Source organism: Planococcus kocurii, assembly GCF_001465835.2.
Lineage (GTDB): Bacteria > Bacillota > Bacilli > Bacillales_A > Planococcaceae > Planococcus > Planococcus kocurii.
This window is the reverse complement of the sequence record NZ_CP013661.2, coordinates 2,268,437-2,326,107: the sequence shown is the minus strand read 5'-3', so window position 1 is coordinate 2,326,107 and position 57,671 is coordinate 2,268,437. Positions and strand designations below refer to the sequence as shown.

Annotated in this window: 56 protein-coding genes and 1 pseudogene (1 of these 57 cut by a window edge); 10 read left to right on the top strand and 47 right to left on the bottom strand. The window is 40.5% G+C overall.

Annotated elements, in window-relative coordinates:
* Positions 1 to 322, top strand: the 3' portion of a protein-coding gene (locus AUO94_RS11465) for a pyridoxamine 5'-phosphate oxidase family protein (protein WP_058384337.1). 101 nt of this gene lie to the left of the window's left edge; the window shows 322 of its 423 coding nt (coding positions 102-423); its start codon lies off the left edge, out of view; it ends in the stop codon at positions 320 to 322.
* A gap of 34 nt (positions 323 to 356) precedes the next feature.
* Here AUO94_RS11465 and AUO94_RS11460 read toward each other — a convergent pair whose 3' ends face one another.
* Positions 357 to 791: an RrF2 family transcriptional regulator gene (locus AUO94_RS11460; protein ID WP_058384336.1), complete on the bottom strand. Its 435-nt coding sequence runs from the start codon at positions 789 to 791 to the stop codon at positions 357 to 359.
* A gap of 90 nt (positions 792 to 881) precedes the next feature.
* Here AUO94_RS11460 and hmpA (AUO94_RS11455) point away from each other — a divergent pair, with 90 nt between their 5' ends.
* Together hmpA (AUO94_RS11455) and hmpA (AUO94_RS11450) are read left to right on the top strand one after the other, a co-directional pair.
* A complete protein-coding gene (gene hmpA / locus AUO94_RS11455) occupies positions 882 to 2,069 on the top strand; it encodes an NO-inducible flavohemoprotein (RefSeq protein WP_058384335.1) in 1,188 nt (395 codons plus the stop codon).
* Between the two features lie 493 nt (positions 2,070 to 2,562).
* Positions 2,563 to 3,747, top strand: coding sequence for an NO-inducible flavohemoprotein (hmpA, locus tag AUO94_RS11450; protein WP_470382025.1), 1,185 nt, complete (start codon positions 2,563 to 2,565; stop codon positions 3,745 to 3,747).
* 146 nt (positions 3,748 to 3,893) lie between these two features.
* Here hmpA (AUO94_RS11450) and AUO94_RS11445 read toward each other — a convergent pair whose 3' ends face one another.
* On the bottom strand, positions 3,894 to 4,256 hold the full coding sequence (locus tag AUO94_RS11445) for a VOC family protein (RefSeq protein ID WP_058384333.1): 363 nt from the start codon (positions 4,254 to 4,256) through the stop codon (positions 3,894 to 3,896).
* Positions 4,257 to 4,386: 130 nt separating this feature from the next.
* Here AUO94_RS11445 and AUO94_RS11440 point away from each other — a divergent pair, with 130 nt between their 5' ends.
* Positions 4,387 to 5,070, top strand: a complete 684-nt coding sequence (locus tag AUO94_RS11440; RefSeq protein ID WP_237150110.1) for a hypothetical protein — start codon at positions 4,387 to 4,389, stop codon at positions 5,068 to 5,070.
* A gap of 32 nt (positions 5,071 to 5,102) precedes the next feature.
* Here AUO94_RS11440 and AUO94_RS11435 read toward each other — a convergent pair whose 3' ends face one another.
* Entirely contained in the window at positions 5,103 to 5,927 is an 825-nt protein-coding gene (locus tag AUO94_RS11435) for a VLRF1 family aeRF1-type release factor (RefSeq protein ID WP_058384332.1), read from the bottom strand.
* Between the two features lie 162 nt (positions 5,928 to 6,089).
* Between AUO94_RS11435 and AUO94_RS11430 the strand changes: the two genes are divergently transcribed.
* Complete coding sequence (locus tag AUO94_RS11430) at positions 6,090 to 6,401, top strand: DUF3243 domain-containing protein (RefSeq protein ID WP_049693048.1); 312 nt, start codon at positions 6,090 to 6,092, stop codon at positions 6,399 to 6,401.
* A 20-nt stretch (positions 6,402 to 6,421) separates the two neighbouring features.
* Here the strand turns inward: AUO94_RS11430 and AUO94_RS11425 are convergent, their stop codons facing one another.
* From AUO94_RS11425 to AUO94_RS11320, 22 genes and pseudogenes are all read right to left on the bottom strand, one after another.
* Positions 6,422 to 7,690, bottom strand: a complete 1,269-nt coding sequence (locus AUO94_RS11425) for an MDR family MFS transporter (RefSeq protein ID WP_058386838.1) — start codon at positions 7,688 to 7,690, stop codon at positions 6,422 to 6,424.
* Positions 7,691 to 7,742: 52 nt separating this feature from the next.
* Positions 7,743 to 9,869 (bottom strand): ATP-dependent helicase, encoded by a 2,127-nt coding sequence (locus AUO94_RS11420; RefSeq protein WP_058384331.1) that lies wholly within the window; start codon positions 9,867 to 9,869, stop codon positions 7,743 to 7,745.
* A gap of 149 nt (positions 9,870 to 10,018) precedes the next feature.
* Positions 10,019 to 10,219, bottom strand: a complete 201-nt coding sequence (locus tag AUO94_RS11415; RefSeq protein ID WP_058384330.1) for a YwbE family protein — start codon at positions 10,217 to 10,219, stop codon at positions 10,019 to 10,021.
* A gap of 92 nt (positions 10,220 to 10,311) precedes the next feature.
* Positions 10,312 to 11,409, bottom strand: a complete 1,098-nt coding sequence (locus tag AUO94_RS11410; RefSeq protein WP_058384329.1) for a DUF2382 domain-containing protein — start codon at positions 11,407 to 11,409, stop codon at positions 10,312 to 10,314.
* Positions 11,410 to 11,515: 106 nt separating this feature from the next.
* Positions 11,516 to 13,561, bottom strand: coding sequence for a catalase (locus AUO94_RS11405; RefSeq protein WP_058384328.1), 2,046 nt, complete (start codon positions 13,559 to 13,561; stop codon positions 11,516 to 11,518).
* 123 nt (positions 13,562 to 13,684) lie between these two features.
* Positions 13,685 to 14,650: a glutaminase gene (locus AUO94_RS11400; protein WP_058384327.1), complete on the bottom strand. Its 966-nt coding sequence runs from the start codon at positions 14,648 to 14,650 to the stop codon at positions 13,685 to 13,687.
* 145 nt (positions 14,651 to 14,795) lie between these two features.
* Entirely contained in the window at positions 14,796 to 15,398 is a 603-nt protein-coding gene (locus AUO94_RS11395) for an alpha/beta hydrolase (RefSeq protein WP_058384326.1), read from the bottom strand.
* Between the two features lie 138 nt (positions 15,399 to 15,536).
* Positions 15,537 to 16,415 (bottom strand): Hsp33 family molecular chaperone HslO, encoded by an 879-nt coding sequence (gene hslO, locus AUO94_RS11390; RefSeq protein ID WP_058384325.1) that lies wholly within the window; start codon positions 16,413 to 16,415, stop codon positions 15,537 to 15,539.
* 14 nt (positions 16,416 to 16,429) lie between these two features.
* Entirely contained in the window at positions 16,430 to 16,669 is a 240-nt protein-coding gene (locus tag AUO94_RS11385) for a DUF896 domain-containing protein (protein ID WP_058384324.1), read from the bottom strand.
* 20 nt (positions 16,670 to 16,689) lie between these two features.
* Complete coding sequence (locus tag AUO94_RS11380; protein WP_058384323.1) at positions 16,690 to 17,172, bottom strand: RrF2 family transcriptional regulator; 483 nt, start codon at positions 17,170 to 17,172, stop codon at positions 16,690 to 16,692.
* 162 nt (positions 17,173 to 17,334) lie between these two features.
* Positions 17,335 to 17,868, bottom strand: coding sequence for a chromate transporter (locus AUO94_RS11375; protein WP_058384322.1), 534 nt, complete (start codon positions 17,866 to 17,868; stop codon positions 17,335 to 17,337).
* Positions 17,865 to 18,446 carry a chromate transporter gene (locus tag AUO94_RS11370; protein ID WP_058386837.1) on the bottom strand — a complete coding sequence of 194 codons (582 nt, stop codon included), beginning with the start codon at positions 18,444 to 18,446 and terminating at the stop codon, positions 17,865 to 17,867. Before AUO94_RS11370 ends, AUO94_RS11375 begins: the two co-directional genes overlap by 4 nt.
* 11 nt (positions 18,447 to 18,457) lie before the next feature.
* Positions 18,458 to 20,062, bottom strand: a complete 1,605-nt coding sequence (locus tag AUO94_RS11365; RefSeq protein ID WP_058384321.1) for a gamma-glutamyltransferase family protein — start codon at positions 20,060 to 20,062, stop codon at positions 18,458 to 18,460.
* Positions 20,063 to 20,124: 62 nt separating this feature from the next.
* Positions 20,125 to 21,123: an ABC transporter ATP-binding protein gene (locus AUO94_RS11360; protein ID WP_058386836.1), complete on the bottom strand. Its 999-nt coding sequence runs from the start codon at positions 21,121 to 21,123 to the stop codon at positions 20,125 to 20,127.
* Positions 21,086 to 22,102 (bottom strand): ABC transporter ATP-binding protein, encoded by a 1,017-nt coding sequence (locus AUO94_RS11355; protein ID WP_058384320.1) that lies wholly within the window; start codon positions 22,100 to 22,102, stop codon positions 21,086 to 21,088. Before AUO94_RS11355 ends, AUO94_RS11360 begins: the two co-directional genes overlap by 38 nt.
* 7 nt (positions 22,103 to 22,109) lie before the next feature.
* Entirely contained in the window at positions 22,110 to 23,663 is a 1,554-nt protein-coding gene (locus AUO94_RS11350; RefSeq protein ID WP_058384319.1) for an ABC transporter substrate-binding protein, read from the bottom strand.
* A gap of 23 nt (positions 23,664 to 23,686) precedes the next feature.
* On the bottom strand, positions 23,687 to 24,574 hold the full coding sequence (locus tag AUO94_RS11345) for an ABC transporter permease (protein ID WP_058384318.1): 888 nt from the start codon (positions 24,572 to 24,574) through the stop codon (positions 23,687 to 23,689).
* Positions 24,575 to 24,590: 16 nt separating this feature from the next.
* On the bottom strand, positions 24,591 to 25,532 hold the full coding sequence (gene nikB, locus AUO94_RS11340) for a nickel ABC transporter permease (protein WP_058384317.1): 942 nt from the start codon (positions 25,530 to 25,532) through the stop codon (positions 24,591 to 24,593).
* Positions 25,533 to 25,975: 443 nt separating this feature from the next.
* Complete coding sequence (locus AUO94_RS11335) at positions 25,976 to 26,425, bottom strand: Lrp/AsnC family transcriptional regulator (RefSeq protein ID WP_058384316.1); 450 nt, start codon at positions 26,423 to 26,425, stop codon at positions 25,976 to 25,978.
* A 50-nt stretch (positions 26,426 to 26,475) separates the two neighbouring features.
* The gene (locus AUO94_RS11330; RefSeq protein ID WP_058384315.1) at positions 26,476 to 26,922 is read right to left on the bottom strand and encodes a GNAT family N-acetyltransferase; all 447 of its coding nucleotides are present in this window, start codon (positions 26,920 to 26,922) and stop codon (positions 26,476 to 26,478) included.
* Positions 26,923 to 26,976: 54 nt separating this feature from the next.
* Positions 26,977 to 27,830, bottom strand: a pseudogene (locus AUO94_RS11325) (patatin-like phospholipase family protein).
* A gap of 39 nt (positions 27,831 to 27,869) precedes the next feature.
* Positions 27,870 to 28,547 carry an SOS response-associated peptidase gene (locus tag AUO94_RS11320; RefSeq protein WP_058384314.1) on the bottom strand — a complete coding sequence of 226 codons (678 nt, stop codon included), beginning with the start codon at positions 28,545 to 28,547 and terminating at the stop codon, positions 27,870 to 27,872.
* A 314-nt stretch (positions 28,548 to 28,861) separates the two neighbouring features.
* On the opposite strand from AUO94_RS11320, the gene AUO94_RS11315 reads away from it, so the two are divergent.
* Entirely contained in the window at positions 28,862 to 29,293 is a 432-nt protein-coding gene (locus AUO94_RS11315) for a hypothetical protein (RefSeq protein WP_058384313.1), read from the top strand.
* Positions 29,294 to 29,569: 276 nt separating this feature from the next.
* The gene (locus tag AUO94_RS11310; protein ID WP_058384312.1) at positions 29,570 to 30,769 is read left to right on the top strand and encodes an MFS transporter; all 1,200 of its coding nucleotides are present in this window, start codon (positions 29,570 to 29,572) and stop codon (positions 30,767 to 30,769) included.
* Positions 30,770 to 30,792: 23 nt separating this feature from the next.
* Here the strand turns inward: AUO94_RS11310 and AUO94_RS11305 are convergent, their stop codons facing one another.
* Both AUO94_RS11305 and AUO94_RS11300 read right to left on the bottom strand, forming a co-directional pair.
* Positions 30,793 to 32,439, bottom strand: a complete 1,647-nt coding sequence (locus AUO94_RS11305; protein ID WP_058384311.1) for an SLC13 family permease — start codon at positions 32,437 to 32,439, stop codon at positions 30,793 to 30,795.
* A 212-nt stretch (positions 32,440 to 32,651) separates the two neighbouring features.
* Entirely contained in the window at positions 32,652 to 33,128 is a 477-nt protein-coding gene (locus AUO94_RS11300; RefSeq protein ID WP_058384310.1) for a metal-dependent hydrolase, read from the bottom strand.
* A 235-nt stretch (positions 33,129 to 33,363) separates the two neighbouring features.
* Between AUO94_RS11300 and AUO94_RS11295 the strand changes: the two genes are divergently transcribed.
* From AUO94_RS11295 to AUO94_RS11285, 3 genes are all read left to right on the top strand, one after another.
* The gene (locus tag AUO94_RS11295) at positions 33,364 to 33,993 is read left to right on the top strand and encodes an HD domain-containing protein (RefSeq protein ID WP_058384309.1); all 630 of its coding nucleotides are present in this window, start codon (positions 33,364 to 33,366) and stop codon (positions 33,991 to 33,993) included.
* A gap of 106 nt (positions 33,994 to 34,099) precedes the next feature.
* A complete protein-coding gene (locus AUO94_RS11290) occupies positions 34,100 to 35,383 on the top strand; it encodes a hemolysin family protein (RefSeq protein ID WP_078080849.1) in 1,284 nt (427 codons plus the stop codon).
* Between the two features lie 382 nt (positions 35,384 to 35,765).
* Positions 35,766 to 36,653, top strand: coding sequence for a YihY/virulence factor BrkB family protein (locus AUO94_RS11285; RefSeq protein WP_058384307.1), 888 nt, complete (start codon positions 35,766 to 35,768; stop codon positions 36,651 to 36,653).
* Between the two features lie 59 nt (positions 36,654 to 36,712).
* Here the strand turns inward: AUO94_RS11285 and AUO94_RS11280 are convergent, their stop codons facing one another.
* The 20 genes from AUO94_RS11280 to AUO94_RS11185 all read right to left on the bottom strand — a co-directional run bounded on the left by AUO94_RS11280 (position 36,713) and on the right by AUO94_RS11185 (position 57,510).
* On the bottom strand, positions 36,713 to 37,666 hold the full coding sequence (locus AUO94_RS11280) for a dipeptidase (RefSeq protein WP_058384306.1): 954 nt from the start codon (positions 37,664 to 37,666) through the stop codon (positions 36,713 to 36,715).
* Positions 37,667 to 38,389, bottom strand: coding sequence for a gamma-glutamyl-gamma-aminobutyrate hydrolase family protein (locus tag AUO94_RS11275; RefSeq protein WP_058384305.1), 723 nt, complete (start codon positions 38,387 to 38,389; stop codon positions 37,667 to 37,669).
* 179 nt (positions 38,390 to 38,568) lie between these two features.
* On the bottom strand, positions 38,569 to 38,838 hold the full coding sequence (locus AUO94_RS11270) for a hypothetical protein (protein ID WP_058384304.1): 270 nt from the start codon (positions 38,836 to 38,838) through the stop codon (positions 38,569 to 38,571).
* Between the two features lie 168 nt (positions 38,839 to 39,006).
* A complete protein-coding gene (gene rbsB / locus AUO94_RS11265; RefSeq protein ID WP_058384303.1) occupies positions 39,007 to 39,930 on the bottom strand; it encodes a ribose ABC transporter substrate-binding protein RbsB in 924 nt (307 codons plus the stop codon).
* Between the two features lie 13 nt (positions 39,931 to 39,943).
* Positions 39,944 to 40,888 (bottom strand): ABC transporter permease subunit, encoded by a 945-nt coding sequence (locus tag AUO94_RS11260; protein ID WP_058384302.1) that lies wholly within the window; start codon positions 40,886 to 40,888, stop codon positions 39,944 to 39,946.
* On the bottom strand, positions 40,872 to 42,371 hold the full coding sequence (locus tag AUO94_RS11255; protein WP_058384301.1) for a sugar ABC transporter ATP-binding protein: 1,500 nt from the start codon (positions 42,369 to 42,371) through the stop codon (positions 40,872 to 40,874). Before AUO94_RS11255 ends, AUO94_RS11260 begins: the two co-directional genes overlap by 17 nt.
* Positions 42,372 to 42,388: 17 nt before the next feature.
* On the bottom strand, positions 42,389 to 42,775 hold the full coding sequence (gene rbsD, locus AUO94_RS11250) for a D-ribose pyranase (protein ID WP_058384300.1): 387 nt from the start codon (positions 42,773 to 42,775) through the stop codon (positions 42,389 to 42,391).
* Positions 42,772 to 43,653 carry a ribokinase gene (gene rbsK, locus AUO94_RS11245; RefSeq protein WP_058384299.1) on the bottom strand — a complete coding sequence of 294 codons (882 nt, stop codon included), beginning with the start codon at positions 43,651 to 43,653 and terminating at the stop codon, positions 42,772 to 42,774. Before rbsK ends, rbsD begins: the two co-directional genes overlap by 4 nt.
* Positions 43,650 to 44,633: a LacI family DNA-binding transcriptional regulator gene (locus AUO94_RS11240; RefSeq protein WP_058384298.1), complete on the bottom strand. Its 984-nt coding sequence runs from the start codon at positions 44,631 to 44,633 to the stop codon at positions 43,650 to 43,652. Before AUO94_RS11240 ends, rbsK begins: the two co-directional genes overlap by 4 nt.
* Positions 44,634 to 45,131: 498 nt before the next feature.
* Entirely contained in the window at positions 45,132 to 46,376 is a 1,245-nt protein-coding gene (locus tag AUO94_RS11235) for a dicarboxylate/amino acid:cation symporter (protein WP_058384297.1), read from the bottom strand.
* Between the two features lie 166 nt (positions 46,377 to 46,542).
* Complete coding sequence (locus AUO94_RS11230; RefSeq protein ID WP_058384296.1) at positions 46,543 to 46,908, bottom strand: rhodanese-like domain-containing protein; 366 nt, start codon at positions 46,906 to 46,908, stop codon at positions 46,543 to 46,545.
* Between the two features lie 60 nt (positions 46,909 to 46,968).
* Positions 46,969 to 48,372, bottom strand: a complete 1,404-nt coding sequence (locus tag AUO94_RS11225; RefSeq protein WP_058384295.1) for an MBL fold metallo-hydrolase — start codon at positions 48,370 to 48,372, stop codon at positions 46,969 to 46,971.
* 226 nt (positions 48,373 to 48,598) lie between these two features.
* Positions 48,599 to 49,684: a CaiB/BaiF CoA transferase family protein gene (locus AUO94_RS11220; RefSeq protein WP_058384294.1), complete on the bottom strand. Its 1,086-nt coding sequence runs from the start codon at positions 49,682 to 49,684 to the stop codon at positions 48,599 to 48,601.
* A 30-nt stretch (positions 49,685 to 49,714) separates the two neighbouring features.
* Entirely contained in the window at positions 49,715 to 50,863 is a 1,149-nt protein-coding gene (locus AUO94_RS11215; protein WP_058386835.1) for an acyl-CoA dehydrogenase family protein, read from the bottom strand.
* Between the two features lie 36 nt (positions 50,864 to 50,899).
* Positions 50,900 to 51,673, bottom strand: coding sequence for an enoyl-CoA hydratase/isomerase family protein (locus tag AUO94_RS11210; RefSeq protein WP_058384293.1), 774 nt, complete (start codon positions 51,671 to 51,673; stop codon positions 50,900 to 50,902).
* A 55-nt stretch (positions 51,674 to 51,728) separates the two neighbouring features.
* Positions 51,729 to 52,496 (bottom strand): 3-hydroxyacyl-CoA dehydrogenase, encoded by a 768-nt coding sequence (locus AUO94_RS11205; RefSeq protein WP_058384292.1) that lies wholly within the window; start codon positions 52,494 to 52,496, stop codon positions 51,729 to 51,731.
* Positions 52,483 to 53,109 (bottom strand): TetR/AcrR family transcriptional regulator, encoded by a 627-nt coding sequence (locus AUO94_RS11200; protein WP_058384291.1) that lies wholly within the window; start codon positions 53,107 to 53,109, stop codon positions 52,483 to 52,485. The genes AUO94_RS11205 and AUO94_RS11200 overlap by 14 nt, the downstream gene beginning before the upstream one ends.
* 177 nt (positions 53,110 to 53,286) lie before the next feature.
* Positions 53,287 to 54,465, bottom strand: a complete 1,179-nt coding sequence (locus tag AUO94_RS11195) for a lipid-transfer protein (RefSeq protein WP_058384290.1) — start codon at positions 54,463 to 54,465, stop codon at positions 53,287 to 53,289.
* A 126-nt stretch (positions 54,466 to 54,591) separates the two neighbouring features.
* Positions 54,592 to 56,112, bottom strand: coding sequence for a class I adenylate-forming enzyme family protein (locus AUO94_RS11190; protein ID WP_058384289.1), 1,521 nt, complete (start codon positions 56,110 to 56,112; stop codon positions 54,592 to 54,594).
* A gap of 171 nt (positions 56,113 to 56,283) precedes the next feature.
* Positions 56,284 to 57,510: an acyl-CoA dehydrogenase family protein gene (locus AUO94_RS11185; protein WP_058384288.1), complete on the bottom strand. Its 1,227-nt coding sequence runs from the start codon at positions 57,508 to 57,510 to the stop codon at positions 56,284 to 56,286.
* Between the last annotated feature and the right edge of the window lie 161 nt (positions 57,511 to 57,671).

Genomic DNA, 57,671 nt, shown 5'->3' with positions numbered 1-57,671 from the left:
TATGACTTTTTTTAACGATGATTTTACACTTTACACCGCTACCAGTAAAAAGACGCAAAAAGTCGACGAGCTAGAAGCTAATCCACATGCTCATATTCTTTTGGGATATGAAGGCGAAGGAGTTGGCGATTCGTTCTTAGAAATTGAAGGAACCATGTCGATACATGACGAACGTGAAATGATCGACAAAGTTTGGAATGAGCATTTGGAAGGTTGGTTTGAAGGACCTGATGATCCGAATCTTGTTATTTTAGCCATTAAACCTGATCGCGTACGGTTAATGAATAAAAAAGGGCAAGAGCCGCAAACTCTAGAACTATAAATAAAAAAACGGCTCAAGAGATTGAGCCGTTTTTTTATGTCTTCAGAATTTCGCGGAGCCCTTCTCGATTAAACATGAGGTCTTCAAGCGTATATTCATCCAGTACTGATAAATATGCGTTGAGTGCTTTGCCTAAAGCACCGCGTAGCCCGCAAATTGATGAAATGGGACAACGATTTGTAGCTGAATTAAAACATTCAACCAAATGGAAGTCGTCTTCCATTTTCCTAATTACCGTACCAATATTAATATGTTGTGGGAGATCTGCCAGACGAATACCACCGCCTCTTCCTCTTACTGTATGAATAAATCCAGCTTTTCCAAGCTCAAATGTAACTTTTGTTAAATGATTTTTGGATATATTGTAAGCATCAGAAATTTCTTGGATGGTCGTTAACTTTTCTGGATCTTTTGTGCCTAAATAAATCAAAACACGTAATGAGAAATCAGTATACATGGTCAATCTCATTTTACTCACCTCTTCTGATTGTTTATTATAGAGACTTTTTGGTTCTTTCGAAAGCAAATGAACCTCAAAATACGAAAAGGAGTGTTTACTATGTTATCAGAACAAACTCGGTCAATTGTTAAGTCGACTGTACCCGTTTTAGAGGAATATGGTATGGCAATTACTACTCGATTTTATGAAAACCTTTTTGTGGCACATCCTGAATTATTGAATATTTTCAATCAAGCAAACCAAGCGCAAGGTCGTCAACAAGCAGCACTAGCTAATGCGGTTCACGCAGCAGCCGTTAATATCGATAACCTCGAGGAAATTCTTCCGGCAGTTGTTCAAATTGCTCATAAACACGTGAGTGTCGGTGTCTTGCCTGAACATTACCCAATTGTTGGCGAATACTTATTAAAAGCTATGAAGGAAGTACTCGGGGATGCTGCAACTGATGACATACTTGAAGCTTGGGCTGAGGCTTATGACGTTATTGCGGACGCCTTTATCGGCGTTGAAAAAGACATGTATAAACAAACGGCAGAGCAGGAAAATAGCTGGATTTTCTTTAAAGATTTTATTGTGACACGTAAAGTAAAAGAAAGTGAAGTCATCACTTCCTTTTACATGAAACCTGCAGATGGATCTGACGTACCGCCTTATACACCCGGTCAGTATATTTCGATACGGCTTTCTATGCCTGGTGAAGAGTTTTTAGTTATTCGACAATATAGCCTTTCTCAAGCACCGAAATCAGATGAATTCCGTATCTCGGTAAAGAGTGAAAATGACAACGATCCAAATGGCGTCGTTTCTAACTACTTGCACAGCGGTGTCAATGAAGGTGATCACGTTGAAATTAGTGCTCCAGCCGGAGTCTTTGTCCTCGACATGACGAAGGTATCTCCGGTCGCATTTATCAGTGGCGGTGTTGGCATCACGCCGATGATGAGTATGTTTGAAACAGTTGCAAAATCTACACCAGAGCGTCCGACCACCTTCTTACATGGCGCTCGTAATCCACTGCAGCAAGCATTTGATAATGACATTCAAGTATACGCTAAGATGATGGCCGATGCTCGCTATAAAGCTGTTTATTCAGATGAACCCAACGGCTTTATTACCCGGGAAATGCTTGAGGAATATGTCGATCCCGCAAGTGATGTCTATGTTTGTGGACCCGCGCTATTTATGGAGATTATGATTCGTGAATTACATCGCATGGGCATTCCAGAAGAACAGATTCACTACGAATTTTTTGGGCCTGCTATGGATTTAAATACGAATAGTGAATAAATGCATTCCAGTCCAGCTTATGCTGGACTTTTTTTATGCGTAGAGAAGTGTTTAGGTGAAATATGAAGTATTTTGATGGATTTGGACAGTATTTTCCTGGTTTGGACAGTATTCATCGCCAAACGGACAGTATTTGAATGAATAGCGACTGTATATCCATTTAATGGGTTTTTTTAGTTTAACGACCAAAAAAATGCCGTTTGTCGAATCCACCCCGTGCCTGTCGGAGCTACACGGTCGCTTCCGCTTTTCTTTTTGTCCAGACTCCAGCGACCCACTCCTCGGGTCATAAGTCAACTCAACTGCGTGGCACAGAACGCCACACTGCTGATCTGCCTTATGCCTGTCGGAGCTACATGGTCGCTTCCGCTTTTCTTTGTTGTGACTTTTCTGTGAAATTAGTTGTGTCCAAATTTTAAAGATGTATTTTAAATATATCTTTAAAGGAATTAGAGGAGTATAGTCAAGATATAGAAAACAAAAGGAGAGATTGATTATGTTATCACAAGAAACAAGAGCGATCATCAAATCCACAGTACCGGTATTGGAAGAACACGGAACAGCGATCACGACTGTATTCTACAAGAACATGCTCGAAGCGCATCCTGAACTTTTAAATATTTTTAATCACGCGAACCAGAAAAAAGGTCGTCAGCAGGCTGCATTGGCAAACACGGTTTATGCTGCAGCCGTCCATATCGATAATCTAGAAGCTATTCTTCCAGCAGTTGTCCAAATTGCTAATAAACACGTAAGTTTGGGAATTAAACCGGAACATTATCCGATTGTTGGAGAATACTTATTAAAGGGGATCAAAGAAGTTTTGGGCGATGCAGCAACCGATGACATCATCAATGCTTGGGCAGAAGCATATGGCGTAATTGCAGATGCCTTTATCGGCGTTGAAAAAGAAATGTATGCAAAAATGGAATCTCAAGAAAACGGCTGGAGTTTCTTTAAAGACTTTTCAATTGTCCGCAAAGAAAAAGAAAGCGAAAGTATCACTTCTTTCTACTTGAAACCAGCTGACGGAAAAGATGTTCCTGCTTATCAGCCCGGCCAATATATTTCTTTACGCATGTCAATTCCAGGAGAGCAGTATTTGTTCAACCGTCAATATAGTCTTTCTCAAGCAGCTCAAGCAGACGAATTCCGTATTTCCGTTAAACGCGATGCAGACAATGATCCAAACGGCCGCGTTTCCGTTTATCTTCATGACGAAATGAATGTAGGCGATCGCTTTGAAGTTAGTGCTCCTGCAGGTGAATTCGTTCTCGATACTGAAAAAACTACACCCGTCGCATTTGTAAGTGGTGGTGTCGGCATTACACCGATGATGAGCATGTTTGAAACTGTGGCTACGTTAACTCCAGAACGTCCAACTGCATTCCTTCACGCTGCACGCAATGAATCTATGCATGCTTTCGATAAGGATATTCAGAAATACGTTGCGACTATGACTGATGCACGCTATAAAACGTTTTACTCTGACCAGCCACAAGGCTATATTACACGTACGGTTTTAGAAGAATACGTCGACATCACAGGTGATGTTTATGTATGTGGACCTGTTCCATTCATGGAAGCCATGATTCAAGAACTGCAAGCACTCGGCATGAAAGAAGAACAAATTCACTTTGAATTCTTCGGTCCAGCAATCGCTCTTCAAACCGTATAATTTTTTCTAAAAGCTGCCTATTTACCGGGCAGCTTTTGATATGCACTTATTTATCATTATGTATAGCAGTGGCTCCAATCACCATTTTACCTGCTACTAAAACCATTTATAAAATGCCAATGCCCTGACGTCGGGCATTGGCATTTTTATTTCAGAAATTCTAGCCGATTGCCGAACGGATCAAAAACAAAAAATCGTTCGACACCTGGAATGCTATTGTTTTCTTTCAATTCAATTTTGTTTACTGACAAATGTTCCTTTAACTCCTCATAACCAGCTACCTGAAATGCTGGATGTGCTTTTTTTGCTGGTGAAAATGGCTCTTCTACGCCTACATGCAATTGCTGACTACCAAACTCGAACCAGGCACCTCCTCTACCTTTTAGCGCTTCTGGTTTTTCAATCTCTTGCATTCCCAAAATCTCCGCATAAAAGTTTCTTGCAACTTGTTCTTCCCCTGCAGGTGCTGCAACCTGAACGTGGTCGATTGTTATAATAGAAAATTCCATTTCCTCACTCCTTTTCCTCAGTTTAATCGACTTCTCAATAAAATAATAGGCGAATAGCTCTTGTTAGATTGTTTGATGACTTTGCAAACTCTTCCCTTTTAACGTAGCATAATAACTGAAGAGGTGAATCATGGTGACTTTCCCGCAACAAGCCAAATACTTGCTAAGCACGCAATCTGTTGCAACAGACCGCATTCCACAACAGCCACTTAGTCAAGATGTCCCCACAATGATCGAAGAATTAAAGCACTGGTGTGGAACTGACAACGCCGGCGTTGCAGTATCTTATTTTTTCCGACAATATGCTCTTTACGTAACTGCTCAGTTTAGCCTAATCGATCAATATAACGGGTATTTTTCTGTCGATTGGCGTGAATTAGAATTTGACCGTGTTCATAATTATGGGCTTCCTCTTTTACAGGTCCATGCGAAGTCGTCGACATTTCAACCGATTGACGCACACAGGAGGTTCCAAGCGTTTCATGACATTCTTCATAGACAAGTAAACGAGTTGCTCGATGAATTTAAAAAACACATAAAAATCTCTCCTATCACTTGCTGGGAAAACGTGCTCGGTTCTGTCTTGTGGTTTTACGCTAATCTAGAAACCCGAAATCCACGAAAAGTCGCCGCAGACTTAGAATGGCTTATGAATGAAGAAAATTGGAAGCCAATCAAAACTTCTTATCTTGCGAAATTACTCGGTGACACTTCCTTGCAACAAGCTGTTTCAAAACCGCTTAGAAAAACCTGTTGCTTGTACAAAGAAATGCCATCTTTTAATACGTGCACATTTTGCCCTAAACCTAAATAAACCACCTCAGCAACTTTGCTGAGGTGGTTTATTTATACTTCGAATACTTCGTGTAGAATTTTCCCAGAATCATTATTCATCAAGTTTTTATAGACACAGCTTTTCGGTTTTTGTTGAAGTGTTTTAGCAAATGACTTAGCATGTTCGGCTTCGCCGACTACATGAATTTCTTCCCATTTGCGTTCTTTTCTCAGCTTCTCCATTTTTCCGCCCATGTCTTTGTAGAAACGTTCTAAGTTTTCTCTTAACCGATGATCTAATTCATCGGCTGGACTTCCACCGCCACCACCAGTGACTGTGCTCCCGCCTCCAGCTCCTACTCGACCTGAACTTCGTGCGCCCTTTTGTTCTGTCCAGACTTCAAGTCCTGAATCAAACTCATAAAAAAATTCTTCATTGATAATTCCCATAGACGTATCAATGACACGAATCCCTTTAAATCCTGGCAACACGATACCTGCGTATGGATAAGCTTTGTACATATAACGAAGCTCTTCTAGGACAGGTTTGTTTTCCCAATGGAAACTTGTCTTCACAGGAATTTGTACATAATGCACTGACCAAAGATCTTCGTGTTCTGAAGCGAAAATGACAACACCTTTTTGAAGATCGTTTTGATTGTCTAAAATCTCTTTTTCAACTTTTTTGCGCAAATTTTTATATGCTTTTATTTCTTTTTCATTGTTCGAAGCTGTTAAATATTCATCTAATCGCTTCAAGCCATTTTTCAGATGGATCTTCCATGCTCCGTTTTGAGCATTTGAATCAGCTGGATTGGTATTTAAATATACACTTAACACGCAGCGGTCTGGACATTCAAAACTTTTCAATTCCTGGATTTTGTCATATAAGGTCATTCAATCATCCTCCTTCTTATATTCCATCCTTGTTATCTCATTACCCTTATCGATTCTATTTAAACGAATCTTCTGAACGTTTTTCAAATTGGATGTTTAATTTTTTAAAATCGTGGTAAATAATCAATGTATTGAAAAATCATAAGGGAGTTGGGCGAACAAATGGAAAACATCAATAAAAAAGTTGAAGATAAACTAGAAAATACAGACCAACAGAAAAAAGACAAAATTTTAGCAGATTTTTCTGTATTCATGAATTACTTAAGTGACAAAGTTGAGATGGGCGAGAAATTGGGCTTGAGCGAAGAGCGCATCGCACAACTAGCTGAAAAAGTTGCATCTTATCTTGCGAAAAAAGAAGATCCTAAAAATAGTGAAGAATATTTATTGCACCGCTTATGGCAGGTTGGCGATAAAGAAGAGCAACACATGCTTGCACACATGCTAGTTAAATTAGCTAAAGACCAAAAGTAAAGCAAAACAAAAGGCCTTCCTCAATAGGAAGGCCTTTTTTCGTATAATCGAAACATAAGCAAGTAGACAAAACCACTAGCAAGTGCCAGTAACCCCAATACACCGAACGTCAATGGAAAACCAAACCAGGCGGTCATGGGGATGGAGATCGGTGCAATCATGCGCCCAATGGTATAACGTAAACTAGCAGCTGCAAAATATTGGCCACGCATGTCTTCTGGTGCAAGTTTGGAGATAAAGTTTTGCTGCAGACCGACCACCATCAGTTCAGCAAAGGTGAAGACGGCCATCGCAATTACAAACATCCAAAACCAATCAGTTAGTGGAAAGAGCCACATAGCTAAACCGTAGAAAGCAGCGGAAGTGAAGAAAACCCATTTTTCCGGAAACTTCGTCATCCACCGAGTTACAACTACTGTTAGTAATGCCACAAACAATCCATTTTCAGCTAGCAACAAACCAAAAGAGGTTTCTCCAGTAACAGACCATTCTCGGTTAAACAAAGAAGCCACTGTTTGACTATCAATGGTTTCTCTCAAATAGACCGGGATAAGCAAATCTAGTTGCATGAATGTCTGTGCACCTAACACGCCAGCAATAATAAAAAGGAGAAACAGACGATCCTTAAAAATTAAGCCGTACTCTTTAAATTGCTTCGAAATCGCTCCGACCCACCCAGTTGCTGTTTGCGACTGCCATTTTTCCACCATAGCTTGTGAGAGGGTTTCTTTTGTAAGCAATCGTAAAACTACACTCAGAAGCATCGAAATCACTGTAACCGCTAGCAATAATTCAAAGCGATAAGAAAAGAACAGAATCGCTCCGAATAATGGACCTACTACAACTGCGATATTTAAGGTCGTATAAAAAATGGCAAAAACATCGCTACGGTATTTTTCCGGTACAACGTCTGCAATCATCGCCTGACTTGCTGGCCAATAAAGAGCACCGCACATGCCAGCAAGTGTAAACGCGACAAAGCCAAGTTCAGGAGACTGCAGCCACGGAGAATTGGCAAAGGCAAATAGCAAAAACGATAAGCCTTGAGCAGTAGAGGCCACTACTAGCATGCGGCGACGTCCAAACCGATCTGCACAATAGCCACCGACTAAGTTTGATGCCACAGAAAACATTTGCGAAATAACTAGTAGTAATCCTGCGGTCCCCTTACCAAATTCTTCCGCAAAGTAAATCGCTAAAAATGGGAATACCATCCAATAACTTGTATTCATAAAAAACTCGCCGATTAGACGCACTTTTAAACTTCGATCCCAATCCCTTATTTTCATTGCCATTTCCCCGCGTTCTTCTGTATGTCACATCTGTAGGTTCACAGAGGCGCTAGTTAATCATCTCTAATAACCGATAACTTAGGCAGATATCAATCATTAATTCTTTGCGTTCTTTTGCGAATTGGATGGAGATTCGTTCTTGATCTCGTTCGACAATCTCCCCGGCTCCGAAGACGCGATGCCTAACCTGAACCCCTTCACGCAATACATCTTCTGAATGGATGGCATTCGGATTGTCGGGTACTTTTACTTTGATAGGTGTTTTCGTTGCAGTTCGTTGTGGCGTTGCCATTCTTTTTTCAGGAACGATTAAGTTGCGTACTTCATCCGCAAACCGAGACTCACTTCCGTAACTAATCAATTCTAAATGGCTTTTAGCTCTTGTCATGCCAACGTAAAATAGGCGGCGCGCTTCTTCTAAACTGTCAGGCGTTTCCCCATCTTCTTCAGTTGGGATGACTCCTTCTACTAAGTCAATCATGTAAACTCGTTCAAATTCCAAACCTTTAGAGCTGTGAAATGTTGATAAGGTTAGCATATCGTCAGTTTTCTCTTTTTTCGCTTGTTGTGTTACTTGTTCTAACTGCTTTAGGCGTTTTGCAAAAGCTGTCATGGATTCAAGCGGCTCTGCAATTTGCTCCAATGTCGTCAAAATCTGAGCCAGGTATGTCATTTTCATCCCAAACTTCTCGGCACGACTCGCGAGCATTTGATCATAGCCCATTTCCCCACGAATTGTTCGAATCACTTTCAACGGCTTCATGCCATTCAACGCAGCAAACCATTTTTTCTGTTCAGCTAAAATTTTAATTTGATAGTCTTTTAAGGTAATTGTTAAATTGATTTGATCAAAAGCATGTTCCTCTGTCGGATTCATGCGACTTAGCATTTTCAATTGGCTCCCTGACCAATAGGCATTCGTTTTAGAAGCAACTTTCGAATAAATATCAATGCGTTCTGGCTTCAGGCTAAAACGCATAAAATTTAACATATCTTCTACAATCCAATGAGAGAAAAAACGATTATCAGAATCCTTCATATAGAAAGGAATGCCTAAACGTTCAAGTTCACTCATCAGTAAAGTTGAAGACGAGTTGTTGCGGTATAAAATCGCCACATCTCCATAATCTGTCAATTCCTTGAGCTCTTTCATAACGTACTTAAATTGTGCTTCTTCTGAACCTAAGCGCCTTAAAACGATGGGGTCTCCTTCAGGTTGCTTAGTAAACATGTTTTTGTCATGCCGCTTTTTATTGGTTTTGATAAATTCGTTAGCTGTATGCACAATATTTTGGGAGGAGCGATAATTACGCTCCATTTTCATAATATAAGCGTCTGGGTAAACTGTTCTAAACTTCAGTAAATAAGTCGGTTCGGCAGCTCTCCATGTATAAATTGACTGGTCATCGTCAGCTACAACACATAGGTTTTGATGGCGAGCTACTATTTTTTCTACAATGGCATGTTGAATCAATGAAGTATCCTGACTTTCGTCTGTCATGACATAATCCCAGCGTCCTTGGTACTTCGCAAGCAAACTTTTGTCTTTCTCCAGTGCTTCGTAGGCTAACGACAACATATCGTCAAAATCAACTAACCTTACGTCATAGTTCTCTTTAAACGCTTCGTAAGTTTTCAGGATTTCGATTGCTCCAGGAAAAGGTTCTTTCAATTTTGCCCATTGTTTCCTAGGCAGCATTTTATTTTTCACGTAACTAATAAAAGAAATCAACTCTTCTAATTGGTCATCTGTAATTGGCTCATCATTTTCCGTTCGGTACATTTCACGGAGGAGTTTCTTCTTATGAAGGCCATTTGTCTCACTGCCTTCTATCATGACGTAACGAGATCCTGAAAAATAATCACGCGTAATTTGAAAGGCTAAGCTATGGATAGTCGAAAAATCAATTGGCTGTAGCGTTGGGAAAAATCGTTTATACCGCTCGAGCATATCATTAGCAGATGCCTTACTAAATGTAATCGCTTTGATACGTTGCGGAGATATCCCTTTTTCTTCGATTAGGTAACCGATACGCATAATCATCGTAGTCGTTTTTCCAGACCCCGGACACGCTAACAACAGCAAAGGACCTTCTGTACGCTCTACTGCTTTTCGCTGTATTTTATTTAATTGAACTCCAAGTTCCTGTTTTTTACGTTCAAAGAATTGGCTCATTTTGAGAGACTCCTTCATTTTTCAATATCCCTATATTAACACAAAAACAGACCCATTTTAATGGATCCGTTTTTGTTTAACTTATAATAGTCCTTGTTATTAAAGAGGCTTGGTGCACAGTGCTTTCTTACATAAAAGTGAAAGAAGCTCTATTTTCCTGATAAAATCTCACAGACCCGTCCTACTTGTCCATCTTGTAAGCGAACTTTAATGCCATGTGGATGTGTCGCAGAATTTGTTAGCAAATCTTTTACAACACCGTGTGTTTTCTTGCCTGAACGCTGATCTTGCTTTAAAATCACATGTACTTCAATACCTGGCTTAACGTCACTTCTTTTTTTACCGTCCATTGCTATCCCTCCTTGCCTCTTTCTACTATACGCTATTCCTGTTGGACGAACAAAAAGACGGGGATTAATCCCCGCCTTCAACTAGATTTTCTTTAGAAACGATCACGATCTTTGTGATCATCATGATTTAACTTGTCTTTTGTTGAAATGGTATCTTCGTCGATATCCGCTTCTTCGTGACGAACCGTTTCATTCACAGTTTCTGTGTCTTGTACTTTACGTTTTCCAACTATAATTTCTTCAGCTACTACATCTTTTTTTGTCACCTCAACGCGTTCTTCTGTCACGGGAATATGGATGTTTTCGCCTTCTTGATATGCATCTCCTGTTAATCCAGAATTGTTATCAAAGGAATTCCCTGTTGTTTCTTCATTTACTGGGCGACGCTCTATATAGACTTCTTCACGTTCTACTGGTACTTCAATTGTTTGGTTTTCTTCGACAACGTGTTTTCCAACATTGACTTCACCCGTTTGCACACGTTCTTTGTCAACACTTAAACGTTCTTCGTGTAAACGAAGTTTCTCTTCTTCTGTGTCTCCATGGTTAAAGTTTTTATCCGTCCCATCAAGACGATCTGTACGATTTAAATCTTCCGTTGTACGGTCAGATCCAAGACCAAAGCCTGTTCCTGCATCTTTTCCAACACCTGCTGTGTCAGTTGTGTCTCGACTAAATGTATCGTTTTTCTTATTGTAATAAACATCGTTTTCTTCATTTGTGTCTACTGTTAGACCATCTCTGCCTACAGCTTCGTTATCTAGATGATTTCTGTTGCTACCTAGTCCTGCTGCACCCATTGTTCCTGCTGCAGTGCTTGTTGAAGTATTGTCATAAGGTGCTTGTCCTTCGTAGTTTGCACCATACTCACGGTCTACAAATAATAGAATCTTGCCGTTTTGTACTTCGTTATAGTAGCGGTCAGCTTCGTCTTTATCTACTCCCATACCAGAAAATGCTTCACGTGTTGAGTCGTCTCCTGATAAGAAGCCCATGAATTTATCCATCCAGTTTCCTTCAGATGATTTGTAATCTACATCCGTCCGTCCACGTACCATCGAAATCTGGCCTTCGTCTCGAGCCATTACGTACATATCATCTTCTTTAGAGCCTTGTGCTTTTAGTTCTTCAATTTTACTTAATACCTCTGTTTCGTTATCGAACGTACCCATAAATTTATTGTTAGTCATTTACTATTCCTCCAATTTTTTAATATGAATATGTTTGCTTAGTTTAGAAATTACCCGACCTTCATTTTCTTAAACCTTTTAAAAATTAAAATTCGTTTTTAACTCTTTATTCGACCTGTCTATCCCAGTGACGGTGGGCTGCAATTGCTTCTATGAATGCTTGTGCAAAACGAGAATGATCGCCTCCTACTATACCAGGCTGGCTCTCGATCCCTGCTGTTTCAAGCCATTTTTGACCATCATGCGTAGCGCCAATCGGTTTGTAATGGTCGAATGCTTCACCGATGAAACGTGCCGCTTCTTTAGCGAATTTCTTGCTGACATCCGGTCCACCAACCGCATAAATGGCATCATAGAGCACTGGGTCAGTCGTCGTGAAGGTATGATCAACTTCCAGTTTTTTGCCACTTGAACCTTCTAGCTTGCCTTGCATTTCACTAACAACTTCATACTGTACGCCTTCAGTTTTGAGTTTTTCAAGAATCTTCAGCACTTCGGCATCGTTAAAACCTGTATCGACCAATACACCCACTTTACGGGTAGCAGCCGATTTAATCGTATTGTCTATACTTAATGCGGGCGAAACTTTGGTGACAGCTGAACCACCCGTTGTTGGAGGCGTCACTCCGATATTTTTAGCTATAGCTTGTGCCATTTCCAAGTTAACATTTGCAAACATTTCAATGGCTCCTTCACGAATCCAAATTTCTTGACACTTCCCAAGCTCAAAGCTGAAGGCCTCGATAATATGCTTTCGTTCCGGTTCTGTCATGCTGTTCCAAAACATCGTAGCTTGTGAAAAATGGTCTTTAAAACTTTCACTACGGGCACGAACTTTACGCCCTTCCATTTTCTCTTGGTAATGAGAATAGCCGCCTTCAGCCTCACTTACAGGAGCTGGTGTATTATTGGTAAATGAACTTTTTTGATAAGCGACTCGTCCTTTATTGATCGATTGCCGGCCAAAACCGTCTCGCTGATTGTTATGAAACGGACATACTGGTCGATTAATCGGCAGTTCATGGAAATTCGGACCGTTTAAGCGCAGTAATTGCGTATCGGTATAAGAAAATAAACGCCCTTGAAGCAAGGGATCGTTAGAAAAGTCGATTCCAGGTACCACATGTCCTGGGTGGAAAGCTACTTGTTCTGTTTCGGCAAAGACATTATCCACGTTGCGATTCAAGGTCATTTTGCCGACCATCTGCATTGGAATTTCTTCTTGCGGCCATAGTTTAGTCGCATCTAGTAAATCAAAGTCGAATTTATACTCATCTTCTTCCGCGACAATTTGAACGCCCAATTCCCATTCTGGAAAATCTCCTTGTTCAATTGAATCGTATAAATCGCGGCGATTGAAATCTGGGTCTTTTCCAGAAATTTTCTGCGCTTCATCCCACACAAGTGAATGGGTACCCAGCGTAGACTTCCAGCTAAACTTAACGAAATGTGATTTGCCCTCTGCATTGATGAAACGGAAAGCATGTACGCCAAAACCGTCCATCATTCGAAAACTGCGGGGGATTGCACGGTCTGACATTAACCACATCATCGTATGTGCAGTTTCCTGGTTGTTAATGACAAAATCCCACAACGTATCATGGGCACTTGCAGCTTGCGGCATCTCATTGTGTGGCTCTGGTTTTACTGCGTGAACAAAATCTGGAAATTTGATGGCATCTTGAATAAAGAATACCGGTACATTATTTCCAACTAGATCGTAATTTCCTTCTTCAGTATAAAATTTCGTAGCAAAACCGCGCAAATCTCGTACGGTCTCAGCAGACCCTTTTGATCCGGCAACAGTAGAAAAGCGCACGAATACGGGTGTCTTTTTCCCTTTTTCAGATAAAAATTTTGCTTTCGTTAAATGCTCTAAAGAATCATATGTTTCAAATACACCATGTGCAGCATATCCTCTGGCATGAACGACTCGCTCTGGAATACGTTCGTGATCAAAATGAGTCATTTTTTCCCGAAAATGAAAATCTTCCAACAAGGTAGGACCACGTTCACCAGCCTTTAACGAAAATTCATCCTCAGCCATTTTCAACCCTTGATTGGTTGTTAGGCTTTTGCCAGAATCATCTACTCGGTACTGCTCAAGTTGCTCATCTTTGCTGTTTTTGTTCACTTCAGGTTGTTTTGTCATTTTGCCACTCCTTCTGCTTTTGTTATTCATTCTCCTATTACCCTGTCTCGCTTTTTAAAACACATTCATACAAATTTTTTACAAAAAAAATCCCACAAGCTTATGACAGCTTGCGGGGTACTATTAAAAAATACTCAAATCCCATTCTTTCGAAATTTGACGCAGCATCATCGTGCCTGCTGCACTGTTCCCTTGCACATCAATGGCGGGACCATAAACACCGATGCCCGCACCTGCCCGAAACTCATAAGTTTGCGAATGGAGTTTCGGTGGCACTGCGGCCATAATGCCACCTGACACACCGCTTTTAGCTGGAATGCCAACATGAGCTGCAAAGTTTCCAGAGGAATTATACATGCCACATGTCACCATGAGTACTTTGGCAACTTGAGCGATTTCTTCTGAAAAATGTTTTACTTTTGTAATGGGATTAAAACCATCATAGGCGATGATCAAACCGATTAACGCCAAATCTTTCGTACTCACCTTAATTGCGCATTGACGAATGTAAATATCTAGTGCTTCTTCTACTTCAATTTCTAAGAATTTTGCTTCTTTCAAATAATAAGCAAGCGCCCTGTTGCGATGTGAGGATGCCCATTCCGAATCATAGACTTCTTTATCAAGCTCCAATGGATGTCCGACTAATTCTTCTAGAAAATGGAGCAGAAATTCATATTTTTTCTGACTCGTTTGTCCTGGCAGCAATGCCGAAATAGTGATGGCTCCAGCATTGATAAAAGGATTAAACGGCTTGTTTGGTCGATGAATTTCAAACGGAATAATGGAATTAAACGCTTCTCCTGTTGGTTCTACATCCACTCGTTCTAATACGAAATCCAATCCGTAGTTGCAGCTGAGTGCGATAAATGTCAACGCTTTTGAAATGCTCTGTAAAGTGAATTCTTTGTCCGTATCGCCTGCGCAATAATAATTTCCATTGTCGTCCACCATACAAATTCCAAGCTGACTCGGATCCTCTTTTCCAAGTGCCGGGATGTATTGTGCAGTATTTCCTAATATCGCATGGCCTCTATTTTCTTCTACCCAAGCCTCTAGTTGTTCTCGAATATGCGGATTATTTTGCATCTCTTTCCTCCTAAGCTTTCTTTTCTCTTATCATGAAGGAAACCCACAGCCTTTGTCAAAAACTCGCACCCTATCGTAACGAGAAGCTTTGTGAATGGCATCAAAACCAACAAAACCTTCCTCAATTTCTCGAGGAAGGTTCCTTTTATAACTTATCATACCAGTTTTTCGCAGCTTCTACTTCTGGCATCGTCAATTGATGACCGAAATTTTCCCAATGCAATTCTACTTCTGCACCGGCATTGCTTAATAATTTTTCAAGGTCTATTGATTCTTCTGCTGGGCAAATCGGATCGTTTGTACCCGCTGCGATAAATACAGGAGTATTCGCCAAATCAGGTAAATCTGTATGACGATTTGGAACCATTGGATGATGAAGAATAGCTCCCTTTAATGCGCCAGTATACGTGAACAGTAAATTAGCTGCAATATTGGCTCCGTTCGAATAGCCAATTGCAACAACTTGTGTGCGGTCAAAGCCATGTTCCTCCGCTGCTTGACCAATAAAGTTATACAGCTCTTCCGTACGGAATTTTAAATCTTCCATATCGAATATACCTTCTGATAGGCGTTTAAAAAACCGTGGCATGCCGTTCTCAGAGACATTTCCACGAACGCTCAACACAGATGCTTCCGGATCGATATGAGCCGCAATAGCTAATAAATCCGTTTCATTTCCACCCGTTCCATGGAGCATAAGTAAGGTTGATTTTGATAGATTCGTGCCTTGTTTAAAAATATGTTTCATCTTCTAATAACCTCCAATTGCTTCTACTTTTTATTGCATCAATATATATCTCGAATTCAAGATAATAATAACATACCTTTTTTATCATTCCAATAAAAAAGGTCCATCGCAACAACGTGCGTGGACCTCTCGTTCTACTTATGCTTCTGTTTTCAACATATCTTCCAAATTCTCTTTCGAGAACAGATAGTTTTCATTACAAAAATGGCATTGTGCTTCTGCTTTGCCGTCTGTCACAATCATGTCTTCAATTTCGGCAACACCAAGTCCTTGAATCGCGTTAGAAATACGATCTCTTGAACATTGGCACTGAAACTTCACAGGCATTTCGTCTAGTACTTTAACGTTTCCGTTCCCCAGCACTTCATCTAAAATATCTTCCGGTGATAGACCTTGGCGCACCATATTTGAGATTGTCGGAATTACTTTTAGACGCGCTTCAATGTCTTCAATAATACTTTCTTCTGTACCAGGTAGTAATTGAATGATAAACCCACCTGAAGCCTGAATCGTGTTGTCAGGATTCACAATTACACCAACTCCTACAGAAGACGGAATTTGTTCAGAGGTTGTAATGTAATGCGTAAAATCCTCACCTAACTCACCTGACACGATCGGAACTTGTCCAACAAACGGTTGAAGCAACCCAATATCTCTGGAAACTGCTAACGTTCCTTCTGTACCGACTGCTCTTTTGACATCAAGTTTTCCTTGTTCGTTCAAATCAAAATGAGTTAACGGATTGCTCACATAGCCTCGAACTTCGCCTTTCGCATTGGCATCCACTAAAATAGTGCCAATTGGGCCTCCACCGTTAATACGGATCGTCAACTTTTCTTCGCCTTTCATCATGGCGCCTAGCATTACGCTTGCCGTCATGGATCTTCCAAGTGCTGCAGATGCAGTCGGCCATGTATAATGGCGACGCTGGGCCTCCGCTACAGTTTCTGTCGTCCAGGCAGCGTACGCTCGCACTTGTCCATCATAGGCCAATGCTCTCACTAAATAATCGTTCATCTTGTTCTTCCTCTCTAGTTTAAACTTTCTATGATTAGATTATTTTCTTTTTTTGTTCGTACTTTTTCAGGAGTAACGTCTTCACCAAGTGGATCGATAACCGTCATACTAGTGACAGTTGATTCTACTTGCCCACGAATTGAACGCAAATAGTCTTCACGCAATACTTGTTGTTCTACTTTTTCTGCATTGGTCAGTCCTTCTTCTCGCGCTTTTTTTGCTAACTGGTTAATACGTGGTAAACTATCAATCATCATTATTCCTCTTTTCGCTTTTAACCGACTAATTTTTGAGACAGCCAATCGGTCAGTTTTTTCGTTTTTTCTTGAAACTGTTGTTCTTTCATCTTTTCGGAAAGAGAAGCAATTGTTTCTTGTTCCATCCGGTCGCGCCACGCATTTTCTGCTTGGATCATTAAATCTGTCAGCAAGCAGCACCGCTCAGGCTCTTCAAGTTCCAGCAAATCTCCTAACACCCCACTTGGTGAATAAAGCGATTGTTGTCCTTCAATGGCTACATATATATTAAATACGCTAATGTCTTCAGGATTTTTGTTTAATTTAAAGCCGCCTTTAACTCCTGGTACAGAAGTGATTAAGCCCGCACTGACCAATTTCCTCAAAAGCTTTTGAAAATAAGTTGGCGAAGTTCCTAGTTGATGACTAATCGCTTCTCCTGGTAGCACCGCTTTATCAGGCAACATATTTAATAGAAGAACGGCATATACGGATTGTTCTACACCTGGTTTCATGTGCACCCAAATCACCCTCTTTCAATTGTAGACAATAATTATCCTTGTTGTCTACAATATACGTTCTTGAATTAAAAGTAAATCATAATGCCTGTCTTTTTCACCACATAAAAAAAGCCACCCCTAATCGGATGACTTCGTGTGCTTATTTTTTTCGAAAACACAAAACTAAAGGATCCCAGACACCGCACCATAACCGAGTGCCATTACTATAACGAAGGCTGGATGAACTTTTCTCATTTCTAACAACCAGTAGCTAACGACCACTAGAATAACAGTCTGTACAGTTCCTGATGTATGAATAGATGTCATAAAAAACTGCAATGTCATGGCACCCAACAAGACAGCAATTACAGGGCGAACTAATTTGGTGATGTTTTGGACTTTTGGTGAATCTTTGTACTTTAAAAGAGTGACCATCAACAGCACCATTAAAATAAGTGACGGCGCCACTGAAGCAACTAAAGCAACAATAGAGCCAAGGATGCCGCCTTCCATATAACCAATATATCCCGCCATTTTCGTTGCGATGGGACCTGGCAAAGCATTTCCCAAAGCGAGAACTTCTCCAAACTCTTGGGTGGTCATCCAGCCGTAGTGATCTACTACTTCTTTTTCCACAAGCGGAATTGAGGCCGGCCCCCCGCCATAGCCTAAAATACCGGGGATAAAAAATGCTAAAAAGATAGACCAGTAAATCATTTCGGTCCGACTCCCTTCTTAAATGAAGTGAAGGAAACAATCAAAATGCCTACGATGACAATCGCCGGATGGATTCCCATTAGTTCTAGTAAAATAATGGCAATCGCTGTGAATAGAATGGCACGTCCTAACCCTAAAGCTTTTCCTGACTTCTGAAAGAAATCCCACGTCATTACCGCCAACATAACGCCTACGACTGGAACCACTGCGGCTGACATGCTATTGACCCATTCAAGATCTTTGTATTTTTGTAAAATGCCCAACAAAACAATCATTAAGATAACTGTCGGAATGACTGACGCAGCCAGTGCGACAAGACAACCCATTATCCCATTAACACGATAACCGATATAGCCTGCCATTTTCGTCGCAATAGGTCCTGGCATCGTATTTCCCAACGCTAAAGTATCTCCGAACTCGTCTTCTGTCATCCAGTTGTAATTGACAACAGCTTCACGATGAAAAAGAGGAATAGCAGCAGGTCCACCACCAAATCCGAGAAGACCTACGCGGAAAAATGCGAAAAAAAGGTCCTTATTGATTTTCAAGTGGGAACGCTGGACTTGCTGCTTCTCCACTTTCTTGACGCCTACCAAACAGCCACCGCCCCATCTGTACGCGATTCAGTGCCCCCGGATAATACGCCGGTCTCAGGATTGCGCCAAATGATTTGTCCTCTTCCAAAACTGCCACTGTCTGTTGCTACTTGGATATGATGGCCTTTTCGTGTTAAGCCTTGTGCCAAATAGTTAGGGAAGTCCGGCTCAACAAGAACGGTCTTGCCTTCAATCCATTGCCACCTTGGTGCATCGAGTGCTGCTTGTGGGTTCATTAAATAATCAATGGTGTTCGTAATCACTTGGAAATGTCCTTGAGGTTGCATATAGCCACCCATCACTCCGAAAGGACCGACTGCTTTTTTGTTTTTCGTAAGAAATCCTGGAATGATCGTATGGAATGTTCGTTTTCCTCCAGCCAATACATTCGGATGTTCTGCATCTAATGAAAAATCCGCTCCACGGTTTTGTAACCCAATGCCTGTTTCTGGAATAACAATTCCTGAACCAAAACCCATGTAGTTGCTTTGGATATAAGAAACCATATTGCCTTCTTCATCTGCAGTAGATAAATAAACTGTACCGCCTTTAGGCAATTCGTATGGTACAGGATCCGCAGCAGTTTCATTAATCGTTTTAGCCCGAGCTGCCGCATATTCTTGAGACAATAGATGCTCCGTGCTGACTGGCATATTTTCTGGCTCTGTGATAAACGCTTTACCATCTGTAAACGCCAGCTTCATCGCTTCGATTTGTTCATGAAAAGTTTCAGCAGACTGCCATTTCGGTGGTGCTAATTCTTTGAATATGTTTAAGGCCATAAGAGCAACCATGCCTTGTCCATTTGGTGGGATTTCCCACACTTCGTAACCACGGTATTCAGTTGAAATGGGCTCTACCCACTCGGGTTCAAACGCTACCAAGTCTTCTTTAGATAAGAACCCATCATGTTTTTTCATGAAAGCATCTATTTTTTCTGCAATTGCTCCTTCATAAAAAGAACGTGAATCGGTTTGACCAATTTCTACTAATGTTTTGGCATGCCCAGGAGATGACCACATTTCTCCAATTTCAGGTGCTCTGCCGTTTGGTGCAAACGTATCAAACCATCCTTGGTATTCTTCGCTTGTAAACGAATCTTTGTATTTAGCGTAGGCTGCTTGCCAATATTTACCCAGAATCGGTGTTAATGGATAACCTTCTTCTGCGTAACGGATTGCTGGTTTTAAAGCTTCTGCTAGAGACAACTTACCAAACTTCTTCGATAATTCAGCCCATGCAGCTGGAACTCCAGGAACTGTCACAGGCACTAAACCGTGCGTCGGCATTTTCTCATACCCTAAAGCTTTGACCGCTTCAGGAGAAATACTTTTTGGTGCGGGACCCGAACTGTTTAAGCCGTGCAACTTGTCTTTGACCCAGACAAGCGCAAAGGCATCCCCACCGATACCATTTGAGGTCGGCTCAACAACCGTTAAAGCCGCTGCTGTGGCAATTGCTGCATCGATGGCATTACCTCCATTTTGCATAATTTCAATGCCTGCTTGCGACGCCAATGGCTGCGACGTAACCACCATGCCTTTTTTTGAAAATACGGTATGTCTTTGTGCTGTAAATGGGTTGTGTAAATAGTCCATAAAAACTCCTCCTGTCAGTATAAAAGCCGGATGCGGAAACGCTTCCGCATTCGGCTTATTGATTATCCGGCAAAATGGCAAGCTGCAAAATGATCTTTTTCATGTTCAATAAAGGCTGGTTTTTCTACTTTACATCTTTCTTGTACGATAGGACAACGCGTATGGAATGGACAACCTGAAGGTGGATTTGATGGATTTGGCATATCTCCCACCAAACGCACTCGATCTTTTTTCGCATCTACTGACGGCCTTGGAATTGCAGACAATAAAGCTTGAGTATAGGGATGAAGTGGATTCTTAAAAATGTTAGCAACATCACTCATCTCTACTGTATGACCCAAATACATGACCAATACGCGATCACAAAAATAACGAACTACTCCTAGATCATGTGAAATGAATAAATAAGAAAGATCGTACTTTTCCTGCAAGGTTTTCAAAAGCTTTAATACCTGGGCCTGTACGGACACATCCAACGCTGAAACAGCTTCATCACAAATGATAAACTGGGGATTCAAGGCAATTGCCCTCGCGATTCCAATGCGTTGTCGTTGCCCTCCACTGAATTCGTGCGGATAACGATCATAATGCTCTGATTTCAGTCCCACTTCCTTCAATAAATCCTCCACTGCACCCCTTCTTTCTTGCAAAGGCATATTCGTATGCATCTTGAATACTTCATCCAATGCGTGACCGATTCGCTGACGAGGATTTAAGGATGCGTAAGGGTCTTGAAAAATCATCTGCATTTCCTTAACAAACTTCTTCTTCTCTTTTCGCTTTAAATCTTGAATCTCCTGCTTATTAAAGAAAATTTTCCCATCAGTAAGTTCTTCAAGTCCCAAAATTGTTCTGCCGAGAGTCGACTTGCCGCATCCTGACTCTCCTACGACTCCAAGACTTTCACCTTTATAGAGTTTTAAGGAAACTGATTCCACCGCTTTGACATTCCCTATGACTCTTTTCAATATACCACCTTTAATCGGAAAGTATTTTTTTACTCCATCTAATTCTAGTAAAATTTCAGACTTCGAGGGTGATTTTTCTTTGATTGTTGTCAACAAATTCCACCTCCTTGTCTAACAGCCAACAGCTTGCATGATGACCTTTTCCTGCATTGAACTCTGGAGGTACGTCTGTTTTACATTTATCCATAGCAAACATACAGCGTGGGTGAAAGCGGCAGCCCGTTATTTTTTCATTTAACCCTGGCATATTCCCAGGAATCGGTTCTAATTCAAATTCTGGATCATCTACATTTGGCACTGAATTCAATAAACCAATTGTATAGGGATGCTGTGGATTTTCAAAAATTTCACGTACTGGTCCTTCTTCTATCTTTTTCCCTGCATACATGACCATAACTCGATCGGCAACTTCTGCTACAACACCCATATCGTGGGTGATCATCAACACCCCCATATTTAATTTATCTTTTAAATCTTTGATTAAATCTAAAATTTGTGCCTGAATCGTTACGTCTAAAGCCGTTGTCGGCTCATCAGCAATTAGTAAACTCGGATGACAAGCAAGTGCCATCGCAATCATGACACGCTGTCTCATCCCTCCACTTAATTCGTGAGGATATTGATTCAACCGTTTTTCAGCACTTGGAATTCCAACTTGCTTCAGCAATTCGATGCTTTGTTTACTGGCTTCGCTTTTCGATAATTTATGATGCAAAAGTAAAGGTTCACGTAATTGGTAGCCGATTGTTAGCACTGGATTCAATGCGGTCATCGGTTCTTGGAAAATCATTGACATCTTATTACCTCGAAGTTTACGCATCTGTTCATGTGAAAGTTTTTCGAGAGGCTCACCATCTAGTAGAATCTCTCCACTTTCAATAGTGCCGTTTGAAGGCAACAGTCGCATCACAGATAGCGAAGTAATACTTTTACCGCATCCTGATTCTCCAACTATACATAAGGTTTCTCCTTTATCTACATGGAAAGAGACATCTCTAACTGCTTGTAATGAACCTTCCGCTGTACGAAATGATGTCACTAAATTCTTCACTTCAAGTAATGTCTCTGCCATACTTACCCTACTCTCTTGTTACTTTTTGTAAGAACCATTGGCCATTTGGATCGAGTTGAAGTCCTTGAATCGATTGATCCGTAGCAGCAGTCACTACGCCGTGATACATCACAATAGCTGCATCTTCATCAAGCATCAATTGGTTTGCTTGTGCCAAGTAGTTTTTACGTTCTTCTTGATCAACTGTTGTACGAGAAGCTTCGACAAGTTTGTCAAATTCCGGATTGCTGTACTGTGCACGGTTCGAAGCACCCACATTATCAGAATGGAAGTTCGGGTAGAACATTTCGGAACCATCACTTGTCACATTGGACCAACTTAGGAATGTTAAATCATATTCCCCTGCTCTTGCTGTATCAAGAAAAGTAGCCCATTCCATTGTTTCAATTTCTACATTGAATCCTGCCTCTGTCAATTGAGATTGTACAATTTCAGCCATTAAAATAAAGTTGTCGCGATTAGCCGCAAGTAATTTAATCGGTTCATCACCAAATCCATTTTCCTTCACCAGTTTTTTAGCTGCTTCTGGATCGTAGGCTGTTCCACCGCTGTCTGCTGATTCTTCATAACCAAATACTTGAGGTCCAAGAATGCTATCACTTCTAACACCGAGACCATTCAATTTTTCAACGAAAGCATCACGGTCTACTGCACTTGCTACCGCTTTACGGAAATTCGGGTTTTTATTGCGTTCTTTCGAATGATTAAATGTTAAGTAATAAACAGGCGTTCCTTCCTTTTTCGTAACTTCCACATTGTCTAAAGATTCAACACGTGACAATTGCTCTGATGGCAAAGCATCGATAAAGTTTACTTCACCAGTTTGCAGCATAGAAATAGCTGTTGAAATTTCAGGTACAACTTTATATGTCACTCTATCTAGGTCAGGAGCTCCATCCCAATAATCTTCGTTCTTTTCCAACACGATTTGATCTCCTTGGCTCCAACTTCCAAATTTGAAAGGACCTGTGCCTACTGGGTTTTGCATCAAATCCTGTGCTTCATCAGCAGTAGGAGAAATAATCGCTGCATTTGAGTGAGATAAGGCAGCTAACAAAGGTCCGTATGGATATTTCGTCTTAATTTCTACAGTTGTCTCGTCAACTGCTGTAACCGTATCAATTGGCTCCAGTAGAGAAGCCCGTGGTGCTGCAGTAGCTGGATCGACTAATTTTTCAAATGTATACTTTACTGCTTCCGCATTAAATGGTGTACCGTCTTGAAATTTAATGCCCTCTTTTAACTTAATGACCCAAGTTAATTCATCGGTATTTTCATAGGACTCAGCCAATTTCGGCTCAAGTTCCATTGTTTCAGGATTGCGTTCAAACAAGTTTTCATAAACCTGAGACATGACACTTGAAGATACCGAATCATTTGTCAACGTTGGTGAAAGCCCGACTGCATCTGTAGTAGAAGCATAAATTACTTCTTGTTCTACAGCTTCTGAAGAAGTTGAACCTTCACTACCTTCTGTATCTTCTGGAATTGTACTTTCTGAACAAGCACTCAAAATTAGTAACCCGATTAATGTTAATAAAAGTAGCCAGTTTTTCTTCATTGAATAAATTCCTCCTATATGTTTTATTGTTGTAAATCCATGTTTGGATCAAGCGCATCGCGAAGACCATCGCCCAATACGTTAAAAGCAAAGACGGTCAACATGATAGCAATTCCAGGTACAATAGTTAAATGAGGTGATGACCACATAAAATCTTGTCCTTGCGAAATCATTGCTCCCCACTCAGGTGTTGGCGGCTGAGCACCGAGTCCTAAATAACTAAGAGCAGCTGTCGATAAGATCGCTGTAGCCATTCGCATAGTAGCAAAAACGATAATTGGTGCTGAAGCATTCGGCAAAATATGACGAGTCATAATGCGAAGATCCGATGCTCCCATTGAACGCATAGCCATGATATATTCTTTTTCTTTTATTGATAGTACTGAACCTCTGACAATACGAGCACAAGTAGGTATCGACCAGATACTAATCGCAATTGCTACATTTACTAGGCTTGTACCAAGAATTGCAATAATTAGCATAGCCAACAGAATTCCGGGAAACGAAAACAGTAAATCTACAAAGCGCATGATGACAGCATCCATTTTCCGGTAATAACCTGCCAACATTCCTAAAATAATTCCACCGACAAGTCCCAAAGTGACAGCCACACTTCCCACTACTAAAGAAATACGAGCTCCATAGACAATTCGACTCCATACATCACGTCCGTAATTATCTGTTCCAAGCCAATGTCCTTCACTGAAAACAGGCATTTCACTGGTTGCTAGATTTTGTTTGATAGGATCGTGAATTGTAATAAATGGCGCGAAAATCGCTATTAATATTTGTAAAATGACAATGATTAACCCTACGACAGCTAATTTATTCTTAAGCAATCGTCTGATCGTTGTTACATAATACTTTTCTCTTTTTTTAGGTTTCAATTCCACTGCTTGAACTGTGGTCATGGTTCCACGCTCCCTTCTACTCGTACTTGATACGTGGATCGATATACGTATACACGATATCCACGATTAAATTTACTACTACAAACAAAGTTGCTACGAGTAAAACAGAACCTTGCACCATTGGAAAATCGCGGGCTGCAATGGCATCAATCATTAAACGTCCAACACCATTAATAGCAAACACTTTTTCAGTAATGATTGTTCCACCCAGAAGGAGACCAAAATTCAAGCCAATAACAGTGATGATTGGAATCATGGCATTTTTTAACGTATGAATCCATATCACATTTCTTTCTTTAACCCCTTTTGCTCGTGCCGTGCGAACATAGTCAGCACGAATTACCTCGAGCATAGAAGATCTAGTCATTCGTGCAATCATAGCCGCAGAACCCGTTCCGAGAGTGATTGCAGGCAAAATTAATTCTTTAATACCATCGATTGTATAGAAGGGATTGGACATTCCCCCAACTGGTAACCACTGAAGATTTACAGCAAATACTAAAATCAATAGAGCACCTAACCAGAAATTCGGAATCGAAATCCCAGCTAGTGCAAAGGTTGTTGCGGAGATATCCAACCAAGAATTTTGTTTTAATGCAGAAATTAGGCCGGTCAAGACTCCGATGATTACCGCTACAATCATGCTGGCAATTGCTAATTTCAAGGTGTTGGGAAATCTAATCATTATTGCATCTGCTACTGGTTGGGTAGTTTGATAAGAATACCCAAAATCTCCTTGAACTGCGTTCCCCACATATCTTACATATTGAGTAAGAAAAGGATCATTCAATCCGAGGTTATCTCGAATTGCTGTAATATCTGATTCTGTAGCTGTTGGCCCCCCAATCACAGCAGCCGGATCTCCCGGAGCAATATACATTGAAGAAAATACAAGAAATGAAATACCGAGCAACAGGAACAGCAATTGCAAAGTTCTGCGTATTATTAAAGCAATCAATCTTACCCCTCCAATCATTTGTTAAGCATTTATTATAAATTGATTCCCAAAAGAAATAATTTGATAATTTTGATTATAGGGCAAGACTGTTCAAAAAGCTACATCTAAATTACGAAAATATGTTTTTTTAATATTTATGCTTTCGTAAAGTTCGATATAATCTGTTTTAACCTTACTTTAAGTAAAAAAAACTTTATAGGTTGAACTAATCATGTCCATTTTTCGGTATTCCACAAAACAGCTGTGGTTTCGGGTCCACAGGCTGGGCGAAGTAAGAAGACTGGTGAACTTTGCCCGGCTTCTTACGAGAGACATGCCCAAAGCGGCCGAAGCGGTGTAGAAAAGTCGATTTCTTTCATTCAACTTACATACTATTTGCACATTCACTAGATGTTATGAAATTTGAAATTATAAAAGCCTGCAGCTTTTTAAGCTGCAGGCTTTTATAATTTCATTCCTGTACGACTTTTAAATCGTCGGAGGAGAATATGACTTTCGACTCGCGTGATTCCTTCGAGCGCATATAGTTCTTCGTTAATGAATTTTTCAAGGCCAGCAAAATCGTCAACTAGCACATGCATATGAAGAGTGGATGGTCCTGTCATCTGATAGCAACTCGCGACACTTGGATTGTCTGCTAAAGCTTGAGCGACTTCCACCAAAGAAGCCGGTTCGCAGTCTACTTCAAAAAATCCAGAAACTTTTTTACCGACTTTTTCACTATTGATTACCACTGTAAAACTTTCGATAACTCCCGCCTCCGTTAACTGGTGAACCCTTTCACGAATCGCAACACGGGATAAATTTAATTCTTTACCGATATCTACGTATGACATCCGGCCATTGCCGGTCAGTAACGCCAATATCTTTCGATCAATGTCATCTAATCTCATAAATACACCTCAAGCTTTTATTTTAGAATTTGATTATCGTATTTTTGGATTTAATTGCTCAAGCTAAATTGTGTGCAATAAATACCGGGTGCTACTTCAATTAGCCGTTTTTCTTGAAAACCAAACGCTTGATAAAGAGCAATTGCCGGTTTGTTTGCAGTACCGGTACTAACGATGAATTCGTATCCCCGGTAGTTTCTCAATACATATTCGATTAATTGTTTAGCAACACCCTTTCGGAAATAACAAGGGGCAACAACTAGCCGGTGGATATCGATCAGTCCTTCTTCGACCTGATAAGAAATGACTCCTTGTAATTGCTCTTCGTTGAATCCGATAAATATTTCCGTACTGTGTTGGATTTCCAAAATTGGTTCATGGAGCTGTGGAATTCCATAAAAGCCCATCATTTCAGCTTCTATACGGTAAGCCTGCTGTTGGATTTGCTGAATATTTTTAGCAATTTGTTCATCTTGATGATTTAGTTTGCAAATCATAAATCAATCACCTCAACTAATTTTACCACGATGTGTTTTCCAAAATTGCAAAAGTTATTTTTGAAGAAAAGAAAGTATTTCATTGAATTTGTCAGTCGCATCTTGATAGCCTTGATTGTACAAAATTTCGAGCTTTTTAGGATCTCGTTCGATGCCTTTGATCTTATACAAGTTAAAGGGTCTGATGACTAAAGCCAAACCTTCACTTTCCAACTTCTCAATAAATTCCATCGTTTCGTTATAATACAGGTGCCGATTTTCCATTGTCTTTGCAATAGCAGGATACTTGCGGACAAACGATGGTAGAATTCTCGCAAATCGACTCTTTTTTTTCGATAGCCCTTTTCTCTAGTTAAGATAATGATTGGTTTGGTCACCCCATCTGATAGTGCTTTACGAATTGGAAGTGGGTCCGCAATACCGCCGTCCATCAATAGTTTACCGTCAAACTTTACTGGCTGCGACATTAAAGGCAAAGAACTAGAAGCTCTGACGATTGTCAACACATCTTCGGGTCGACGTTGCTTTTCAAAATATACCGCTTTTCCTGTCTGACAATCTGTGGTACCTACTACAAATTCTTCTGTTGAAGTGTAAAACCCGTCGTAATCGAAAGGCACTAAACTGTTTGGAATTTTATCAAAAATCAGATCCATGCCAAAAAGCTCACGTTTAGTCAGCAAGTTCTTAATTGAAATATATTCGGGGTGGTTCACATAGCCAATGGTCACTTCCCGGTTACGACCGGTTTGTCTAGAGACGTAAGAAGATGCATGGCAAGCACCTGCCGAGACCCCAATGACGTAATCCACAAAAATTTCTTCTTCTAGTAGCTTTTCAAGCACTCCCCCAGTATAAACGCCGCGCATTCCGCCACCTTCTAATACCAAGCCACTCTTCATTGTTATTCCCCCTTTGACTAGTTGGATCAGTAAAGGTTCCCTGATTCAGCCAACTTTTTCAATCAATTCGGGTTTATTGTTCTTCGGAGAATTGACCTCTTCAGAGACACGGTACGCCTCCATATCTTCAGCTCGGTAAGGTTTCAACAAGTTCTTTAATATCTCAATATCTTCCACATGTGGGTCTAACCAAGTTTTTTCGTCTTCTTTTGATAAAATAACAGGCATTCGATCATGAATAGATTCCATTAAAGCATTTGAACTTGTCGTTATGATCGAGCAGCTATTGATGGTTTTGTTATCAGGTCCTGTCCACGATTCCCAAATAGCTGCAAAAGCAAAAGGTTCTCCAGTTTTTAATTTGATTCGCATTGGAATTTTTTCTGCGCCCGCGCGCTGCCATTCATAAAAGGAATCTGCCACTACCAAACAGCGTCTTTTTTTAAAAGCATTGCGAAAACTAGGTTTTTCCGCTACCGTTTCTGCCCGGGCATTGATCATCTTATAACCAATTTTCGCGTCTTTTGCCCATGAAGGAATCAGCCCCCAGCGGAGTTCACCAAGGCGATTTTTGTCTCCATCATTGATGATTGATAGGACTTGTTGCGAAGGTGCTACATTATAGCTTTTTGAATAGCTATGTTGATCAATTTTTGACGTTTCAATAGTAAAACGCTCAATTAATACTGCGTAATCAGTGAACAGCGAGTATCTTCCACACATCTCAATCGCTCCTTCCTCTGTTTATCATTTACTATAAATATAACAGAAAATTCACTCTTTTATCCTTTTTGTCTTTTACGAGGATAAAATTCAGACAACTTATGACATATTAAGATTGTAACACTATTCACTTTTCTAGTTTTTTCGTCCTGCTCTGGCTTGACTTTTAGTACCGCTCTTTATCCCTTTAAATCGATAGCCCTGAGCCTTTGCACTCTCTTAGACTCAAAATCAACGGAAAATTCGTTAAGGTCCCTTAAATGGCTAAATAGTGTTATAATAGAAGAACAACGAGTTATATTAGGAGGAATCACATGGCTACTGCACGCGAAATGAGTCTCGTCAACAAGGATTTTCTGGTTGAAGAATTAGGGCTGAAACAACAAGGAAACTCAACTATCTTTATGAATGAAGATTGTTTTGTACTGTCCCCGTCTGTTCAGCGATATGAAAAGGGATTTGACGTCAGTGAATTCAATTTGGCGAAGTTCGATCCGGAACGTCAACAAGGCTTTTTGCTCGTACGGTACATGGATACCTTTTTAATGGCGAAACTTGAAAGCTTCACTAAAAAGATGATGCTTCCTGAACTTCAAATTAAAAAGAAAAATACCAAACCCCATTGGAAATTCACAGTTGCTGAAAATCCGGCCTATCATATCGTTAATACCCAGAACAAAGAATTGCGCTACCGTTTGCAAGAACCTACAAAAAAACAAGTTCTTTCTTTCTTCAATAAACTATAAAATTTTCCCGCTGCCTTTGTGCATGCGGGTTTTTTGTTCCATTATGATGAGAAAGTTTACTTTTGTAATTGTTTATTTTGTTGAAATTTAACGTAAAGTCTCTATTTCTCCTCCTCGCTCTCGTTGTGAAATATCAACTTTCACATCTATCTAACTGAAAAAGTAAAATCTTTCGATAAACTTATGTAGAATAGAAAACAATGAAGCCTCTTCACTCTTAAGTCATTTCTTTGATTTACTTAAGACAAAAAAGTGAGTATCGATTGGACGTGACCTATGGATTCGCAACGCTATACTGTTAAAGACCGTCAGTTTTGGAAAATCATCCTCAGTCTTCTGTTTGCTTCTTTATTTATTTTTGCGAACATGTACGCTGTACAGCCCTTGCTTCCGGTTTTTGTAGAAGAATTTCAAGTTCCGGTCTCTACGGCTAGCTTGTCTTTATCACTAACCATTATCGGCTTAATACTTGGACTCATTATTCTCGGATTTTTTTCTGATCGTAACGGTAGAAAATCGTATATCATTTATTCTTTACTCGGTTCAGCCATTCCTTTTTTCGTCATTCCTTTGACCGATTCATTTTCTATCCTGCTAATTCTTCGTTTTATCCAAGGCTTTGCGCTGGCAGGTGTTCCTGCTGCAGCACTTGCTTATATCAGCGAGGAAATCGATAGAAAAAATATTGCCTATGCCACTGCTCTTTATATTTCTAGTAACGCGCTCGGCGGGATGTTGGGACGGTTTTTAACGGGCTTCCTAACTGACCATTTCTCGTGGCAAATTTCCTTTTATGCTTTTGCCGTGACGGGACTTTTCATATTCGTTGTTGTCCTTTATTTACTGCCGCCATCACGAAATTTTAACTCTAGCCAAGTAAGCTTTGCAAAAGATATAGAAGGCTTCTTGTTTCACTTAAAAAATCCTGCACTACTCATCGTCTTCGGTCTTGGTACAATTTTGCAAATTTCCTTTACGGGTATTTGGACGTACTTACCTTTTTATTTAGAGGCGCCTCCCTTTACAATGTCGCTACAGGCCATATCCTATTTGTTTTTTGCGTATGGGATTGGTGTTATCGGTTCACCAATAGCTGGTCGAGTTGCTGAAAAGTTTGGCTTGCGCAATGTTCGTTTAGCAGGCGTGTTTATTTTATCAGTTGGAATTTTTATGACACTTAGTCCATACCTTTGGATGATTGTTGTCGGCCTTTGCGTAACTTGCCTTGGATTTTTTACCTCTCACTCTTTAACTGCTGCTTCTGTAAGTCAACAAGCAACTCACCATAAAGGCAGTGCTTCTAGTTTGTATTTAGTAGCTTACTACACGGGTGTCGCAGCCGGAAGTTCCCTATTAAGTCCTTTATGGACCTCTGGTGGTTGGACAGGTCTTGTTCTTTTTACCGCCATTTTGCCACTTCTTTACATAGCAGCTGTTGCATTTTACAGAAAAAAAGCAGGCTCTACCGGAAGGTAAGCCTGCTTTTACTATGAATAATGCTATTTTAGAAATTCATCTGGAATCGTTAGTAAGTCAATGCCCCAAACCAGCGGCAAGAAATAGAATACGGCGAGTCCAACAAAGAAAATGCCAAAGATATTAAGCGCAAGTCCAGCTTTAGCCATATCTGAAATCTTCAAATAGCCGGAGCCAAAAACGACTGCGTTCGGTGGTGTTGCAACTGGCAACATAAATGCACAAGATGCTGCAACGGCCGCAGTGACCATCAATGCATACGGATGAATGCTAAGAGCTACTGAAAGTGATGCCATAATTGGGAACATCATCGAAGCCGTCGCCGTGTTTGAAGTGATCTCAGTCAGGAATAACACAAGAGCCGCTACGACCAACACAATGACTAAAACATTCACACCTTGCAGTCCAATCAATTGGTTTCCAATCCATTCAGAAAGACCTGAATTGGTAAATCCAGCAGCGATAGCTAACCCTCCACCAAATAACAACAAAATGCCCCAAGGCAACTTGACTGCTGTCGCCCAGTCTAACAAATTATCACCTTTTCTATTCTTGGATGGAATAATGAACAAAATCATTGCGGCGATTAAACCGACCATCGCATCTGTCATTTCCAGGTTGGGTGCAAAAGCATCGAGAACAAACGAACGACTAATCCAAGCAAGCGCTACTGCTACGAAAACCACAAAGACTGCTTTTTCTTCATAAGAAGCTACGCCTAAGTCTTTTTTCTGTTGGCGGATTACTTCGCTTCCTCCTGGTAAATGCTTCAACTTTTGCGGATAAGCCACTTTCACTAGATAAACCCAAGCAACTAAAATAAAAATCCACGCCAGTGGTACACCAAATAGCATCCACTGAGCAAAAGTAATCTCAATCCCGTAAATTTCATTGATTGCCCCTGCTAAAAGTGTATTTGGTGGCGTTCCGATTAATGTCGCAATCCCGCCAAGTGAAGCAGAATAAGCAATTCCAAGCATCAGTGCTTTACCAAAACCAAAATTTTCTTTTGAGGTATCAATTGAAGCGTCATCTTTCAGCGCTTCTGATACTTGATAGATAATGGCCAAACCGATGGGTACCATCATCATGGCCGTCGCTGTATTGGAAATCCACATGGATAAGAAACCAGTAGCCACCATAAAGCCAAGAATGATGCGTTCTGTGTTTGTACCAATGACTGAAATAATCGTTAAGGCAATTCGCTTATGCAAATCCCATTTTTCCATTGTCAAAGCAATCATAAAGCCACCCATGAAAAGAAAAATTGTATCATTGCCATATGCCGAAGTTGTAGCGCTTACATCAAGCCCGTTGGTCATTGGAAAAAGAATAATGGGCAGAAGCGATGTTGCGGGAATCGGAATAGCTTCCGTAATCCACCAAGTCGCAATCCAAATAGTACTAGCCAGTATCGCTCTCGCTTCAGGCGGTAGTCCTTCAGGATTAAAAAAAAGCAAAGTTAAAAGAAATAGCAGCGGACCGAGAAACAAGCCAATTAACTGAGGTGTATTATAGCTGCGGTTTTTCTTACGTTCATCGTAAGATCCGGCATCTTCTGCCCGGTCACGATCATCAGGAATACCTGCTCCTGGGTTGGTAAAAAGACGAAATGTATCTTTGGCCTGATCATGCTTTTCCCACATCCAATTCCATGTTGCAGCAATCATACAATCCCTCCATTTTTTTCAGAATTTGTTGAATATTTATTCCTGTAATTGTATAGTTTTCTATCAATAGAAACAAGGTTAAAAACTAAGATAACTCTATTTTCCGCTAAAAAATTCCAAAAAAGAGAAGACGATTTAAAATCGTCTTCCCTCAACTCCTATATTGCTACCAGTTTTTGCTTTTATATCCCTAAGGCCTAAAAGTGAAACACTTAGAGCGCAAAAAGAACACCGTATCCAAAGTACACCGTCAGAAGAGACAGAAGAGCGAAAACCAAAGATTCAGAAGCGCCTCCTGTAGTAGCGGTTATTGGAAAACGAACCGTCCACTTGAATGGAAAAAAGAATTTAACGCCTCTTTTCGTTGCCATATCCAATACAATATGACTGATCATTCCTACTAACAATCCTGCTGAAATAGCTTCAACCGGCATGAATTTGCTTAGTAACCATGCGATTAGTGCCAGAAACAATAAACTATGCGTAAATGTACGGTGACCAAAAAGACCATTGATTATTTTTGAAAGAACAGGCAGGCTTCGTCCGATTTTGCTCCCGCCATGACAAATGTCTGGAATCACTGCCCCAAGCACACCTGCTCCTACTAAAAGAACTGGTTCATAGTTCGTAATTTGTGCAAAAGCAAGACTTGCTGTTATGCCACCGATAATATGTGTTTTACCCGTCATGCTTTTTTTCTCCTTTGTCGTGCTTTTTCAGTATCATTTTTATTATACTAAAAATCGTGTATGCTGAAGATAGGAAAATTACCTATGTATAGGAATTCATCCCTGTTAAATGAAAGAACGCGACTTTTCTACATCGCTTTGGGCATGGCTCTGGCAAGAAGGCTGGTTTGCGGAATATCGACAAGTGGCAATCATTAGTTCAACCTATATAGTTGTTTTTAGAGGAGGCGTTTTTATGGGAATTCATCGTTTTTTTACTTCATTGAATGATTTGGAACGAATTATTCGGGCACCTGGAATGTTTAAGTTTGAAGAACATAATGTTGCAGCACATTCCTGGAAAGTCAGTCAGTATGCTATGTTTTTTGCAACAATCGAAGAACGTTCCGGTCAAGAAATTGATTGGAAATCATTGTATGAGAAAACAATCAATCACGATTTCGCAGAGGTGTTTATTGGTGATATTAAAACACCTGTCAAATACGCATCTCCCGAATTAAAAGAAATGATTGCGAAAGTGGAGGAAGGCATGATGGAGAAATTTATCCTTCGTGAGATTCCAGAAGAATTCCGCGATGTCTTTTTCGACCGTATGAAAGAAGGAAAAGACGCAACGATTGAAGGACGTTTGCTGGAGATGGCAGATAAACTCGATCAATTTTACGAAGCTTTTGCAGAGTTAAAACGCGGGAATACCGACAAGGAGTTTGTTGTTATGTATCGAATTGCTTTGACTAAACTGCTCGGCCTGCCGCTACCTACGAGTGTTGGCTATTTTAAAAATGTTATGCTAGATGATGTAATTAATGAGGATACAGCCATTGATGTGAAAGAACTCACGCGTCAGATCATTGCTGAGCATTAAGCTTTACTCTATATTTAACGATAAAATTATGGTAAATTTAACTTCAACAACTACTTTCGGAGGTGAATCCCTTATTTAAGGGAATTTATTGGACCCCATACTTATATTGAATCTAGCTTTACTCGTCTTGCTAATCGCGTTAACGGCTGTTTTTGTCGGCTCGGAATTTGCCGTCGTTAAAGTCCGGATGTCGCGCATCGACCAATTGATTGATGAAGGAAACAAAAAAGCCGTACTGGTCAAAAAAATAACCAGTGATCTTGATTATTATTTGTCAGCTTGTCAGCTTGGTATCACTGTTACCGCTCTTGGATTAGGCTGGTTAGGGAAACCTACTGTTGAACGGCTCTTGCTGCCTTTGTTCGAAATGCTCGATGTTCCTTCTTCCGCTTCTACTGTCATTTCATTTTTTATCGCTTTCTCGCTTGTGACATTTTTGCACGTTGTCATCGGGGAAATGGCTCCAAAATCGCTAGCGCTTCAATTTGCTGAACGCATGACGCTATTATTATCACCTTTTCTCTATTGGTTTGGTAAAATCATGTATCCGTTTATTTTCATTCTGAATGGCTCTGCTCGTATTCTGTTACGGATTTTTGGTGTGGAACCTGCCAAAGAAGATCAAGCTCATTCAGAGGAAGAGTTGAAAATTATTATGGCTCAAAGCTTCCAAAGTGGGGAAATCAATCAAACTGAATTGTCTTATATGCAAAATATTTTTGCTTTTGATGAACGCAGTGCAAAAGATGTGATGATTCCTCGCACTCAGATGATTGCCTTTTCAGATGACTTATCAGCTGAGGAACTTCTAGCTGAAATCCGTGACCATCGTTTTACACGTTATCCTATCGCAAAAGACGGAGACAAAGACGATTTAATTGGATTTATCAATGCGAAAGAAGTGTTGACGCATTATGCTGTTAACGGGCATTTTGAAATGTTGGAACTTATTCACGATCTCCCTTATTTCCATGAAACAACACCGCTTCAAAATGCCTTAGTAAGAATGCAAAAAGATCGCACGCATATCGCTCTTGTCATCGATGAATATGGTGGAACTTCTGGTTTGATTACAATGGAAGATATACTAGAGGAAATTGTCGGAGAAATCCGAGATGAGTTTGATGAAGAAGAAGATGAGGAAATTATTAAGGAAAGCGAGACACGCTATCTTCTAAACGGACGCGTCCTGTTAAAAGATTTGGAAGAACGTTTCGATTTTGAGTTTGAAGACAGCGAAGATATTGATACGATTGCGGGATGGATACAACATCAGCTAATTGAAGCTGAGACTGGTGATCGCTTTGTAAAAAAAGGTTGTCAATGGTCTATTGTTGAAATGGAGAATCACCATATCTTAAAAGTCGCCTGTGATCTATTGCCGAAATAAGCTTTAAGGAGCTGTCTCAAAAGTCATTTTCATGACTTTTGGGACAGCTCTTTTTTGCATTTGTGAGAAAAGGCTGATGTCCATTCCGACGATTGCTACTGCAGGACCTCGATGAAATTTCGGGATTGTGGCATTGATCCTCAATCTCCTGAAAGTAGCCGGCATCCGCCAACTGCTTTCAGGGCACTCACTCTAAAAAAAGAAGAAGAAAAAAATTCTTTTTCTTCTTCTTTTTTTAGGGACTTATGGGACAGTTCCTTTTTTTCGGACTAAAATGATTTGTCGTGGCTTTGTAATTATTCTTTTATTACTATTTAAGGGTTAATGTATTCTTTAATAGGGCATATACAAAGTAACTAATTTTTTAAATGGAGGGCGTCATATGAGTAAAGCTATGGGATTTGTTAAAGAGCTCGGCAATGAATTCAAAAAAGATAACGCGACAACTCTAGCTGCAGCACAAGCTTATTATTATTTATTAGCCATTGTTCCTTTGTTGATTTTGCTGCTGGCAATTTTGCCTTATCTGCAAATTGATCCACAACGTGCCGTAGATTTCATCGGTACCATTCTACCAGGAGAAGTGGCTTCTACATTCCAAGATACAATTGTGAGTGTGGTCACTACGCCATCAGGTGGCTTGTTGACATTTGGTATACTGGGTACGCTTTGGTCTGCATCGAATGCGCTGTCTGCTTTTATTAATGCTACCAACCAAGCTTATGGCATTGAAGAAACGCGTTCGTTTATCAAATTGAAAGCAACAGCTATTGTGTTAACACTGGGCATGCTAATTGCGGTCATCGTTGCACTTATTTTACCTATCTTCGGTGGTACGATTATCGATATGATTAAATCGTTCTTTAATCTTCCTGAACAAACTGAAATCATTTTCCAAGTTTTACGTTGGGTCATTTCGATCGCAGTCATGAGTATGGTTTTGGCATTCATGTACAAATTTGCTCCCGATAAAAACTTTCCGTTTAAAGAAGTTATTATCGGAGCTGTCATCGCAACTGTTTTATGGCAAGTCGTGTCATTTGGCTTCTCCATCTATGTGTCAAACTTCGGCAGTTATTCCGCGACTTATGGCAGCCTTGGAGGACTCATTGTCTTGATGCTGTGGTTCTTCTTGACCGGTCTAATTTTAGTCATTGGCGCTGAAATAAACGCAATTTTGCATAGACGTCGACTAGCTGCTTCACCTGAAGCCGTCGCACAAGGTGAGACTTCTATCGAAAATACGGAATCCTCTATGAATAAATATTAAAAAAATCCCTTTCGCATTTATGTGAAAGGGATTACTTATGTGACCATCGTTTTATAGATTTAAATTCCGGGACGGTGTTCAAGAAAATTCCGATACATAAAGCCTTCTACTTCTGTAACTGTATAGTGTTTTTGTAGCGCGTCAATCAGGTTAGGAAATTCGGATGCATTATTAAGATCTGTAATGTACGAGGAAATTCCGTCAAAGTCTGATCCAATGCCCACTTGGCGAACTCCACCAAGCGAACAAAGATGATCGATATGACGAATCAAATCCGGTATTGTCGCTTGATCACTGTCTTTGTTAATAAACTGCGGACAAAACACGACATCGATCATTCCATTATTTTTGAACATCGCTCGAATTTGCTCGTCATTCAAATTGCGCGGATGATCGCAGAGAGCACGGGCGTTCGAGTGGCTGGCAATTGGATATTTTGCTAGTTCCATCACGTCCCAAAATCCATTTATGGATAAATGAGAAACATCAGTAAAAACATGCTGTTCATTATTAAGAAGAACTACTTCTTTTCCTAGCACTGTTAAACCTGCACCACGTGGATCGCCAACTCCATCAGCACATAGGTTGGCGTTGTTCCAAGTCAACCCTACTGACAGCACACCTAACCGGTAAAGATGGCGAAGTTTTGCCAAGTCGTTACCAAACGCATCCGCTCCCTCAAGCGTCAAAACCGCGCCAATTTCATCATCTTTTAGCCACTCGATGTCTTGCCAATTCTTGATGTGCTTCATCAGTGGATTTCCTCCAAGGATTTCACTATAAAAAAGATCGATTTGTTCGAGTGCATGCTGCCATTTTTCATCAGATGGAAAGTCTGGATGAACAAAAACAGCAAAAAACTGTACTTTTACACCTCCCGCTTTGAGCCGGTTGAAATTGGTATCCAGTAAATCTGAATGTTGGTAGTCTAACAACTCTCCGTTAAATAATGCGTTTCGTTTTGCTACCTGCAGCTTTAGAAGCGCATCACAATGTGTATCGAAAATTTGCATCTATTCATCTCCTTCTTCTCGGCATGCTTCGATAAACCCGTTGAAAATTCCGAGCGATGCTGAGTCTGCAACTCTTGCCATATTTTCAGGATGCCATTGCACTCCTAAAACAAAGAGGTGCTGTGTGCTTTCAATCGCTTCTACAATGCCATCACTCGACACCCCACTAATGATCAGAGGCTTAGGTACCAGTCGATTTGCCTGATGATGGCGGCTATTCACTTTTAACCGCCGCATCCCTGTTAATCGGTGCAGAAGTGTGCTTTCTCCGACCTCAACAAAATGAGAGCCGTGAAACCGTGGTGCTCTTTGCTGGTGTTGCACCAAATCTGCTGTTACTTGTGTAGAGATGTCCTGATACATATCGCCACCCACAGCAATATTTATTACTTGAGCTCCTCGACATACGCCTAATATGGGTTTGTTTAACGCCATTACTTTTTTGGCTAACGCTAATTCAAATGCATCACGAGACGGAATGATGACACCTAGGTTTGGATGTGGCTCTTCACCAAATACGGTTGGGTCAATGTCGTAGCCTCCTGCCAAAAACAAGCCATCAATATGTTCAGCAATTTCGTCAATGTCCGCTTTTTCCGTTAAGTGACAAAGCATGAATGGCAGACCTCCCGCCGCTAAAATTGCTTCAGTGTCAGCAATTTCGATACCATATTCATCCCGCCCTAGTTCAAGAGACGCGGTAAGACCAATAATTGGTTTCATTTATGTATACCCCCTCAAAAAACTGAATAGATTAAACATACAGACTTTCACTGTAGAATACTAGAAATTCGTTTATCAACATTCGTTTGAACAATCAGCAAAAAAACCTGCATGAGCTTTGACTCTTGCAGATTCCCACTATTTATATGCATATTTTCTAGTCGTTTTTTGTTCCACAGTCATCCACCCATTTGCAATTTTGTTGTATAAATTAACCGCTCTCCAACAAACATGCGGCATTGGACTCTACACAAACTAGTACTAAGCGATACTTTAATATCCTCGTATTCACCGTCTTCATTTTTCACTTTTCCAACTAATCGAGAAGTGAAATACAAGCCGACCTGCTCATCCTGTAAAACACCATCGACAAACAATTTTTCATTGGTCCATGTATTGATGACGCAAATTGTATGTTCCCTGTACTTCACTGTCCATACATGTTTCATCTACTGACCCCCCCATACTGCTTTTAACACTAGTATAACAGAAGTCTGAATAGTCAGTCGCCAAACATATTGCAGTAACCCTTTACGGTAATTTCTACATACAAAAAGCTGTAGCTTTCTCAAATGATTCGAGAAAGCTACAGCTTAGTGACAACCAGTAATGGTTGGTTATTTGATCAATTCCAACTCAACTGGAATGGATGCTTCTACTTCTTTACCATCAAGTGATTGAACAGCCGCTTCAACAGCCATTTCACCAATCATTCCAGGTTTTTGTGCAACTGTTCCAGCAAGACGGCCTTCTTCCACCGCTTTTACAGCATCTTCTGTAGCATCAAATCCAACTACGGCAATATCTTTTCCTGAAGCTTCTATTGCCTGAAGAGCACCTAAGGCCATTTCATCATTATGAGTAAACACTCCCGTAATGTCCGGGTTTGCTTGAAGAAGATTTTCCATGACGGATAAGCCTTCAGCACGGTTAAAGTTCGCGGTTTGCTTAGCCACAATATCCAACTTGTCTGCAGCGATGTTGTTAAAGCCTTCTCCGCGCTCACGTGCAGCTGAAGATCCTGGAACTCCTTCAAGTTCCGCAACTTTAGCGCCTTCGCCTACAATTGAAATAAGATGTTCTGCCGCCATTTCTCCACCCGCAATATTATCTGACGCAATGTGAGAAACGACTTCTCCACCCGCAGCACTACGGTCAACCGTAACGACTGGAATGTTTGCAGCATTGGCTGATTCAACTGCAGCTGCAACCGCTTCAGAATCAACCGGATTGATCATGATTAAATCTACCTCTTGCTGGATTAAATCTTCTACGTCACTTGCTTGTTTTGAAGCATTGTCTTGTGCATCTACTACAGTTAATGTTGCACCTAATTCTTTCGCTTTTGCTTCTGCACCTTCATTCAATGTAACAAAGAATGGATTGTTCAACGTTGAAATAGAAAAACCGATTGTGTAATCACCGTTTGCTTCGCCGCTGTCATCGCTTTCCTCATCAGAACTTGATCCCGGAGCATCCATTGAACAAGCCGCCAAAATCATCATTACCATTAACATGAACCCCAATTGCAATTTTTTCATTTTCCTACACCCCTTATGCTGTTTTTTTACGGTCCAGAAGAACCGCTAATAATATGACTGCACCCTTCACCACTTGTTGGAAGAAGGAAGTAACCCCGATAAGATTTAAGCCATTATTCAGTACCCCGATGATCAAGGCACCAATTAATGTACCCACAATCCATCCACGACCGCCTGTCAGACTTGTTCCACCAAGTACTACAGCTGCGATGGCATCAAGTTCAAACATCTCGCCAGCAGTCGGCTGAGCCGAATTCAACCGTGACGTTAAAATGAGCGAAGCGAGTGCTGCGAGTAACCCAAGCAGTGAGTAAACGTAAATTTTTATCCGATCTGCATTGATCCCCGATAAAATGGATGCTTCTTCGTTGCCACCTACTGCATAAACACGACGACCAAACGTTGTCTTTTTCAAGATGAAATACAAGATCCCGAAACTAACAATCATGGTTACTACTGGAATGGGAATTCCTAGAAAATATCCTTTACCTAGCATTTGGAAAGTTAAGCTATCGCCTAAGCCTGAAATTGGACGACCATCCGTGTATACCAATGTCAGTCCACGATAAATAGTCATCGTTGCTAACGTAGCGATAAATGGTGCAACTTTTCCTTTCGCAATAATAATTCCGTTAATTGCTCCAAGAACAGCACCAAGCAAAAGTCCGAGTAACATGGCGAAAATCGGATCGATTCCACTGGCCATCATTCCTGCTGTTACGGCACCCGTTAATGCAAGAGTCGAACCAACAGATAAATCGATGCCTCCTGTCAAAATAACAAAAGTCATTCCGAAAGCAATCAGCGCGTTAATGGATACTTGTCGGAGCACATTCATTAAATTGGATACAGATAAAAAGTCTGGATTTAAAATCGTGATAATTACCATAATAAGAATTAACCCAATAAATGGTGCTACCTTTTGAATTATGGATTGATGATTAGTCTTCAACTGCAAGTTTTCCACCTCCTGTAGCAAAATGCATGATTCGTTCTTGTGTCATTTCATGTTTGGATAAATCCGCTGTTATTTTGCCTTCATGCATGACTAAGACGCGATCAGCCATGCCGATGACTTCTGGCAACTCTGAAGAAATCATTAAAATCGCGACACCTCGTTCAGCTAGCTCATTGATAATCGAATAGATTTCTTTTTTCGCACCAATATCAACGCCGCGTGTTGGCTCATCTAAAATCAGCAGTTGCGGTTCAATGCCTAGCCATTTTGCAATCACTACTTTTTGCTGATTTCCACCACTTAACGATTTTGCGGCTTGGTTAGGTCCTGAGGTTCGGATTCTAAGACGTTTGACCATAGAATCATAAAGTTTACGTTCTTTGTCTTTGGAAATTAATCCGTTTTTGGAGATGGCTCCAAAATTGGTCATGCTCACGTTTTCTTCCACAGAAAAATCGACAACGAGTCCTTCTGATTTCCGATCTTCCGTTACATAACCAATACCCATTTCCTTTGCTTTTTTAGGTGTATCAAGCTTCACTTTTTTGCCGTCGAATTCAATGTCACCACGCTCAAATTTCTTATAACCGAACAGCGCCTGTGCCACTTCTGTACGACCTGCTCCCATAAGTCCAGCAATTGATAATACTTCACCTTTTCGCAGTTCAAAGGAAATATCTTCAAAGCATCCTTTTCGACACAAACCTTTTACAGCTAGCTTAATTTCTCCAAGTTCTGATCTCCGCTCTGGAAAACGTTCTCCAAGTTCGCGACCAACCATCATTTGGACAACTTCATCAAATGTAGTTTCACTAATTTTCCGCTCTCCAACAAACTCACCATCGCGCAAAATCGTAATTCGGTCACATAGTGAGAATATTTCTTCCATACGATGAGAAATATAAATAAAAGATACCCCACGTTTTTGAAGTTCACGAATCGTCTTAAACAAACTCTCGATTTCACGATCAGTTAATGCTGCAGTAGGTTCATCCATAATAATGACTTCTGCATCCACCGATAACGCTTTCGCAATTTCTACAATTTGCTGCTTTCCAACTGATAGTGTACTTGCCGGGTCAGCTGGATTAATATCCAATCCAAGGTCTAGCAGGATTTGGTGTGTCTTCTTTTCCATCTGTTTGTTTTTTAATATTCCTGTCCGGCCGATTGTTTCTTCGCGCCCAAGAAATAAATTATCTGAAATCGACAGATGAGGCAGAATGTTCAGCTCTTGATGAATTACCGCAATGCCTGCATTCTCTGCCTGCTTTGGTGAAGTGAAATTGACTTGCTGCCCTTTTACTTCAACCGTGCCTGAATCCCGCGTGTAAATTCCAGACATCACTTTCATCAAGGTTGACTTGCCTGCGCCGTTCTCGCCCATCAGCGCATGAATTTCACCTTTTTCTAAAGAAAAATGAACATTCTTCAATACTTTATTGCCATTAAACGATTTGGAGATATCCGTCATAGTAATCATCGTAGTCACCTGCCTTTTTAAAAAATAACGCCAGAGCGAAGGACAATATTGGCATACGGTGTCGCTTCTCCTGTGCGGATAATCAATTTTGCCTGGTTACTGAGAACTTTCAATTCTTCATGCGTAATATAATCAGCTTTTAACTTCTTCATAATTTCTTGCTCTACTTGGGGATTAGCGTTAGTTATTTCCCGCGCAATAAATGCAGCTTCTGCCTCAAAGTCTGCAAGAACAGCGTCCAATATCGTTAAAAATGCCGGTTCCCCTACTTTATAAGACAAATCGATGCATAAAACTCCTTTTGGAATGGGTAAACCACAATCACCAATCACCAGCAAATCAGTGTGCCCAAAAAGAGCCAATGCACCCGCTATGTCACGATTGATCATGCCGTGCTTTTTCATGAACGCTCACCTGTCATCCGCGCTTCGACAGCTGCTCGATTCGGCATACCGCCTTGTGCACCAAATTTTTCTACCGATAAAGATGCCGCAGCATTAGCAAAACGGACCGCTTCTTCAAACCCCTGGCCTTCTACTAATGCCGCACCTAGTGCACCATTGAATGTATCACCCGCTCCAGTGGTATCAACTGCTTTAGTAGAAAAACCTTTAACTAGGACATGCTTTTGTCCGTCATAAAACTGTGCGCCTTTTTGTCCAAGTGTGACGACAAGACGGTTTGGATATTCTTCCAGCGCCTTTTCCCAATTGTCACCAAAAATTTCTTCTGCTTCTGTTTCGTTTGGCGTTAGGTAGGTGCAATATGGTAGGAAATCAGCTGTAAATCCACTTGCAGGAGCTGGATTTAAAATACTCGGTACGCCATGTTGATGACAAATTTTTAATGTCTGCTGAATAACAGGAATCGGCGTTTCTAATTGCATAATAACCAAATCACTAGCCGCTAGTTGTTCAGTAAAAGCGACTATCTCTTCAGCTGTTACACTGTGATTGGCCCCTGGTACAACGATAATACGATTGTCTCCTTCGGATAGGAGAATATTGGCGATACCACTGGCACCATCGATTCGTTTGATTGATTCAACCTGAATCCCTTCGCTCTCAAGTCCAGCTACTAGTTCGGTCCCAAATGCATCTTGTCCGACTGCGCCTATCATCTGGACCTCATTGCCTAACCTTGCAGCTGCTACAGCTTGGTTTGCTCCTTTGCCACCTGGTACTGTCGTGTACAAAGTTCCTAGAGTTGTTTCACCTTGCTTTGGAAAGCGGTCTGTTTGAACGACCAAATCCATATTAATACTGCCAACTACAGTAATCATTCCACCACGCTCCTTGTTGTTCCTCGAATGACTAACTTCACCGGAACTTCATAAAAATTTTGTTCGATCTTCTTATTTTCAATGCGTTTAATCAAAACACGCGTTGCAACTGCACCCATTTTATAAACGTCTTGTGCGACCGTAGTCAATCCTGGTGATAACATCGCTCCCATTGCAACTCCATCAAAACCGACAATTTGCAATTCGTCGGGTACATGCTTTCCAGCAGTTCCTGCTGCTTTTAAAGCACCAGCTGCTGAAACGTCGCTACTGGCAAAAATTCCATCAATTAGCGGATTTTCTTGGAGTATGCGTTCAACAATTTTTTGTGAATCTGCAAAATGAAAAGGACATGTAACAACTTGATACCGCACATTCGAACGTTGAATGGCTTCCATAAATCCTTCATAACGATCGTTCGCCGGATTTAACTTCTCTGGACCTCTAAGAAATAGGATGTGTTTGCATCCCCTTTCTAACAGTGCATTCGTTCCCATGATTGCGCCTTCTTTGTTATTTGAAGAGACCGTTGGTATTTTCTCATTAATTGTTCGATCTAATGCCACAATTGGTACATTGGCGTTCGCATAATGCGGAGCATCTAGTTGGTTAGAAGTTACGATAAATCCAGCAATGTATTTTTTCTTTAATGTCTCAATGTAATTTTTTTCTTTTTCGGGATCTTCGTCTGAATTGCATAACACGACTGTATAGCCATAGGTTAACGCAACGTCTTCAACTGCTCGTGCAAGTTCCGGAAAAAAAGGATTGGTGATATCTGGCAAAATCAAACCAATCAGATTTGATTTTTTCGTGTTCAATGAGCGTGCAATCGGGTTCAGTTCGTATTTCAGCTCTTCTACTGCAACAGTTACCGCTTGAGCAGCTTCTGTACTGACATAACCGCTGTTGTTTAAAAACCGTGAAACTGTCGCTACTGAAACTCCTGCTTTTTTCGCAACGTCTTTGATAGTAGTCATGCAAAACGACTCCGTTCTTGTACCAATGTGTAACCGGTTACACATACTATATAATGGAGCGATTTTCTTGTCAATGTGAACATTTTCCATCTATCCAATCAAGAGCAATTGAATGCTACATACTTTTATCTACTCATGAAAAACGGGCTGTCTCAAAAGCTTATGAACAATGACTTGTGAGTCTAGCTCTTTTGTATGCGACAGAATCGGAGAATATTTACGGATGCTTTCCGTAACAAAAACCAACACAATTTTTGAAGATGAATAAGTGACACAAAATTGACGTAGAAAGTGTCTTCCGTCCGATCAAGGACAATCGAACTTTCCGGATATTTCACCTAAGAACCTTGAAAAGTGCACACCGAGTTCAGTAGTGTAACAGTGGCCCCTATTTTACATTCTCCATGAAAATTCAAAAAACAGACAGAGAAAAAGGAACTCCTTTTTTCTGTCTGTTTTATTTTAGAGGTTTATGAGACAGCCTCTGTCCTTGTTATATTAAGCATTCATGTTTTTTGTTCGTAACTCTCTATTCTTTTCAGTTTCTGCTACATAAACTGCACAGGCAGCGTCTCCTGAAATGTTAATTGCGGTACGCGTCATATCCAATAGACGGTCAATTCCGATTACTAAACCAATACCAGCAGGTGGAAGTCCAACACTGCTCAACACCATGGCAAGCATAATCAAGCCGACACCTGGAACCCCTGCCGTACCAATACTCGCTAACACAGCAGTTAATACGACCGTGACAAGATCCATCGTGGACAGTTCAACTCCGTATGCTTGTGCGATGAACATTGTTGCAACCCCTTGCATTATAGCTGTTCCATCCATATTGATGGTAGCACCTAGAGGTTGAACAAACGAACTAACAGACTTGGGCACACCTAATTTATCTTGAGCCACTTCCATCGAAATCGGCAAAGTTGCTGTACTACTCGATGTACTAAAGCCTACACTCATTGCTGGGGCGAAGTTTTTGAAAAACCAAATCGGGTTTTTCTTTGCTAAAAACTTAATCGTTCCTCCGTAAGTGAAGATTGCATGCACGAAAAGTGCAGCTAAAATCACCAACATATAAGATCCCATCGCTTTCATCGCTGAAAACCCTTGAGATCCAACCGCCGTAGCGATCAAACCAAATGTACCGTAAGGAGCAAATTTCATCACGACGCCAACTAAGTACATCATGACATCGTTGCCTTGTTCAAACAAATGGACAAGTCCTTTGGTCTTTTCGCCAAGAGCCGTCAATGCCAGTCCGATAAACACAGCAAAAACAATAATCTGCAGCATATTGCCTTCTCCTAAAGCCGCAATCGGATTGGTCGGAATCATGTCCAATAAAGTCTCACCAACTGAAGGCGCTTTTGTTACTTCAAACTCAGCAGAGGACAGATCAAAGTCTCCTGCAAGCCCAGGCTGAATAACAGCTGCTAATGATAGTCCTATAATAATCGCAATGGTAGTTGTCACCAAGAAATAAGAAACTGTTTTAATCCCAATACGCCCTAATTTGGCAGGGTCTCCAAGACCAGCCGTTCCGAGTATAATAGAAAACAAGACAAGTGGTACAACGAGCATATTAATCAAACTTAAAAATATTTGGCCGAGTGGCACAAATAAATAGGTATTTATTGCTTCAAATGATCCCGGTGTGAATAGGTTTATCAACAAACCAACGATCGCCCCAAGGATAAGTCCAGTCAACACTTTTACAGTCAATCCAGGTTTTTTCATCCATTTCCCTCTTTCATATCTAGACGTAAAAACTATTTTATAGGAAAGTACACAGTCCGCACAACTTTTAAGTAATTCACCGAATATACAGTTTCTTAAAACAAAATTATTATTTTGAAATACAAAAAAACTATGTAAATTAAGGTACATTTACATAGTTTTCGAATTAACAACATGCCGTTTGCATCTTGTCTTTTCCTATTAAACTATAACTCGTTACGTGGAATCCCCTTTGATGAAGCAGACGAGTCGCCAAGTTTTTCTCTAGTTGGTTTTCTGCAATCAAATGGATAGATTTTTTCGGTATTTCTCGATAACCTCTTGTGAAATAGGATATAGGAAGATTAAAGGCTCCAGAAACCAATTCTTTATCGGATACGTTATAGGCGCGGACATCCAACAAAGCACAAGAGTCAGCGTCAATTTGATCCAGCTGCTCTTGTTTTATTCCGTGGACCGGCATGTGTCTTTTATAGACACTGTGGGCTACCATGGAAACTGGCAACCCAATCAGCAGTGCACTTGTTATCATTTCATCGCTCCTTTTTCACAAGTTAATCTTATGATTTTTAATTTCTCTCAAACTTCATAGCTAAACCGATAGTTCTTCTTTCCACTTTGAATAGCCACCTGAAAGGTTAACCAAATCATCAAAACCATTCGCTTTAAGAAGACTTGTAGCAATCGCTGAACGCGCTCCAGACTGACATTGTACAATAATGGTTTTACTTGCCGGAACTTCATCCAATCGTTTTTTTAATGTACCGATCATAATGTGATTGGCTCCTTCAATATGACCTTCATCGTACTCAGATTGATTTCGAACATCCAGCACATTGGCTTTGCCGTCTTTGATCATTTCTTTCGCTTGTTCAGGAGACACGCTCTTATATGATTCTAGTTCTCCCGCTTCTTCAATTAGCTTCGAAACATCTCCGTAGCTAATTTCTCCGTCAATACCGACAGAGCGCAATACCCCAACCACTTGTTCTAATGACTCCGGATTTAATAGCAGGTAAAGCGGCTTGTTGTAATCCACGATCCACCCAGCCCAATTGGCAAATGATTGATTGAACGGAATGTTAATCGTTCCAGGAATATAGCCATTGCCGAATAGAGCAGAAGCACGTAAATCAACAACTTGCTGTCCATCCGCAATTAGTTTCTTCAACTCATCTGCAGACCCAATCACTTGCGGTTTTGGTAAATCTTTCATTAACTCTACACCTGTTTTATTCACTGATTTCATCACAGCGAAGTAAGCAGGTGGTTCAGGTTGACCATCCAATAATTCTGTTTGGAACGCTTCAAGTTCGTCGTATTGCAATGCCCAGTTAAACATTTTCTCATAACCTACAGTAGTAGAAGGTACGGCGCCAAGCGCTTTACCACATGCACTTCCTGCACCATGAGCTGGCCACACTTGAAGATAATCTGGTAGTTTTTTAAAGCGCTCAAGTGATTCGAACATATCTTTAGCGCCTGCTTTAGAAGTTCCTTCGACACCTGCAGCTTTTTCAAGTAAATCTGGTCGACCAACGTCTCCTACAAACACAAAGTCTCCAGTGAAAATACCCATTGCTTTATCTGCCGAACCACCGCGGTCTGTTAGTAAAAATGAAATACTTTCTGGTGTATGGCCCGGGGTGTGCATCACTTCAAAAATCAAATTCCCGATTTTAAACTGATCGCCACCTTTTACTAATTGGTGATGTAAATGATTGATATTTTGATATTTCCAATCTGCATCACCTTCGTCAGACAGATATAATTTTGCACCAAAACGATTTTCAAGTTCACGTGAACCTGAAACAAAGTCCGCATGGATATGTGTTTCAAGAGCACCGACAATATTCAAGTTTTCTTTTGCAGCAAGCTCTTCGTAAGCACTTATATCGCGCATTGGATCTACTACTACTGCTTCTCCTGTTGCCTGGCAGCCTACTACATATGAAGCGTGCGCTAAATTATCATCGTAGAAATATCTTAATAACATATCATCAATTCCCTTCAATCATTTTATAAACTCAATATACCACCAGGGGTATATAAAGTAAAATATTCTGCTTATGGAGAAGATTTGACAATCCCCTAAAGCTTTAAAATGGTCTCTAGCCTGAACTCTTTAAACTTAAACACCTTTACATATAAAAAAATCATTAGTAGGAACAAATAGAGACCCTATTTGTTCCTACTAATGATCTGATTGGAGGAATAATCTTTCAAAAGAATTCACGATTATTTGCGCCTGCCCTTAATCCAATATGTTTATATTCTGGAGTGAAAACCGATGATTTGATTGGACAAGCAATTTGTTTTTGAAATCCGTTTTGTAAATCTGGTACATCTACGAACATCTCTCGCTCCATCGAATGCGGGTGATGCATTACTTCTTCTAATGTCAGTACGGGTTCTACACATGCTTCAATTTCACCGAAAATCTCGTTCCACTCTTTAAATGTCTTGTTTAAAAATGATTCTTTTACAGCTTGTTTAAAGTCAGCGATGTCGTTTGGTTTTTGGCTCATAGACAGTTCAATTAAATCTGTTCGACCTAGCCCTTCACATAATAGAATACGGAATTTCGGTTCTAGGCTACCGACTGAAACGTATCGATCGTCTTTAGTTTTAAAATATCCATAAAATGTACCGCCGTTTAATAGCATTTTTTCGGGTGCCGGTTTTTCTCCATCCACCAAATAAGGAGCAGCCGCTATAGCGTTTAATGACATACTACAATCTGTCATGCTAATATCCAGTGATTGCCCTTCACCGGTTCTTTCGCGGTAGATAAAAGCAGATAAAATACCAATCGCCGCATGCAAAGAGCCTCCTGCAATATCTGCAATTTGCGTTCCGACATTTGCCGGTCCGTCCCGTTCCGTACCTGAATAACTTGCTAGTCCAGCGATCGACACATAGTTAATATCATGACCAGGACGATCACGGTATGGACCTGTTTGACCAAACCCTGTTAACGAACAGTAAATGACTCTAGGATTTATTTTTTTTAATTGTTCATAACCTAGACCTAGTCTGTCCATTACACCAGGTCGAAATTGTTCTAATACAATATCGTACTCTTTTACAAGTTCTTTGAGTTTTTCGATTGAAGTTTCGTCTTTTAAGTTTAACGCAATTGATTTTTTAGAACGATTGAGGTAGTTTTCCATTGATGTTAATTTTTCTTCTGTTGGTCGTTGCACATGCAAAACTTCAGCGCCTAAATCTGCTAACATCAATGTCGCAAATGGACCTGGCAATAACGTTGAAAAATCGAGTATTTTTAAATTGTTTAAAAGTCCCATATACCTCTTCCTTTGCTAATAAATTGACGTTTATTTTATTCCTAAGTTTTTAGCAATAATTACTTTCATGATTTCGTTTGTACCGGCATAAATAGATGTCACTGCCACATCACGATAACGTCTTGCAATCTCGTATTCTTCTGTATAACCATATCCGCCGTGCAATTGCATACATTCAATGGCAACTTTTTGCGCTAAATCCGTGGTCCACCATTTTGCCATCGATACTTCTGTCACGATATCTGTTCCAGCCATATGATTTTCAATCAATTTATCGACGAAAGCACGACCAATTTGCAGCTCTGAACTGAGTTCAGCCAACTTAAATTGCGTGTTTTGAAATTGACTAACTCTTTTTCCAAAAGCTTTTCTTTGCTTCACGTAATCCATCGTAATGTCTAACATTCTTTCGATCGACGCTATACTCGAAATAGAAATAATCAATCTTTCTTGCTGTAGTTTTTGCATTAAGTACAAGAAGCCTTTTCCTTCTTCACCTAATAGATGACTGCTAGGTACACGGACGTCATTAAAAATTAACTCACTTGTATCATTTGCATGTTGTCCTACTTTTTCTAGCTGTTTGCCTTTTGTAAATCCAGCTGTACCAGCTTCTACCACAATTAAACTAATTCCTGTGTGGCCTGGCTCTGCAGTTGGATCTGTTTTGCAAACAACGATTGCGATATCCGCACTATAGCCATTCGTAATAAACGTCTTTTCCCCATTGATGATATAATCATCGCCATCTTTTATCGCCGTTGTTTTAATAGCCGCTAAATCAGAACCTGTATTTGGCTCAGTCATCGCGATACACGAAATAATTTCTCCAGTTAATGATTTCGGCAGCCAACGTTGCTTTTGCTCTTCAGACCCATAAGATTCAATATACGGAATAACGATGTCATTATGGAGTCCAGGTCCCGTTAACCCGGTACCTACTTTTTCAAATTCCTCTATAAACACGGTCGCATAACCAAAGTCAGCATTTGCACCCCCATATTTTTCATCTACTTGAGGGCAAAGAAAACCTTGTTTCCCCATCTTCTCCCAAAAAGATCGTGGCACCATTTTATCTTTTTCCCATTGATCAAAATGAGGAACCGCTTCTTTTTGCAAAAACTTCTTTAATGCATCCCGATACATTTCATGGTCTTCGGTCAGAAAAGATCTCTTCATCATAAAAATTCCTCCCACACTTCTCCACTTATTTTATTAGCGATGCTTGAATACAGGTTTGCGTTTTTCAATAAATGCAGTTATGCCTTCTTTGGCATCTTCTGTCGCAAATAGTTCTTCGAATAATTTCTCTTCTAGCGCCAAACTTTCACTCCATGATTGCTCATCCATCACATTTACAAGCCTCTTGAGTCGAGACAAAGCTTGTAGAGACTGTCTTGCAAATTTTTCAGCGAGTTTCGTTCCTGCTGCTAATCCTTCTCCTTGTGGAACAACCGAATTCACAATTCCTAAACGCTCTGCTTCTGTTGCTGACAGCGAATCACCCGTGAATAATAGTTCTTTTGCTTTAGCAGGACCCACCAATCGAGGTAATCGTTGTGTGCCTCCTGCACCCGGAAGCAAGCTAAGTTTCACTTCAGGCAAACCAATTTGAGCATGTTCTTCTGCTATCCGGATGTCACACGTTAATGCGAGTTCAAGTCCACCGCCAAGTGTATAGCCGTTTAATACAGCAATTGTTGGTTTTGGGAGGTCTTCAATCATGTTAAAAATTTCATGAACTGTAGGTCCTTCCTCGGGCTTGGTAGATGTTCTTTCCGGAAATTCTTTAATGTCTGCTCCTGCAACAAAGGCTTTGTCTCCCCGTCCCGTCAAAATAATCACAACCACTTCTTCATCTTCTTTTAAAGCAGAAAACACTTTATTTAATTCTCGAATAACCTGCTGATTCAACACGTTCATAGGTGGATTGTCGATAAATATTGTTGCAATTCCAGCATTTTTTTCTACAGATAATAACTGCGTCATGTTATTTATTCCTCCTTCGTAGTTAACAAAATCTAGCTCATCCAAAAAAGCTATTTTAACGAGGTTGCATGCGAATCGCACCGTCTAATCGAATCGTTTCACCGTTCAACATGGGATTAATAATAATAGAATTAACCAAGCAGCCAAATTCTGAAGCTTTCCCTAAACGAGATGGGAACGGCGTCATTTTCCCTAATGCATCTACTGCTTTTTCTGGTAGCCCCTGGAAAGCGGGTGTATCAAAAAGGCCTGGAGCGATTGTCACAACACGCACGCCTACTGAAGACAAATCACGAGCAATAGGCAATGTCATTCCAACAATCCCACCTTTTGAAGCACTGTATGCCGCTTGACCAATTTGACCATCATAAGCAGCTACTGAAGCTGTGTTAACGATGACGCCTCGCTCTTCGTTTTCATTTGGTGTGTTTTCCGACATTCTTTCAGCTGTAAGGCGAATCATATTAAACGTACCGATTAAGTTCACTTCTAAAACCTTAGAAAATGATTTCAGACTATGTGGACCTTTTTTCCCCATTGTTTTTTCCGCAACGCCAATACCTGCACAATTTACTAACGTGTTTACGTAACCAAACCTTTCTACCGCTTGATCTAACGCTGCCGTTACACTTGCTTCATCTGTCACATCAGTTTTGCAAAATATAGCTGCTTCACCTAATTCTCCAGCAAGTTCTGTTCCCAACTCTTCTTGCAAATCGAAAATAGCTACTTTCGCACCGCTGTTAACTAAATTCCGAACCGTTCCTGCTCCCAATCCAGATGCCCCGCCCGTTACTACAGCTACCAGTTTACTTAAATCCATTTTCTATTCCTCCATTTTCTATTTCAGAATGTAAGACAAGTCTCATTAAATAACTAGCGCTTGTCTCGGCAAAATCATCAAGATTTTTTTCTCCATCTTCTGAATACCATTCAATCATCCAGTTCATGGCCCCAAGTATAAGATTTCGAACGATTTTTATGTCTACTGGCAGAAAAACTCGCTGTTTGACACCTCCAGCAATAAGTCGATCAAATAGTTGCTCGTAATCATTTCGAAGCGCAAGAATATGCGCTAATTGTTCCCCATCGAAAAAAGATTCCTTTTTAGTTACTAATTCAAATTCGCCTCTTTCGCGTAATACATACACGATATGCACAACCATCGCTTGGTGTAATTTTTCTTTAAACGGCACGTTTTGTTGTTCTACTTTTTCGATATTGGCAATGCTTTCGTTTAGCAATAAGATGAAACATTGATACAACAAGTCTTGTTTATTATCGAAATAATAATAAACAGAGCCTTTTGTCATTAACAAGGTAGCAGCAATTTCTTCCATGGTCGTTCCTAGATATCCTTTTTCTGTGACGATCGCAGTCGCCGCTTTAATAATGTCTTCTTTTTTCTTCGCAATTTTTTGTGCATGTAATGACATGAGAATCCCTCTTTCTTATAGAATAGATCCATCCTGCACTATCCCTAGAAATACGCCTATAATGTAAAATCAATATCCGTTCTATTTTTGAATACACGTTCAAAAATAGAATAAAAAAATAAGGAAATAATAGTATTCATATTTTTGAGCTTTTCCTATTACTTCCTATTCCAAATGTTAACCTAATTGATACATGGTCGTTACACATGCTCCGCCAAGCCCTAAATTATGTTGAAGTGCAATTTTTGCTCCTTCAACTTGACGTTTGCCTGCTTGTCCACGCAATTGCCATACGAGTTCTGTACATTGGGCCAATCCGGTTGCTCCAAGTGGATGTCCTTTTGACATTAATCCACCTGATGGATTGATGACGTATTTTCCTCCGTGTGTATTGTTCCCATCACTGATAAATTTTTCTGCCTCTCCTTCACAACAAAGTCCAAGCCCTTCATAAGTGATCACTTCATTTGGTGTGAAACAATCATGTAATTCGATAACATCAATATCTTGCGGTCCAAATCCGGATTTTTCATAGACAATCTTTGCTGCACGCTGCGTCATTTCAGCACCCACGAGTGTCATTGGATTTTCATAAGTAACGACCGTATCCGTCGTCATCGCTTGACCAATGATTGTAACCGCATGCTCTACACCGTGTTTTTTCGCAAAATTTTCACTACATACGATAGCAGCAGCTGCGCCACAAGTTGGTGGACAGGCCATGAGACGAGTTAATGTTGGATACAACAGTGGTGCATTCATGACTTCTTCAATCGATAGTTTATTGTTGAAAAGAGAATATGGATTCAAAACAGCATGATTTCGCGTTTTGACGGCTACTTTCGCAAAGATATTTGGGTTCGCTCCATATTTTTCTAAATATGCACTACCAGCTGCGCCAAACATTTTAATCGCTTCCGGAGAATTCGGGATATTCGGATCAATTTCTTCCAAACGATCTATCATCCAGCCGAGTGGTGGCGTGCGATCTTCCCAAACACTTCCTAGGGCCCCTGGTTTCATCTCTTCAAAACCAAATGCCAGGGCACATTCGACTTCACCAGATTCAACAGCTTGACGAGCCATGAACAATGCGGAAGAACCTGATGAACAGTTGTTATTCACATTAATAATCGGGATACCCGTCATTCCAATATCATATAATGCTCGTTGGCCGCAAGTGCTGTCTCCATAAACATATCCAGCAAAAGCTTGTTCCACTTCTCGGTATTCAATTCCTGCATCTGTAAGTGCACCTTTTACTGCTTTAGCAGCCATCACTTCGTAGGGTTCATTTGTTCCTGGTTTCGAAAACTTAACCATATCTACACCAAGTACTCGGGCATTTTTTTTCATTTTATCCCTCCTTGTTTATCCGTCAGTATTGATGACAGGTAAGTTATTCTGATGCAGAAGAAGCCAGTGAGATGTTCGATTCAAGCTTGACCTCACTGTCCTTCTATACATGCTATTCTGCATTTATCACTTTTTTACCGATTCTCTTAGTTTGTATTTCATTAGCTTGCCAGAAGTATTACGAGGCAACGCTTCTACAAAGACAACTTTACGCGGGATTTTATATCCCGATAAATGTTGTCGGCAAAAAGCTTCAAGTTCATCCAGTTCAATGGTCTCGTTTGGCTTGCTTGCAATAACAGCTGTTACGATTTCACCCCACTGCTCATCAGGTGATCCGATTACTGCGACATCTGCAATTTTCGGATGAGTTCCTAAAACGTTTTCCACTTCTACAGAATAGACATTCTCTCCACCTGTAATAATCATGTCTTTTATGCGGTCTACAATATAGATGTAGCCATCCTTATCTCGGTAACCTAAATCACCTGTGTATAACCACCCATCTCTAAGTGTTGCGGCAGTTTCTTGAGGTTTTTTATAATATTCTTTCATCACCGTATCACCTTTAAGAACAAATTCTCCCACCACGTTGGGTTCTGTTTCTTGTCCTTCCGGCGTAACTAACTTAGCTTCTGTGAACAATAGCCCGTCTTTACCAGAAGCACCCACTTTTTCTTTATGATCTTCCGGCGATAGGTATATGCCTGATGGTCCACCTTCTGTTAATCCACACAAGCTGTAAAAATTGTTCGAGTTAAAGAATTTCATCGTCTGATTGACCATTTCTCTAGACATCGGAGCTGCGCCATACAGGAACCGTTGAATAGAAGAAACATCGTATTTTTCTCCACCTGGGAATTCGATTAAGAATTTGAACATCGTTGGAATGGCAAAAAGACTAGTAATCTTATATTTTTCGATATCTCGTAACATGGCTTCTGGATTAAATTCTTTATGGATTACATTGAATCCACCTAACAAAAAACTACTCGTCATACAAATAACCAATTGAGCCGCATGGAATAAAGGTGCTACATGAATAAATCTTTCGCGCGTGTTATAACCGAGCAATCCAATACACCCAACAGTTACATTCAAAACGCGCTGGTGATCAAAAACCGCTCCTTTTGGGTTACCTGTTGTTCCTGATGTATATAAAATATGAAGATCATCCGTGTTGTTGATTTCGACAGCCGGTTCAGCACTATTTTTTGATAATACATCTTGCAAAGAGAGACTGCCTTTGTTTTCTGCTGTTTCTACTGTAATCACTTGGCGAACTGCAGGAATCGTACGGCTAGCATCGTGAATCATTTTTTCATATTCTTGATCACAAATAACAAAAACACTATCTGATTGATCCAGAATATAATTCGCTTCTCGTGCAACTAGTCTGAAGTTCATCGGCACAATCACTGCACCTGTTTTAGCAACTGCATAATAAGAAATTGCAAAGTAATCCGAGTTTTTCATCATCAATGCGATTTTTTCTCCTTTTTTTATACCCAAAGAGATTAAACCGTTAGCAAGCTGATTAACCATTCTATTGAATTCATGATACGTATATGACCTGTCTTCAAAAACAAGTGCTGGTTTATCTGGATGTCTTAATGCGTTTTGTGCTAAAATGCTGACAATATTCATGTGTTCCCCTCCAATGATAGTTTCTGATTTAACGATATGAATTCCTTAAAAGTGAAGTACTTAATAACTCCTCTTACTTTTTGACTCTGTGAAATGTGACAGTAAAGAATTCGAGGTTATTCGACTTGAATTTGATGGATGGTTAATGCTCGTCCTCCTATCACACCTCCTTTATTTCACAGTTGTTATTTCTTCTAATTGTTCGCGTAGTTCAAGGCGGCCAACATCCCGCAAATGCACTTGGTCCGGACCATCAACTAAACGCAGAGCACGAGCATTGGCGTAATGTGCTGCTAACGGAAAATCTTCTGTGAGTCCAGCTCCGCCGAAAACCTGTATCGCACGATCAATCACATTAATGGAGACGCGCGGCACCGCAATTTTGATCATGGCGATTTCTTTACGTGCCGATTTCACCCCACCTTCATCGATTTTGTGAGCTGCATGCAAAGTCAAAAGACGCGCTTGTTCAATTTCAATTCGGCTTTCTGCAATAATTTCTCGGATGACGTCTTTATCAGCCAGCGTAGATCCAAACGCTTCTCTGCTATCCGCTCGTTTGCATAACAGTTCAAGTGCACGTTCTGCAGCACCAATCGCACGCATGCAATGATGAATGCGTCCGGGTCCTAAGCGTCCTTGAGCAATTTCAAAGCCGCGTCCTTCACCCAGCAACATATTAGATACGGGAACACGTACATTGGTGTAGTGTACTTCAGCATGACCTTGTGGTGCATCGTCGTATCCAAAGACTGTCAGTGGTCGGATGATTTCGACTCCAGGTGTATCAAAAGGCACGAGAATCATCGATTGCTGCTGGTGTTTTGCTGCATTTGGATCTGTTTTACCCATAACAATTGCAATTTTACAACGAGGATCCATTGCTCCAGTTGTCCACCATTTTTTCGCGTTAATCACGTATTCATCGCCGTCGCGCGCAATGCTACTTTGAATATTAGTAGCATCAGAAGAAGCAACAGCAGGCTCGGTCATCGAGAAGCACGAACGAATTTCTCCGCGCAGTAAAGGCTCAAGCCACTGCTTTTTCTGCTCATCTGTTCCGTATTTCACAAACACTTCCATGTTTCCAGTATCTGGTGCATTACAGTTAAACAACTCAGGTGCAATTAACGAACGTCCCATAATCTCGGATAAATGAGCGTAGTCATAATTCGATAATCCAGCTCCGTATTCGGGATGGTCCAAAAACAAATTCCATAACCCTTGTTCTTTTGCTTTTTCTTTCAGTTCTTCAATAATCGGTGCAATGGTCCAGCGATCCTCTGCTTGTTGTCGATATTTCTCAACTGTAGCTTCGTTTGGATACACATAATTTTCCATAAACCTTAGTAATTTTGTTCTTAACTCATCTGCCTTCGGGGATAACTCTTTCAGCATTTATGTTTCCTCCAATTTTTTATTATGCTTTAAATTTTTTAAAAGTCAGAATTTCTTACTAAGAAACTTTTTGAAAGCCCTTACATTTATCTCTAAATAAAAAGACGAAATATTTATACTATTTCTTCAATTTTAGTATAGTCGTTCTATTTTTGAATTAC

What these genes read in the sequence shown, in the direction of transcription:
- AUO94_RS11350 (WP_058384319.1), bottom strand. Translation starts at nt 23,663, where the DNA reads ATGAAGAAAAACTGGCTACTTTTATTAACATTAATCGGGTTACTAATT.
- AUO94_RS11310 (WP_058384312.1), top strand. Translation starts at nt 29,570, where the DNA reads ATGGATTCGCAACGCTATACTGTTAAAGACCGTCAGTTTTGGAAAATC.
- AUO94_RS11190 (WP_058384289.1), bottom strand. Translation starts at nt 56,112, where the DNA reads ATGAATATTGTCAGCATTTTAGCACAAAACGCATTAAGACATCCAGAT.
- AUO94_RS11315 (WP_058384313.1), top strand. Translation starts at nt 28,862, where the DNA reads ATGGCTACTGCACGCGAAATGAGTCTCGTCAACAAGGATTTTCTGGTT.
- AUO94_RS11185 (WP_058384288.1), bottom strand. Translation starts at nt 57,510, where the DNA reads ATGCTGAAAGAGTTATCCCCGAAGGCAGATGAGTTAAGAACAAAATTA.
- AUO94_RS11280 (WP_058384306.1), bottom strand. Translation starts at nt 37,666, where the DNA reads ATGCAAATTTTCGATACACATTGTGATGCGCTTCTAAAGCTGCAGGTA.
- hmpA (WP_058384335.1), top strand. Translation starts at nt 882, where the DNA reads ATGTTATCAGAACAAACTCGGTCAATTGTTAAGTCGACTGTACCCGTT.
- AUO94_RS11395 (WP_058384326.1), bottom strand. Translation starts at nt 15,398, where the DNA reads ATGAAACATATTTTTAAACAAGGCACGAATCTATCAAAATCAACCTTA.
- AUO94_RS11215 (WP_058386835.1), bottom strand. Translation starts at nt 50,863, where the DNA reads ATGAAGAGATCTTTTCTGACCGAAGACCATGAAATGTATCGGGATGCA.
- AUO94_RS11420 (WP_058384331.1), bottom strand. Translation starts at nt 9,869, where the DNA reads ATGAGCCAATTCTTTGAACGTAAAAAACAGGAACTTGGAGTTCAATTA.
- AUO94_RS11240 (WP_058384298.1), bottom strand. Translation starts at nt 44,633, where the DNA reads ATGACTACTATCAAAGACGTTGCGAAAAAAGCAGGAGTTTCAGTAGCG.
- AUO94_RS11355 (WP_058384320.1), bottom strand. Translation starts at nt 22,102, where the DNA reads ATGGCAGAGACATTACTTGAAGTGAAGAATTTAGTGACATCATTTCGT.
- AUO94_RS11400 (WP_058384327.1), bottom strand. Translation starts at nt 14,650, where the DNA reads ATGCAAAATAATCCGCATATTCGAGAACAACTAGAGGCTTGGGTAGAA.
- AUO94_RS11300 (WP_058384310.1), bottom strand. Translation starts at nt 33,128, where the DNA reads ATGACGGGTAAAACACATATTATCGGTGGCATAACAGCAAGTCTTGCT.
- AUO94_RS11225 (WP_058384295.1), bottom strand. Translation starts at nt 48,372, where the DNA reads ATGTTATTAAGATATTTCTACGATGATAATTTAGCGCACGCTTCATAT.
- AUO94_RS11220 (WP_058384294.1), bottom strand. Translation starts at nt 49,684, where the DNA reads ATGGGACTTTTAAACAATTTAAAAATACTCGATTTTTCAACGTTATTG.
- AUO94_RS11365 (WP_058384321.1), bottom strand. Translation starts at nt 20,062, where the DNA reads ATGGACTATTTACACAACCCATTTACAGCACAAAGACATACCGTATTT.
- hslO (WP_058384325.1), bottom strand. Translation starts at nt 16,415, where the DNA reads ATGAACGATTATTTAGTGAGAGCATTGGCCTATGATGGACAAGTGCGA.
- AUO94_RS11430 (WP_049693048.1), top strand. Translation starts at nt 6,090, where the DNA reads ATGGAAAACATCAATAAAAAAGTTGAAGATAAACTAGAAAATACAGAC.
- AUO94_RS11335 (WP_058384316.1), bottom strand. Translation starts at nt 26,425, where the DNA reads ATGAGATTAGATGACATTGATCGAAAGATATTGGCGTTACTGACCGGC.
- AUO94_RS11270 (WP_058384304.1), bottom strand. Translation starts at nt 38,838, where the DNA reads ATGAAACATGTATGGACAGTGAAGTACAGGGAACATACAATTTGCGTC.
- AUO94_RS11255 (WP_058384301.1), bottom strand. Translation starts at nt 42,371, where the DNA reads ATGATTACTATGACGGATATCTCCAAATCGTTTAATGGCAATAAAGTA.
- rbsK (WP_058384299.1), bottom strand. Translation starts at nt 43,653, where the DNA reads ATGATTACTGTAGTTGGCAGTATTAATATGGATTTGGTCGTTCAAACA.
- AUO94_RS11460 (WP_058384336.1), bottom strand. Translation starts at nt 791, where the DNA reads ATGAGATTGACCATGTATACTGATTTCTCATTACGTGTTTTGATTTAT.
- AUO94_RS11375 (WP_058384322.1), bottom strand. Translation starts at nt 17,868, where the DNA reads ATGATTTACTGGTCTATCTTTTTAGCATTTTTTATCCCCGGTATTTTA.
- AUO94_RS11405 (WP_058384328.1), bottom strand. Translation starts at nt 13,561, where the DNA reads ATGACAAAACAACCTGAAGTGAACAAAAACAGCAAAGATGAGCAACTT.
- AUO94_RS11445 (WP_058384333.1), bottom strand. Translation starts at nt 4,256, where the DNA reads ATGGAATTTTCTATTATAACAATCGACCACGTTCAGGTTGCAGCACCT.
- AUO94_RS11235 (WP_058384297.1), bottom strand. Translation starts at nt 46,376, where the DNA reads ATGAAAAAACCTGGATTGACTGTAAAAGTGTTGACTGGACTTATCCTT.
- AUO94_RS11205 (WP_058384292.1), bottom strand. Translation starts at nt 52,496, where the DNA reads ATGGATTTAAGTAAACTGGTAGCTGTAGTAACGGGCGGGGCATCTGGA.
- AUO94_RS11410 (WP_058384329.1), bottom strand. Translation starts at nt 11,409, where the DNA reads ATGACTAACAATAAATTTATGGGTACGTTCGATAACGAAACAGAGGTA.
- AUO94_RS11230 (WP_058384296.1), bottom strand. Translation starts at nt 46,908, where the DNA reads ATGATAACAAGTGCACTGCTGATTGGGTTGCCAGTTTCCATGGTAGCC.
- AUO94_RS11440 (WP_237150110.1), top strand. Translation starts at nt 4,387, where the DNA reads ATGGTGACTTTCCCGCAACAAGCCAAATACTTGCTAAGCACGCAATCT.
- AUO94_RS11200 (WP_058384291.1), bottom strand. Translation starts at nt 53,109, where the DNA reads ATGTCATTACATGCACAAAAAATTGCGAAGAAAAAAGAAGACATTATT.
- AUO94_RS11320 (WP_058384314.1), bottom strand. Translation starts at nt 28,547, where the DNA reads ATGTGTGGAAGATACTCGCTGTTCACTGATTACGCAGTATTAATTGAG.
- AUO94_RS11295 (WP_058384309.1), top strand. Translation starts at nt 33,364, where the DNA reads ATGGGAATTCATCGTTTTTTTACTTCATTGAATGATTTGGAACGAATT.
- rbsD (WP_058384300.1), bottom strand. Translation starts at nt 42,775, where the DNA reads ATGAAAAAGCACGGCATGATCAATCGTGACATAGCGGGTGCATTGGCT.
- AUO94_RS11425 (WP_058386838.1), bottom strand. Translation starts at nt 7,690, where the DNA reads ATGAAAATAAGGGATTGGGATCGAAGTTTAAAAGTGCGTCTAATCGGC.
- AUO94_RS11275 (WP_058384305.1), bottom strand. Translation starts at nt 38,389, where the DNA reads ATGAAACCAATTATTGGTCTTACCGCGTCTCTTGAACTAGGGCGGGAT.
- rbsB (WP_058384303.1), bottom strand. Translation starts at nt 39,930, where the DNA reads ATGAAAAAATTGCAATTGGGGTTCATGTTAATGGTAATGATGATTTTG.
- AUO94_RS11345 (WP_058384318.1), bottom strand. Translation starts at nt 24,574, where the DNA reads ATGACCACAGTTCAAGCAGTGGAATTGAAACCTAAAAAAAGAGAAAAG.
- AUO94_RS11330 (WP_058384315.1), bottom strand. Translation starts at nt 26,922, where the DNA reads ATGATTTGCAAACTAAATCATCAAGATGAACAAATTGCTAAAAATATT.
- AUO94_RS11435 (WP_058384332.1), bottom strand. Translation starts at nt 5,927, where the DNA reads ATGACCTTATATGACAAAATCCAGGAATTGAAAAGTTTTGAATGTCCA.
- AUO94_RS11415 (WP_058384330.1), bottom strand. Translation starts at nt 10,219, where the DNA reads ATGGACGGTAAAAAAAGAAGTGACGTTAAGCCAGGTATTGAAGTACAT.
- AUO94_RS11305 (WP_058384311.1), bottom strand. Translation starts at nt 32,439, where the DNA reads ATGATTGCTGCAACATGGAATTGGATGTGGGAAAAGCATGATCAGGCC.
- AUO94_RS11285 (WP_058384307.1), top strand. Translation starts at nt 35,766, where the DNA reads ATGAGTAAAGCTATGGGATTTGTTAAAGAGCTCGGCAATGAATTCAAA.
- AUO94_RS11385 (WP_058384324.1), bottom strand. Translation starts at nt 16,669, where the DNA reads ATGATTGATAGTTTACCACGTATTAACCAGTTAGCAAAAAAAGCGCGA.
- AUO94_RS11195 (WP_058384290.1), bottom strand. Translation starts at nt 54,465, where the DNA reads ATGAAAAAAAATGCCCGAGTACTTGGTGTAGATATGGTTAAGTTTTCG.
- AUO94_RS11210 (WP_058384293.1), bottom strand. Translation starts at nt 51,673, where the DNA reads ATGACGCAGTTATTATCTGTAGAAAAAAATGCTGGAATTGCAACAATA.